The organism is Leptospira dzoumogneensis, assembly GCF_004770895.1.
Lineage (GTDB): Bacteria > Spirochaetota > Leptospiria > Leptospirales > Leptospiraceae > Leptospira_B > Leptospira_B dzoumogneensis.
In genome coordinates this window covers 518,071-575,741 of sequence record NZ_RQHS01000019.1, presented here as the reverse complement: position 1 = coordinate 575,741, position 57,671 = coordinate 518,071, and the positions used below count along the sequence as shown (strand labels likewise).

General features: G+C 39.9%; 54 protein-coding genes and 1 tRNA gene (2 of these 55 only partly in view). 22 read left to right on the top strand and 33 right to left on the bottom strand.

The genetic code is table 11. From position 1 onward, the window contains the following. The 3 genes from EHR06_RS16320 to EHR06_RS16310 form a co-directional block, all read right to left on the bottom strand. On the bottom strand, positions 1 to 574 hold the 5' portion of the coding sequence (locus EHR06_RS16320) for a hypothetical protein (protein ID WP_135757955.1). Its footprint begins 131 nt before the window's first position; 574 of the gene's 705 nt are visible here — the first part of the coding sequence; its start codon is at positions 572 to 574; the stop codon falls past the left edge of the window. Between the two features lie 77 nt (positions 575 to 651). After that, a complete protein-coding gene (locus EHR06_RS16315; protein ID WP_135757954.1) occupies positions 652 to 990 on the bottom strand; it encodes a PilZ domain-containing protein in 339 nt (112 codons plus the stop codon). Between the two features lie 163 nt (positions 991 to 1,153). After that, positions 1,154 to 2,092: an MBL fold metallo-hydrolase gene (locus EHR06_RS16310; RefSeq protein ID WP_135757953.1), complete on the bottom strand. Its 939-nt coding sequence runs from the start codon at positions 2,090 to 2,092 to the stop codon at positions 1,154 to 1,156. 49 nt (positions 2,093 to 2,141) lie between these two features. On the opposite strand from EHR06_RS16310, the gene trmB reads away from it, so the two are divergent. Then, positions 2,142 to 2,795, top strand: coding sequence for a tRNA (guanosine(46)-N7)-methyltransferase TrmB (gene trmB / locus EHR06_RS16305; protein ID WP_135757952.1), 654 nt, complete (start codon positions 2,142 to 2,144; stop codon positions 2,793 to 2,795). 2 nt (positions 2,796 to 2,797) lie between these two features. Here trmB and EHR06_RS16300 read toward each other — a convergent pair whose 3' ends face one another. The 5 genes from EHR06_RS16300 to rsgA all read right to left on the bottom strand — a co-directional run bounded on the left by EHR06_RS16300 (position 2,798) and on the right by rsgA (position 11,606). Further along, positions 2,798 to 6,370: a tetratricopeptide repeat protein gene (locus EHR06_RS16300; protein ID WP_135757951.1), complete on the bottom strand. Its 3,573-nt coding sequence runs from the start codon at positions 6,368 to 6,370 to the stop codon at positions 2,798 to 2,800. Next, positions 6,370 to 7,989, bottom strand: coding sequence for an LIC10124 family lipoprotein (locus EHR06_RS16295; protein WP_244288628.1), 1,620 nt, complete (start codon positions 7,987 to 7,989; stop codon positions 6,370 to 6,372). Before EHR06_RS16295 ends, EHR06_RS16300 begins: the two co-directional genes overlap by 1 nt. 217 nt (positions 7,990 to 8,206) lie before the next feature. Then, a complete protein-coding gene (locus tag EHR06_RS16290; RefSeq protein WP_135757950.1) occupies positions 8,207 to 9,136 on the bottom strand; it encodes a FecR family protein in 930 nt (309 codons plus the stop codon). A gap of 204 nt (positions 9,137 to 9,340) precedes the next feature. Beyond that, positions 9,341 to 10,654: a hypothetical protein gene (locus tag EHR06_RS16285; RefSeq protein WP_135757949.1), complete on the bottom strand. Its 1,314-nt coding sequence runs from the start codon at positions 10,652 to 10,654 to the stop codon at positions 9,341 to 9,343. Next, positions 10,638 to 11,606: a ribosome small subunit-dependent GTPase A gene (gene rsgA, locus EHR06_RS16280; RefSeq protein WP_135757948.1), complete on the bottom strand. Its 969-nt coding sequence runs from the start codon at positions 11,604 to 11,606 to the stop codon at positions 10,638 to 10,640. Before rsgA ends, EHR06_RS16285 begins: the two co-directional genes overlap by 17 nt. A gap of 27 nt (positions 11,607 to 11,633) precedes the next feature. On the opposite strand from rsgA, the gene EHR06_RS16275 reads away from it, so the two are divergent. From EHR06_RS16275 to thiD, 3 genes are read left to right on the top strand one after another with little or no spacing between them, the layout of a single operon-like run. Then, positions 11,634 to 13,448 carry a sensor histidine kinase gene (locus EHR06_RS16275; protein ID WP_135757947.1) on the top strand — a complete coding sequence of 605 codons (1,815 nt, stop codon included), beginning with the start codon at positions 11,634 to 11,636 and terminating at the stop codon, positions 13,446 to 13,448. Then, entirely contained in the window at positions 13,445 to 13,798 is a 354-nt protein-coding gene (locus tag EHR06_RS16270; RefSeq protein ID WP_135757946.1) for an MGMT family protein, read from the top strand. The genes EHR06_RS16275 and EHR06_RS16270 overlap by 4 nt, the downstream gene beginning before the upstream one ends. A gap of 18 nt (positions 13,799 to 13,816) precedes the next feature. Beyond that, positions 13,817 to 14,620, top strand: coding sequence for a bifunctional hydroxymethylpyrimidine kinase/phosphomethylpyrimidine kinase (thiD, locus tag EHR06_RS16265; protein ID WP_135757945.1), 804 nt, complete (start codon positions 13,817 to 13,819; stop codon positions 14,618 to 14,620). On the opposite strand, the gene EHR06_RS16260 is transcribed toward thiD, so the two are convergent. From EHR06_RS16260 to hisB, 6 genes are all read right to left on the bottom strand, one after another. Then, positions 14,617 to 16,437, bottom strand: coding sequence for a DUF885 domain-containing protein (locus tag EHR06_RS16260; RefSeq protein WP_135757944.1), 1,821 nt, complete (start codon positions 16,435 to 16,437; stop codon positions 14,617 to 14,619). The genes thiD and EHR06_RS16260 overlap by 4 nt on opposite strands. A 17-nt stretch (positions 16,438 to 16,454) precedes the next feature. Further along, entirely contained in the window at positions 16,455 to 16,997 is a 543-nt protein-coding gene (locus EHR06_RS16255; protein ID WP_135757943.1) for a hypothetical protein, read from the bottom strand. An 8-nt stretch (positions 16,998 to 17,005) separates the two neighbouring features. Beyond that, positions 17,006 to 18,223, bottom strand: a complete 1,218-nt coding sequence (locus tag EHR06_RS16250; protein WP_135757942.1) for a vitamin K epoxide reductase/DsbA family protein — start codon at positions 18,221 to 18,223, stop codon at positions 17,006 to 17,008. A 95-nt stretch (positions 18,224 to 18,318) separates the two neighbouring features. After that, entirely contained in the window at positions 18,319 to 19,053 is a 735-nt protein-coding gene (hisA, locus tag EHR06_RS16245; RefSeq protein WP_135757941.1) for a 1-(5-phosphoribosyl)-5-[(5-phosphoribosylamino)methylideneamino]imidazole-4-carboxamide isomerase, read from the bottom strand. Beyond that, the gene (gene hisH, locus EHR06_RS16240) at positions 19,050 to 19,682 is read right to left on the bottom strand and encodes an imidazole glycerol phosphate synthase subunit HisH (protein ID WP_135757940.1); all 633 of its coding nucleotides are present in this window, start codon (positions 19,680 to 19,682) and stop codon (positions 19,050 to 19,052) included. The genes hisA and hisH overlap by 4 nt, the downstream gene beginning before the upstream one ends. Continuing rightward, positions 19,679 to 20,260 carry an imidazoleglycerol-phosphate dehydratase HisB gene (gene hisB, locus EHR06_RS16235; RefSeq protein WP_100704931.1) on the bottom strand — a complete coding sequence of 194 codons (582 nt, stop codon included), beginning with the start codon at positions 20,258 to 20,260 and terminating at the stop codon, positions 19,679 to 19,681. Before hisB ends, hisH begins: the two co-directional genes overlap by 4 nt. A gap of 116 nt (positions 20,261 to 20,376) precedes the next feature. Here hisB and EHR06_RS16230 point away from each other — a divergent pair. Next, positions 20,377 to 20,458 (top strand) — tRNA-Leu (locus EHR06_RS16230). Between the two features lie 225 nt (positions 20,459 to 20,683). Here EHR06_RS16230 and EHR06_RS16225 read toward each other — a convergent pair. From EHR06_RS16225 to EHR06_RS16210, 4 genes are all read right to left on the bottom strand, one after another. Then, positions 20,684 to 23,836 carry an efflux RND transporter permease subunit gene (locus EHR06_RS16225; RefSeq protein ID WP_135757939.1) on the bottom strand — a complete coding sequence of 1,051 codons (3,153 nt, stop codon included), beginning with the start codon at positions 23,834 to 23,836 and terminating at the stop codon, positions 20,684 to 20,686. Beyond that, on the bottom strand, positions 23,823 to 25,250 hold the full coding sequence (locus EHR06_RS16220; protein ID WP_135757938.1) for a TolC family protein: 1,428 nt from the start codon (positions 25,248 to 25,250) through the stop codon (positions 23,823 to 23,825). The genes EHR06_RS16225 and EHR06_RS16220 overlap by 14 nt, the downstream gene beginning before the upstream one ends. 5 nt (positions 25,251 to 25,255) lie before the next feature. After that, entirely contained in the window at positions 25,256 to 25,486 is a 231-nt protein-coding gene (locus tag EHR06_RS16215; protein ID WP_135757937.1) for a YgaP-like transmembrane domain, read from the bottom strand. A gap of 142 nt (positions 25,487 to 25,628) precedes the next feature. Further along, complete coding sequence (locus EHR06_RS16210) at positions 25,629 to 25,895, bottom strand: metal-sensitive transcriptional regulator (protein ID WP_135627959.1); 267 nt, start codon at positions 25,893 to 25,895, stop codon at positions 25,629 to 25,631. Positions 25,896 to 25,997: 102 nt separating this feature from the next. Here EHR06_RS16210 and EHR06_RS16205 point away from each other — a divergent pair, with 102 nt between their 5' ends. From EHR06_RS16205 to EHR06_RS16195, 3 genes are all read left to right on the top strand, one after another. Then, positions 25,998 to 26,735, top strand: a complete 738-nt coding sequence (locus EHR06_RS16205) for a hypothetical protein (RefSeq protein WP_244288627.1) — start codon at positions 25,998 to 26,000, stop codon at positions 26,733 to 26,735. 184 nt (positions 26,736 to 26,919) lie between these two features. Further along, complete coding sequence (locus EHR06_RS16200; protein ID WP_135757936.1) at positions 26,920 to 28,533, top strand: long-chain fatty acid--CoA ligase; 1,614 nt, start codon at positions 26,920 to 26,922, stop codon at positions 28,531 to 28,533. A gap of 31 nt (positions 28,534 to 28,564) precedes the next feature. Then, positions 28,565 to 29,755, top strand: a complete 1,191-nt coding sequence (locus EHR06_RS16195; protein ID WP_279633358.1) for a multidrug effflux MFS transporter — start codon at positions 28,565 to 28,567, stop codon at positions 29,753 to 29,755. A 415-nt stretch (positions 29,756 to 30,170) separates the two neighbouring features. Here EHR06_RS16195 and lpxD read toward each other — a convergent pair whose 3' ends face one another. Then, positions 30,171 to 31,223 carry a UDP-3-O-(3-hydroxymyristoyl)glucosamine N-acyltransferase gene (gene lpxD / locus EHR06_RS16190; RefSeq protein ID WP_135757935.1) on the bottom strand — a complete coding sequence of 351 codons (1,053 nt, stop codon included), beginning with the start codon at positions 31,221 to 31,223 and terminating at the stop codon, positions 30,171 to 30,173. Positions 31,224 to 31,547: 324 nt separating this feature from the next. On the opposite strand from lpxD, the gene EHR06_RS16185 reads away from it, so the two are divergent. Beyond that, positions 31,548 to 32,480, top strand: a complete 933-nt coding sequence (locus EHR06_RS16185; protein ID WP_135757934.1) for a ferredoxin reductase domain-containing protein — start codon at positions 31,548 to 31,550, stop codon at positions 32,478 to 32,480. 117 nt (positions 32,481 to 32,597) lie between these two features. Then, positions 32,598 to 32,810 (top strand): transcriptional coactivator p15/PC4 family protein, encoded by a 213-nt coding sequence (locus EHR06_RS16180; RefSeq protein WP_162494896.1) that lies wholly within the window; start codon positions 32,598 to 32,600, stop codon positions 32,808 to 32,810. On the opposite strand, the gene EHR06_RS16175 is transcribed toward EHR06_RS16180, so the two are convergent. Further along, positions 32,807 to 34,411 carry an anti-sigma factor antagonist gene (locus tag EHR06_RS16175; protein WP_135757932.1) on the bottom strand — a complete coding sequence of 535 codons (1,605 nt, stop codon included), beginning with the start codon at positions 34,409 to 34,411 and terminating at the stop codon, positions 32,807 to 32,809. The genes EHR06_RS16180 and EHR06_RS16175 overlap by 4 nt on opposite strands. A 73-nt stretch (positions 34,412 to 34,484) precedes the next feature. Between EHR06_RS16175 and EHR06_RS16170 the strand changes: the two genes are divergently transcribed. From EHR06_RS16170 to recR, 4 genes are read left to right on the top strand one after another with little or no spacing between them, the layout of a single operon-like run. Beyond that, positions 34,485 to 34,943 carry a nucleoside deaminase gene (locus EHR06_RS16170; RefSeq protein WP_086447629.1) on the top strand — a complete coding sequence of 153 codons (459 nt, stop codon included), beginning with the start codon at positions 34,485 to 34,487 and terminating at the stop codon, positions 34,941 to 34,943. A 60-nt stretch (positions 34,944 to 35,003) separates the two neighbouring features. Further along, a complete protein-coding gene (gene dnaX, locus EHR06_RS16165) occupies positions 35,004 to 36,452 on the top strand; it encodes a DNA polymerase III subunit gamma/tau (RefSeq protein WP_086447628.1) in 1,449 nt (482 codons plus the stop codon). Positions 36,453 to 36,461: 9 nt separating this feature from the next. Then, positions 36,462 to 36,809, top strand: a complete 348-nt coding sequence (locus tag EHR06_RS16160; RefSeq protein WP_086447627.1) for a YbaB/EbfC family nucleoid-associated protein — start codon at positions 36,462 to 36,464, stop codon at positions 36,807 to 36,809. Beyond that, on the top strand, positions 36,802 to 37,395 hold the full coding sequence (gene recR / locus EHR06_RS16155; RefSeq protein WP_086447626.1) for a recombination mediator RecR: 594 nt from the start codon (positions 36,802 to 36,804) through the stop codon (positions 37,393 to 37,395). The genes EHR06_RS16160 and recR overlap by 8 nt, the downstream gene beginning before the upstream one ends. On the opposite strand, the gene EHR06_RS16150 is transcribed toward recR, so the two are convergent. The 5 genes from EHR06_RS16150 to EHR06_RS16130 are packed head-to-tail and all read right to left on the bottom strand — an operon-like array spanning position 37,392 to position 43,258. Continuing rightward, on the bottom strand, positions 37,392 to 38,963 hold the full coding sequence (locus EHR06_RS16150) for a hypothetical protein (RefSeq protein WP_135757931.1): 1,572 nt from the start codon (positions 38,961 to 38,963) through the stop codon (positions 37,392 to 37,394). The genes recR and EHR06_RS16150 overlap by 4 nt on opposite strands. A gap of 3 nt (positions 38,964 to 38,966) precedes the next feature. Further along, positions 38,967 to 39,824 carry a substrate-binding periplasmic protein gene (locus EHR06_RS16145; protein WP_425269507.1) on the bottom strand — a complete coding sequence of 286 codons (858 nt, stop codon included), beginning with the start codon at positions 39,822 to 39,824 and terminating at the stop codon, positions 38,967 to 38,969. Between the two features lie 47 nt (positions 39,825 to 39,871). Then, a complete protein-coding gene (locus EHR06_RS16140; protein ID WP_135757929.1) occupies positions 39,872 to 41,152 on the bottom strand; it encodes an OmpA family protein in 1,281 nt (426 codons plus the stop codon). Between the two features lie 53 nt (positions 41,153 to 41,205). Beyond that, positions 41,206 to 42,459, bottom strand: a complete 1,254-nt coding sequence (gene serS, locus EHR06_RS16135; protein ID WP_135757928.1) for a serine--tRNA ligase — start codon at positions 42,457 to 42,459, stop codon at positions 41,206 to 41,208. Next, on the bottom strand, positions 42,452 to 43,258 hold the full coding sequence (locus EHR06_RS16130) for a TatD family hydrolase (protein WP_135757927.1): 807 nt from the start codon (positions 43,256 to 43,258) through the stop codon (positions 42,452 to 42,454). Before EHR06_RS16130 ends, serS begins: the two co-directional genes overlap by 8 nt. A gap of 119 nt (positions 43,259 to 43,377) precedes the next feature. Between EHR06_RS16130 and EHR06_RS16125 the strand changes: the two genes are divergently transcribed. Genes EHR06_RS16125 through EHR06_RS16115 form a run of 3 tightly spaced genes read left to right on the top strand, consistent with a single transcriptional unit; the run spans position 43,378 to position 45,211 of the window. Next, a complete protein-coding gene (locus EHR06_RS16125; RefSeq protein WP_086448571.1) occupies positions 43,378 to 44,361 on the top strand; it encodes a M23 family metallopeptidase in 984 nt (327 codons plus the stop codon). Continuing rightward, complete coding sequence (locus EHR06_RS16120; RefSeq protein ID WP_008589609.1) at positions 44,361 to 44,708, top strand: bactofilin family protein; 348 nt, start codon at positions 44,361 to 44,363, stop codon at positions 44,706 to 44,708. The genes EHR06_RS16125 and EHR06_RS16120 overlap by 1 nt, the downstream gene beginning before the upstream one ends. Next, the gene (locus tag EHR06_RS16115; protein WP_086447621.1) at positions 44,705 to 45,211 is read left to right on the top strand and encodes a YaaR family protein; all 507 of its coding nucleotides are present in this window, start codon (positions 44,705 to 44,707) and stop codon (positions 45,209 to 45,211) included. Before EHR06_RS16120 ends, EHR06_RS16115 begins: the two co-directional genes overlap by 4 nt. On the opposite strand, the gene EHR06_RS16110 is transcribed toward EHR06_RS16115, so the two are convergent. From EHR06_RS16110 to EHR06_RS16090, 5 genes are read right to left on the bottom strand one after another with little or no spacing between them, the layout of a single operon-like run. Continuing rightward, positions 45,212 to 45,631: an acyl-CoA thioesterase gene (locus EHR06_RS16110; RefSeq protein WP_086447620.1), complete on the bottom strand. Its 420-nt coding sequence runs from the start codon at positions 45,629 to 45,631 to the stop codon at positions 45,212 to 45,214. A 34-nt stretch (positions 45,632 to 45,665) separates the two neighbouring features. Beyond that, positions 45,666 to 46,547: a ParB/RepB/Spo0J family partition protein gene (locus EHR06_RS16105; RefSeq protein ID WP_135757926.1), complete on the bottom strand. Its 882-nt coding sequence runs from the start codon at positions 46,545 to 46,547 to the stop codon at positions 45,666 to 45,668. Then, positions 46,547 to 47,308 (bottom strand): ParA family protein, encoded by a 762-nt coding sequence (locus tag EHR06_RS16100; RefSeq protein WP_086447618.1) that lies wholly within the window; start codon positions 47,306 to 47,308, stop codon positions 46,547 to 46,549. The genes EHR06_RS16105 and EHR06_RS16100 overlap by 1 nt, the downstream gene beginning before the upstream one ends. Beyond that, a complete protein-coding gene (locus EHR06_RS16095; RefSeq protein ID WP_135757925.1) occupies positions 47,286 to 48,074 on the bottom strand; it encodes an RsmG family class I SAM-dependent methyltransferase in 789 nt (262 codons plus the stop codon). Before EHR06_RS16095 ends, EHR06_RS16100 begins: the two co-directional genes overlap by 23 nt. A 1-nt stretch (position 48,075) precedes the next feature. Continuing rightward, positions 48,076 to 49,536 carry a M20/M25/M40 family metallo-hydrolase gene (locus tag EHR06_RS16090; protein WP_135757924.1) on the bottom strand — a complete coding sequence of 487 codons (1,461 nt, stop codon included), beginning with the start codon at positions 49,534 to 49,536 and terminating at the stop codon, positions 48,076 to 48,078. A 311-nt stretch (positions 49,537 to 49,847) separates the two neighbouring features. Here EHR06_RS16090 and EHR06_RS16085 point away from each other — a divergent pair, with 311 nt between their 5' ends. Further along, positions 49,848 to 50,591, top strand: coding sequence for a hypothetical protein (locus EHR06_RS16085; RefSeq protein WP_135757923.1), 744 nt, complete (start codon positions 49,848 to 49,850; stop codon positions 50,589 to 50,591). Between the two features lie 157 nt (positions 50,592 to 50,748). Here the strand turns inward: EHR06_RS16085 and EHR06_RS19285 are convergent, their stop codons facing one another. From EHR06_RS19285 to mnmG, 3 genes are all read right to left on the bottom strand, one after another. Beyond that, on the bottom strand, positions 50,749 to 51,090 hold the full coding sequence (locus EHR06_RS19285) for a class I SAM-dependent methyltransferase (protein WP_279633359.1): 342 nt from the start codon (positions 51,088 to 51,090) through the stop codon (positions 50,749 to 50,751). Then, positions 51,087 to 51,227, bottom strand: coding sequence for a hypothetical protein (locus EHR06_RS19240; protein WP_208757804.1), 141 nt, complete (start codon positions 51,225 to 51,227; stop codon positions 51,087 to 51,089). Before EHR06_RS19240 ends, EHR06_RS19285 begins: the two co-directional genes overlap by 4 nt. A gap of 157 nt (positions 51,228 to 51,384) precedes the next feature. Further along, positions 51,385 to 53,271 carry a tRNA uridine-5-carboxymethylaminomethyl(34) synthesis enzyme MnmG gene (gene mnmG / locus EHR06_RS16075; RefSeq protein WP_135757922.1) on the bottom strand — a complete coding sequence of 629 codons (1,887 nt, stop codon included), beginning with the start codon at positions 53,269 to 53,271 and terminating at the stop codon, positions 51,385 to 51,387. A 110-nt stretch (positions 53,272 to 53,381) separates the two neighbouring features. Between mnmG and EHR06_RS16070 the strand changes: the two genes are divergently transcribed. The 4 genes from EHR06_RS16070 to dnaN all read left to right on the top strand — a co-directional run. After that, positions 53,382 to 54,305: a branched-chain amino acid transaminase gene (locus EHR06_RS16070; RefSeq protein ID WP_135757921.1), complete on the top strand. Its 924-nt coding sequence runs from the start codon at positions 53,382 to 53,384 to the stop codon at positions 54,303 to 54,305. 17 nt (positions 54,306 to 54,322) lie between these two features. After that, positions 54,323 to 55,270, top strand: coding sequence for a hypothetical protein (locus tag EHR06_RS16065; RefSeq protein ID WP_135757920.1), 948 nt, complete (start codon positions 54,323 to 54,325; stop codon positions 55,268 to 55,270). Between the two features lie 316 nt (positions 55,271 to 55,586). Next, positions 55,587 to 56,894, top strand: coding sequence for a chromosomal replication initiator protein DnaA (gene dnaA / locus EHR06_RS16060; protein ID WP_135757919.1), 1,308 nt, complete (start codon positions 55,587 to 55,589; stop codon positions 56,892 to 56,894). Between the two features lie 325 nt (positions 56,895 to 57,219). Beyond that, positions 57,220 to 57,671: the 5' end (the start) of a DNA polymerase III subunit beta gene (gene dnaN, locus EHR06_RS16055; RefSeq protein WP_135757918.1), read on the top strand. Its footprint extends 670 nt past the window's final position; 452 of the gene's 1,122 nt are visible here — the first part of the coding sequence; the start codon lies at positions 57,220 to 57,222; its stop codon lies off the right edge, out of view.

The window sequence follows — 57,671 nt, the reverse complement described above, 5'->3', positions numbered from 1 at the left end:
GTTTCTCCTGGCTTAAAGCCATTTCCAACTTACGTTTTCTTTCGATAAGCTCCATATGACGACGAGCTTCGTCTTCCGATTTTCTTTCCGGATCATCATGAGAAGAAACCTGATTCTTATCCAATCGGTTCAACTCAAGATCGATGTCTCTTAGCTCGGACATAAGTTCCCATTCTTTATCGGAGATTAGATCGGAATGAGAAGCTGCTTCTTTTTTCTTAGCAGAATCAGCCTGTTTGTTGGAATTTCCACCTTCTTCTTCATTTAAAGAAGAAAGATCGGATTTCTTTTCTTCGGTCTTTTTGACTGTGGTTGCTTTGGTTTCTCCGGCAACAGCCACTAATTTTCCGTCTCTAAGTTCGTATTCGATGGATACGTCTATGGATCTAAGTTCAGCATTATCTCGGATTGCTTCGTTGCGAAACTCTGCAACATGTGCAAGCTCATGGGAAATAACATGGAGTACGGAACTAGCCTGAGGCGCACTTTCCAGCTGCCCGTGGCCAATGTACTTAACCGAAGTATCTTTCGGTCTTTCCATCATGGAAGAAGATTGTATAACTCCCAGGTTCATCCTATTATAAATGTCGGCCTGGCAAGCTTTGAGTTTAGAGTTTTGGAAAAAAATTCCCTTTACTTAATAGAAAAACGTTATCTGCAATGAGCTATCTTATTAAGTATCTCAAGTATGCTTGAGTCACAAAGATCGTGAAATACTATCGCATATCTTTGTCCCATATCGCTGACAGTTTTACGAATAACCTCTCCCGGTATTTCGCAGGTAAACATTGGTGACATAATCGTAATTTTTTTACCGGGGCTCCAATCCTCATTCGAAAGAACAGATGCACCTATCATCGATATATCAATCAGAGTACCTTCGCTCCAATTTCCTCCCTCAAAAAGTTTAACCTTACTGTCTTTACGGAACCTTGTATAAAATCTTTGATCCGCCGGCAAATCAGATGTTACCTTTTGAGAAGGATTCATCCCTATCTCTAGTCTTTGCATAGCCGGGAGAGCATACAGTACTCGGAAAAAATTTAAAAGAAGATTTCTTTTGGAGCTGAGATTCTTTTAAAAAAATAAATTTAGAAGTAAAAAGACCAATCAAGAATAAACCGAAACATCTATTCTTATACTGACTTTACGATTATATTTGGAATATATCCGACTCTCTTGCTAGTACAATCTCTGAAAGAGCAGTGGATTGTTTTTCTTGATTGAACATTCGTATGATTTCTTCATCTGGATGATCCGGTTCATGATGAGTTAGAACCAGTTTATTCACACCCAGAACTTCTCCGCAGCGCACTGCTAATCTACCTGATGTATGGCCCCAACCGATTTTACGATCCGCCTCTTCGGAGCTATACTGTGCGTCTATGATCAGCATGTCAGGACTTCCGAATTTAGAGCGTAAATGTTCGAATTCGGAAAGATCCTCTTCTCTTACTTCAACGTCAGTACAGAATAAGAAACTTTTTCCGTTCTCTTCAATATGATAGCCTGTGCAGTTACCTGGATGTTTTAACAGGAAAGGAGTTACTTTAAAATCACCGATTTGGACTGTATGTTGTCTTTGAAGAAGAGTGAATGTTTTTTTAGACATCATCTCATCCAATGTGATCGGGAAGTTTTCAGGATTTTGCTGGCGATCGAACCTTTCTTTTAGATTGGAAATAGTAGAATAAAAATCTACTTGGACACTCGGAATGTATCCAGGTTTAAAAAAAGGCCAGCCTTGTATATGATCCCAGTGAGTATGTGTCACTAAAATTTTGATAGTGCCGCCTTGAGCTATACCTTCTTTCAAAAGATCATTTCCCAGTTCTCTCATTCCGGAACCGCAATCTATAATTAATTTCTGACCGTTAGCGGATTCGACATACACACAAGTGGTATTTCCTCCCACAGGGCGTAATAGTTCCGGGCTTAAAGATTGTAAGAATGTAGGAACGGAGAAGGTCCCGTTCTTTTGTTTGAATTCCCTATGAGCGGACTCTAGGATCTTTTCTAATTTTTCTCTATATTCCGAACCGGAAAGCGGAGTAGGAAGAGAGCCTCTCACTCCGTATAATTTTATTTTCACTGTATTAAATTAGACAACTAAGAGATTTGGTATTTGCAGGTATTCAGCGATGACATCGAATTTTCGTGAAAAACAATGGAAGATCGCTACTAGAATCCCCTTTACCTCTGATTATTTCTTAAAAATTAACCCCGGAAGTAAATTAAAAAAAAACGATTTGTTCGTAGAAGAATTCGGGACATATTATCTAGAGCTAGGTTCCGGTTGGGGAGAAGTCGCTGTATCCTTAGCCAAAGATAATCCAAACACCGGTTTTATTCTCATGGAGAAGAAGGCGGATCGTTTACGAAAAACAATCCGTGATCTGAAAGAGCATGATATTAAGAACGTTAAACTTCTTTCAGTGAACTTTAATTGGTTTTTAGAGGAAATTTTCGAAGCAGGCATTTTCGACGAGATACTTCTGAATTTTCCGGATCCTTGGCCTAAACGCAGGCATCATAAACACAGGACTTTAAACCCTAGATTTCTAAATACGATCCATATTCTTTTGAAGAATGGCGGCAAATTCCATTTCGCTACGGATTACGGCCCTTATGCACGTAAGGGAATTCGACTTTTCAGAGATGATCTTAGGTATAAACCGATCCACTCCGAGTTTTCTCTTCAAAGAACAAACTTCCCGATCTCCCATTTCGAGCAGGAAAAACGGGAGGCAGGCTCCCGGATCTATTATCTGGATCGGATAAAAATTTCCGACTAGTTTTAGTGATACAATAGAGAGTAAACATTGTCCGAATCTTGGACAAGCTTGTAAGTCCAGACGGTTTCTCCCTTTTCATCATATCTAACAGCAGTATTATCTTTATATAATACGATCACATCTTTCTTTTTACCCGGTAAAAGACCTTCGACTTCTTTGTCGGAAATTTTGATCTCCTTCAGACCGGAAGAATCCGCATCCACGCGATAGATCTTATCGTTACCTGCAAACCAGAGAGAGGTTCCTCTTACGCTGAAAAGATTTGCAGACTTATCAGAGATCTCAGTCTTAGTCGCTTTTCCTTTTCCGGAAACATAAACAATCTCTTTATCCGTGCGGAAAAATGTTCCATCTTCCGTAGCACCAAGTAATCTTGGATTCGTATTTCCGGTCCAAGCGGAATCTACGTCCTTACTCAGTTTCGCATCCGCATATAAGATCTTATCTTCTTTAGAAGAAGACTGTACTAAAAACACATGTCCTTTTTTAGATGCGGACCAAGTTTTTGAATCCAAAGGAATGGATTTGTTTTCTTCGAAAGTATCCGAATAACTAGTTAAGGTCCTTTTTCCGGAAGTTTCAGTTTCTACCAGAATTCTATCTCCGGAAACCATTGCTTTTTTGAATATCCCCGTAAGATTGATCGTTTGAAAAACGGAACCTGAATTTTGGTCTCTGACTTCTAAACTTCTATCCGTAAATGCGTAAACTCTTCGGTCCGCGAGAACATTACGGAAAGGTTTAGTACTTGTGATCCTCCAAAGACGGATCGCTCTGTTCTTATCCAGCGCTTCGATAGAAGTTCCGTAATTCATCAATAATAGATCGTTGATGATAACCGGAACTCCGACCAAAGATCCACGATTCGGGAATGGTTGTAAGATCACAGGAGTATCTGAATCGGAAAGTACCAATCTTTCCGCTTGGCTGGAATAAGGAGAATTCGGATATTTTTCGGCGAGTTCCCTTCCTAATTCGATAACTAACTTTTTGTATTCCGCATTTCCGGGATTTCTAGTTTTTAATTCGGAAAGAATTCTGATACGCGCATGTAAGAACTTCTCATCTCTTTCAAGCTCAAGAGCCCTTACGATCTCAGCATCTGCAGTCTCCAGATCTCCTTTCTTAAAGTAAATATAAGAAAGTTGGAAATGTGCATCCGGGAAGTCCGGATTCTTCTTTATAATTTCCTTAAATATAGTTACGGATTGTTCCAAAAGATTATCATTAAAGAGAACGATCCCTATATTATAAGGAGCCAGTTCATTTTCAGAATCCGCCTTCATGGCGCTTTCGAATTCTTCTTTGGCCTCTTTACTCTTATTCTGATTATAATAGGCGATCCCTTTACCGATCCTGGAAGCGGTGAATTCAGGATTTAATAACCAAGAACGATTGAATGATTCGATCGCTGCATCGAATTTTTTCTTTTGGAGAGAGATAATTCCAAGTTGATAATGGCTATAATAAGAATCCTGTTTTTTTTCCAGGACCTTTTGGAAACCTTTCTCCGCATTATCCACTTCTCCTTTTCTAAGTAAGAATGCATAGATTGCCTCTTGTGCAGCCACGTTTTTAGAACCTTCCGGAGAATTTTCTAAAAGAGAAATTCCTTTCTCTTCCATTCCCATCGCGAGATAACATTCAGCTACCTTAATATATAAGGTAAGCTTTTTAGTCTTATCATACGCGGATTGGTAGAGAGGAACCGCTTTTTCGTAAGACTTATTATCGAAAAGACGATTTGCTTTTTGGATAGTTGGAACTACTTCGGAGAATTTCCTGTTCTGGTCTATGGTTTGTTTTGCTTCCGCGATCTCAGGAAGATCTTTGGTCAATTTTTCAGCTTTTGCCAGCCAAGAACTTGCAGAATCATAATTTGCTTTTTCATTCTCTTCTAAAGCGATCTTATAATAAAGAAATGCCAGACGGAACTGGATAGATTCATTATCCGGGTACTTCTTCATTAAACTTTTATAAGTATTTTCCGCCTTATCGAATTCTTTTTTATCTTCGTAAGTTCTTGCTAATACGATTCCGGAAAGAGGATCGTTTCCTGTGATTGCTTCCAACTCTTTAGTGTATTGAGCCACTTTGGATTGGTTTTTCTGAGTCGCATACAAACGGATCAAACCTTGGAGCGCAGGAAGATTTCCTTTTTGAAGGCTCAATGCTTTAAGATAATTCTGCTCTGAAAGTTTTGCATCTCCACTGATCTGATACAATCGACCGTAAGCAGTATAAACTCCAGGATCATCTTGGTCTTTCGCCTTCGCTCGATCGAAATAAGTTTTAGCGGATTTAGTATCTCCTTTACGAAGACGCAGATCTCCTTCATGGATCAACTCGGAAGATTCTAAGAAGGCCGCAACCTTCTTCGTTTCTTCATCCGATTTTAAAGTGTCCAATTCGTTTTTAGCCGTTTTGTATCTATGCTCTGAAGCAAGAAGATACACAAGGTTCAGGACCGGTTCCTTATAATTCGGATCCAGCTCACGAGCCTTACTAAAAGAAACCATTGCCTTTGCATTTTCTCCCAAAGACTTTTGGTTCAAACCGATCTGGTTATAGATGGATGCATTTTTAGGGAAGAATGGGATCGCCTTTTCTAAAACGGAAATCGCCTTAGGATTGTTCCCTGATTTGCTATAAGCGGATGCAAGACCGGAATATCCTTCTAAATAATCCGCTTTTAATCTTAGGGAAGTTTCGAATGCTTTAATCGCACCGTCAGTATCATTAGAAAGTATTTTAGCGTTTCCTAAAAACACGAATGGAGAAGGGTTCTTAGGATCTAATTGAGTAGAGGAAGTAAAATATTGGACCGCTTCTCTATAACTTTTTGCTTTTAGGGCAGCATTCCCTTTTTCTAATAAACCTGCTACTTTAGTCGCAGAAGCGGATTGTTTTGCGGATGCAAGATCCGGATCCGCATTTCTAGCCTTCTCAAAATAAGACTCTGCAGCCTCGTAATCTTTTACTTGGACGGCGGTATCTCCCAATTGCATGTACAATTGAGCCTTAAATTTAAACTTATCCTCCGGAATAGACTTGAGAGCGGAGTAGGCTTCGTCGTATCTTCCGATGGTTTTTAATAGTACCGCTTTTTTGAATGTATAAGCGCTTCCGTCCACCTTAGGAAGTTTTTCTAATTTGGAATACACTTCCAGAGCGTCTTTATTGGCTCCTTGAGAAGTGTATAAGATCCCGAGGGTCAAAAGGATTTGCTCATTCTCCGGATCTAATTCCGTTCCCTTTTTTAAAGAGTTCAAAGAATCTTCCGTTTTACCCAAACGATACTCGGAAGATCCTATCAAATAATAACCTTCGGCAGTAGGATATGCTTTTACTGCTTCTCTACCTTTAGAAAGAGAAACTTCGAATTTCCCTTTCTGAAAAGCGGAGTTCCCCTCGTTGATAAGTCTAGATGCTTGCTTTAATTTTTGAGCGGCTATAATATCTTTTTCTAAAATCGCATCCTGAGAATTCGATTTTCTGAAATCTTTAGAAATACATTGTACCGCAAAAACGGAAACGATAGAAAATATTATAAAATGAGAAAGTATACGATTCATCACTTGTATCCCTTATAGAGAATCTTCAGATCTTTAATGGGAGTTTTTTCCCTAAACTCTTCTCCTCTGGTCAAAACGGAAACAGTCCAGAGTCCTCCCGCAGGCAAATCTCCCTGCCAAACCACATCCCTTCCAAGATACAGGGACAATTTTTTGTTTTTTAAATCCGTTTTGAACGAGAATGGACGGCCAATATCCTTATCCACATCCAAATATTTATAAGTGCTGAGTGTTTTTCCATCGGATGGAAATTGGAAGATGGAGACCTTCTCCTTTCCTGCTACAACTCCTAGAGAAAGACCATTCAAGTGGAATGTCACGGCCACTGAACCGTCCCCATGATCTACAGGAAGTAAGAAGTAACCTTCGATCTCTAACTCTTCCGGAATGAACGGGAGAGAATACACTCCGTTCCAACCGTTGGATAAGTTTTTCTTTTTCGCAAATTCCAGACCGTTCGGCCCGAAAGGAGAAAATCCGAATTCTCCGGACGGTTTCCAGAATTCTAACTCGGACAATAATCCATATCCGAAATAAGGAAGTGCTAACTCAACCAAACGATCCGGCTTAACATCCAAGATCCCTTCGTAATAAACATAAGCACCATCCGCACTTTCTTTTAGGAGCTCCAACTGATATGCACCCGGAGTTAAATTACTTCTGAAAAAAGGAGTCTCTCCCTGTTTGTAACCGTCCAAAGAAACGGAAAGTCCGTTAGGTACGGTAATCACTTTAGCAGATCCTAATGTACGATCTTCTTCCCATTCTTGGAATAGAAAACTTTTTTTACCTGCTCTTACTTGAATGGTCTTAGTGATCGGTTTTTTCCCTTTTAAGACTACTTGTATATCTTGGATCCCTTCTTGGATCGGAACCTCTGATAATGGAGTATTTCCTAATGACTTTCCTTTCCAAAGTATCTCAGTGTCTCCGGAGGAAGCTCTTACTGTTAAGGTCCCTCTAACGGAAGAATTTACGATTTCCTTAATTCTGGTTAGATCGGGCTTTCTGTCCCAAACCGGAACTGTTGTTTGTTTGGATTCTAATGAGATAACTCTGTCGGAAGATTTCCAGAATATCGCCTGGTTCCAAGCTCCTACTTCTTCGCTGGAAACCGGACGTTTGAAAGAAAGTTCAAAGTCTCCATAAGAAGTTGGATCCACTGAATCTTTTAATTCGAATTTAAAAGTCCAACCTGCATCGGATTCGATTATCGAACCTAAAACCAAAACATCCACATCTTTGGATTTTAACTCTTGAGCTAAATCCGTTTTGTTTTTCCAAACATCCGGAGAAATTTTAGCGTTCGAATATTTTACATCCTTCCAGATCAAACTGATCTCTTGTTCGAAATAAGAGGCCAATTTTTTATCCACTGATTTAGGATATTCGATAGGAGAGAATGCTAAGATCGGGACCTCATGTCCCGCTTTACGAACCCGAAAGTCGGTTTCGGATTCTCTAAAAATGAATACACTCTCGGAGTCGCCTATCGGCTTGTAATACGGTTCTTGTATCAGCTTAGAAGGTTCGTTTAACTTCTGTACCGAGGAGCAAGTAAGCCCAAAACTCGTAATAAGAGAGAATATAATAAGATTACGAAATGAATTGTTCCCCATCCCGTAAAAAAATTTCCCAGGGACTGATTTAGCAAATCTTTTCCTAGTTCTGGAAAAAATGAGGGCTTTTTTACGGAGAATTATCCGACCTTGGTTGGTCTTCTTAAAACATTACAAAATTACGACATGCGCGCAAAGTATGCCTATAAAGAGAAACCCCGCTGCATAGCGGGGCCCTTATAGAATTAGAAAAGCGGAAAAGAAGAAAGAAACTAAATTAGAAAGTTTCTTTCGGATTAAGTTTCAACTTTTCTTTTTGAACGTCTTGTTGGACATATTTAGTTTCGTTCACTTGCTGAGCTGTTCTAGCTACTTCGTCCGCGTTGGCTCTAGTAGCTTCACGTTTCTGCAATTGGGTACGAACTTCTTCCACTGTGGAAGCCTGGCTCAAAATGCGAAGTTCTTCGCTGGATGCTTTCAGTTCATCCACCAGGTTATTATATTCTAAAACGTCGTTTTTCTTAAGAACGATCAGTCCTTTCAGTTCTTTTACCGACTCAGGTCTTAAAGAAAGGATCAGTTTTTCGGTCAATTTCTGGTTTTTCTTAAGAGTGATCTCTCTGTTTCTTTCCAGAATGACTTCGGACTCTTCTCCGACTTTAGATACCGCAACGGAACCTTCTAGTACTGCGAATTTAACATCACAATGATCTTCTGCACAGTTTACTTTTTTGCCTGTTGGGTTTTCAACAGAAGTTAAGAAGGTAGTTCCGCGAACTCCCGCAAGAGCAGTAGGAGTTACTACGTTGAATTCGGAGTTTTTGTTCTCTTTACGAACTAGAGTTACGATCCTTCCGTAGTTCAGATTGACCTTAACGTTAGTTCCTTCGTCTCCGATCAGTGCAGCAATAGATACTTCACTCTCTTTGGAAACTTTAATGATACCGCTTTCGGCAACCATGATCTCTACAGATCCGTTTTTACCGGTAAGGATAGTGTCTGCAGCAGTTACTGTCTGACCGAATTCGGCTTTTTTCTCACCTTCGGCGGACTGGACTTTTACGTCACCGTTAAGCCAAACGATCTTAGCAACTGAAGAAGCTGCTTCCGATTTTACTTGGCCGCTGCTTGTTTTAGGACTACAGGCGATCAGATAGCTGGCTGCCAGTAGAGTCATTAGAATTAGGGTGGTTTTATTTTTTAACATATATTCTCCCCCGCTTTTTAAGCTTAAGAATCCTCTAGATATAACAAACTAACAAGGACTTTTTACCAATACTTCTGTTTAAACCATTTTACAAAAAGCAAAAGATTTGGTTTGGAAAAAAATTTCCTAAAAATGCCCCTTTGGCAGATTATAATAAAAAGCATCGAAAATAACCCTTAAGGGTTAGCGGCATGAGAACGAATTCTATTTTTTCTCCGCCTTTTTAGGCTCCACTTCGGGTAAAGAATCCAGTTCTTCTTCCAATTTGCACTTCGGATAATGATCCGCGCTTAGACTAGAGCCTACCCAACCGAATGCTTCTTGAGATGAGATGACGTGTATATCCCAACCTTGCACTATATTTGGACAATCCCAGACTTTATTCTTACATAATACCTGGCTCGCCTTGGGTTTTGGATAGGCCCAAGCAGCTGGAGGATGAAGACATTGCATCTCCACTTCTGCCAACTTACGCATACGCTTTACGTTTTCTTCAAATTGTTTGAATAAGTTCACTAACGGGTTAGCAAGTACCTCGTTAAAGTATCCTCTAGAAGTATTATAAGCCAAGAAGTATACCAATTCTTCCATTACATATTCTTTATCATGGGAGAAGGAGCTAACCGTATGGATATATCTAGCGATCTTTAAGGAATCAGTAAGGAGTTCACGTAATAGATCTTCCGATTTATCCGGAAGTCCCGCGTCTTCTTCGTCGTCAGGAGTAGAATCACTTTCCCCATCTTCTACCATCATCTCAGCAAAGAATGTTTCGTCCGGATTTTCTCTCTCTGATTTTTTAGAACCTGTCGCTACAACTTCTACATTGTCTTGCAGCCCCAGAGGAACGTGATTAGAAGCGGCAGAACATACAAATTCAGGAAGATCCAACTTCTGCATGAAGTTAGCGCATTGTTTCGCGATCCTTGTTTTTTCCGTATCGTCCGGAAACGGTTTATTCCAATAGTCTCCGGTGACCCTAGCGATATCCATAAAGATCCCGCCAAGGAAAGAATACCTGCGTAACATTTTATATTTGAGTGCATCCGGGATCAGAACGATCCCCAAAGCCAATAGACCTAATTCACAGATATGTTTGAAAAAGTGAGGGTTTGTTTCGTAAACTTTAAAGAGTGCTAGTAAATGTTTCTTATTATTGATCCCGTTACGAATAATTCCCTTAAAGTTGAACTTATTCTCTTCGTACATGAACTTTAAGAATTTCTTATCCGTATTCTTAAGTTGCAAAACTATCTTTTCGGCCATCTTGTCCTGGATCTGGCCGATCAATTCTTTCGTTAATTTTATCTTAAATTCGGGATTGTACTGACCTTTAATTTCCTTCAGTCGAGTCAGAGCGGATTCTTTTACCTGGACCTCTTCCTTTACTAGAATATTGCCGCTATTGTCCTCGATCGCATTTAGGAAACGTAACATATTCCCGGCGTTATAATCGCGCACGAAGTTTAAAACCTCGTCGATCGAGTTGTATTCTACCGATTTAGGATTTACTTTCATTCTTTAAGTGGTCTCTACGTGTGATTCTAAACGGGTTTTCCAGGCTTGCAAGCATAGATTCCAGGCTCTTTCTTCTTTCCATACTTATATCGGTCGCTTCTCCCATAGAAAACAACATTTTGCATCCAGGACCCGCATCGCAACAGTCGGAAATATCACATTCTTCTTTATACTTTCTCAATTCCGGGTAACTTTCTAAGATCTCACCTTTAGTTAAGTGTAAGATCCCCCATTCTTTGATACCTGGAGAATCGATTAATACTATATTATCTTCCAAGACCAGAAAGTTTGAGTTTGTAGTAGTATGTTTACCCTTCTTAGTGGAAAGACTGACCTGAGAAGTTTTCTGCAATTCCCTATCCGATAAGACGTTTACTAAGCTAGATTTTCCGACTCCTGAATTCCCGACTAAGTACGTGGTTTTGGAAGAAAACTTGGAGTATAGTTCTTCTAGACCTTGGCCGGTCTGGCAGGAAACAATGATTATATCATAGCCGAGATCTTTATAAACGGAAGAGCGTTTAATCGCAGTTTCTCGATCCACTAAATCGGATTTAGTGAATACGATTAGGGGAGGGACCTGAGACAAATACGCGGCCGCCAAACATCGATCTAAAAATCCATCTTTGGTCTCAGGATCTTTTAAGGAGGCGAGGACCGCAATTTGATCTACATTAGCACAAAGTACCTGTGCATCTCCCTCTTTACTTTTACGTAAAAGTTCGTTTTTACGGGACAATCTTTCTTCGATGGCCCATTCTCCGCCCGATTCCATCGCACAAACCCTGTCGCCTACAACAAAGGGATGTCTTTCTTTTGCGGAAATATTTCTGAGCCTTCCTCTGAGTACGGCCCTTACTCTTCCTCTTTCCGGAGAGTACAGATCGTAGAAGGCCCCGAAGACCCTTGCTATCGTAAAAAACTCCTTTACTGGAATCGTGGAACTAGACATTCTTAAGCCTAATTTTACGGGCACGCGATGAAAATCATACGCAAATTCGGACCAATATTCGGTCTTGTTTTAGCCGCATTCCTATTGCAATCGGCGCTTATTTTCGGTTTGGATTTCAGATCCTTGGATCCGGATCGTACGATCGTGCTTCTCATCAGTTTGCCTTTTACCACTCTGGCCGCCGTATTTGTTTGGATCTGGTTCAATGAGTTCGGACCTGCATGGAACTTATCATCCGCACTTTCTAAACTGACGGACCAAGAATACGTAAAATACCTTTCTTCGTTAGATAAATTCAAAAGTGACCTAATTGCAACGAACATCACTGAAAGTGTATGCGATAAAATCCTGAAATTTCTCCCAAGTATCATAAATGCCAGCCGGGCCAAAATTTATTTATGGAGAGAAGATCTAGGGAAATTCTCCCCTTATCCTACGGAAACGGGAGAGGATCATTTTTATATCTTCGATCCTTTTCTTCTATGGATCACTGAACACGATAAAATTTTTTATTCGGAAGAATTTGTAGAAAACGCAAAACTACAACAGATCAAAGAACATGCGCTTTCATTCGCTTCAAGAACAAAGGCGGATCTCCTCGTTCCTTTTATCTTAAACAAAAGTCTTTTAGGAATGCTTGTTTTAGGACCTAAAAACGATGGGAGAAGGTACACTGCATCCGAACTGGAAAAACTGAACGAGATGCGGTCCGTTTCCGTGATGTCACTTTCGAATTCCATTTTTTACGAAAGACTAATAGAGCTTACCGAAACCTTGGAAGAAAAAGTCAGACATAGGACCCAGGAATTGGAGAGCGCACAATCCCAGTTGATCATGTCCGAAAAAATGGCTTCCTTAGGAACGATGGTGGCAGGGATCGCACATGAGATCAATACTCCCGCAGGAGTGATCAACGGCTCTGCAGATAATCTAGAATCGAATATGAATTATATAGTAAAGAACGTATTCGAGATCGTTAGATTCGCTAGGAACAAAAAGTTAAGAAAATCGTTCGAAGTCGCACTTCTTCATATCTTAAGAGACCGGAAAAAAAGTCAGGTCATGGAATCCAAAGACAAGTTCCGGATAAAAAGGGAACTGAAAGAAGAAATGATCGAGATGGGGATCGAAACTTCCCTAGCCGGAGAAGTATCTTCCTTTATTATCGAAAACGACGTTATGGAAGTCCGAAAATACATAATGGAAATTTTGTCTCAAGGTGCAAAATCCGGATATGAGATGCTAAAACATGCATCCAACACGAATCGAAATATTAAAAATATTAAATATTCCATCAAAAATATAGTTCGGATCGTAAAAGCTTTAAAATATTATTCTCATCTAGACCAAAGTAAATCTTTCACTAGTGCCGACTTGATAGAAGGTATCGAAAACACTTTGGTGATCATGAACAACCAGCTTAAGTATGGAGTAGAAGTGAAGAAAAACTTCTCCACTATTCCGAAAGTTGTATGTAATCCGGACGAATTGAATCAGGTTTGGACCAATCTAATCCAAAATGCAAACCAAGCAATCCGAGGACAGGGCACGATCGAATTATCTGCGTACTCGGTCGGAGATACAGTTACTATAGAAGTGCAGGATGACGGCCCGGGGATAGATTCTTCCATCAAAGACAGGATTTGGGATCCATTCTTCACTACAAAAGATCAGGGAGAAGGTTCGGGACTCGGACTTGGTATCGTAAAAGGTATCGTAGAAAAACACAAAGGTAAGATTACGGTAGAATCCATGCCTGGAAAAACGGTATTCAAAGTTGAATTACCTCTTAGGCCTCCTCAACCAAATGCGGAAATAAATCTAGAAAAACCCGCCGTATGACCGCGAAACCTAAAAAGAAAAAGATAGAATTAAAGCCGGAAAACTTTTACGATCTAGTTTATAAAATCGTAAAGAAGGTCCCGAAAGGAAAAGTCACCAGCTACGGCAGAATTGCGGTTCTGATCGGAAAACCTAGAGCGGCCAGAGCAGTCGGTTATGCACTAAACGCTTTAAAAAAAGGCCAAGAGCAGAAGATCCCTTGGCAAAGAGTCATCAATAGTATGGGAAAAATTTCTCACAAAGGGGATACTCCCAGAGCGATCATACAAAAAAAACTTTTAGAATCGGAAGGTATCGAATTTTCTAGAGAAGAGGTCGTGGATTGGAAACGATTCGGCTGGCCTGATTAATTTACTGTAAGGTTCCGAATGCAAAAGCCGGTAGTATTAACAATCGCAGGTTCCGACTCCGGAGGTGGAGCAGGTATCCAAGCGGATCTAAAAACTTTCAACTCCACCGAATCTTTCGGAACTTCCGTGATCACTTGCCTAACCGCTCAAAATCCGGACGGTGTCACAGGAATTTTAGAAGTAGATCCCGACTTTTTAGAAAAACAACTCGCAGCTGTGCTTTCCTATTTTCCGGTAAAAGCGATCAAAACCGGAATGTTATTCTCCGAAAGTCTGATCAAAAGAATTTCTAAAATTTTAAAAGAATATAAAACGAAAGGTCAAAACTTCGAATTAGTTTTGGATCCTGTGATGGTTGCCACAAGCGGTGCCAAACTTTTACAAGACGAAGCAATCCAATCTTTAGTCTCAGAATTAATTCCTATGGCGAGTCTAGTTACTCCGAATCTAGACGAGGCAAAAATTTTAGGTTCCGGAGAAATCTCCAAAATCGAATCCATGGAATCCGAAGCAGTTTCTCTTTCTAAAAAATTAGGAGTGCCCGTTTTATTAAAAGGCGGGCATATCAAAAATTCCAAAGAAGCATTGGACGTATTAGGAATTCCGAACGGAGAAGTTTACAAATACGCAAAACCTTTCGTGGAGGACTTCAATCCGCATGGAACAGGATGTACTTATTCTTCTGCGATAGCTTCTTATTTGGCCCAAGGACTCTCTCTTTCCGAATCCGTAGCTAAGGCGAGGGAATTCCTGCATGCAGCAATCTTACAGTCTTTCCCGGCAGGAAAGACCAAGACATTAAATCATAACCCTAAGATCTAGTTTTTAGGGACTAGTCCCAATTCTTCCTTAGAAGCTTTTTCTAAAATTTCCAGAGGAAGAGAACCTTTTCCTAAAACGAATCCGTGATATTCTTTGATATCGAATGTTTCTCCTTTAACCGATTTCCAATCTTCTCTCATTTTTAGGAAAGAGATCATACCGATCTTGTAAGAACAGGCTTGTCCAGGATAAACAATATATCTTTCAATCTCTGCGGAAACTTCTTTTGGAGCCATGCCCGTATTGTCGGACATATATCGGATGGCGTCTTCTCTGCTCCAACGTTTGTAATGGATCCCCGTATCCACAACTAGACGAACCGCTCTGAATAATTCCGCTTGTAGTCTTCCTAAATCCACATATGGGTCTGAATAAAAATTATAATCTTTAGCAAGTCTTTCCGCGTACAATGCCCAACCTTCTACAAATGCGGTGAAATGTGTGGTCCTTAATTTTCTTGGGGCGGAAGTCAATTCTTGGGACCAAGCAATCTGTAAATGGTGACCTGGAATTGTTTCATGATACGTTAACGTATTCATCCCGAATTTAGGGATCTCTTTTAAGTCGCGCAAGTTTGCATAGAATACACCGGGACGTTTTCCATCCAAGCTAGGTTCCTCGTAATATGCCCCGGGTGCTCCTGCTTCTTTGAATTCGGGAATTCTTTCCACCTGCACTTTTGCTCTGGGCCAAGAAGGAAAGATAGGTTTAGATCTTTCGATAGATTCTTTTAAGATCTCTTTATAGACCTCTATGACTTTTTCTTTTCCTTCCGGAGTATTCGGGAATTGGAATTCGGACTTTTCTCTTAACTGCCTCATGGTGGTTTGCAGATCCGAAACTCTAATTCCGGAAGTTTCCAAAATGGATTTCATCTCAGTTTGTATTCTTGCTACTTCTGAAAGTCCGATAGAATGGACTTCCTCCGGAGAAAGATTGGTAGTAGTATGATATTTTAAAGTATGTTCGTAAAACTTGTCTCCATTCGGAAGTTTCCAGACTCCAGCCTTATTATCCGCAGATTTAAGCTGTTGTTCTAAAAAGTTTTGGAGTTTAAAATACGCAGGATAAACGGAAGTTTCTAAGATCTTTTTTACTTCCGCCAAAGAAGAAGTTTTTTGCTCGGAAAGGATCTCGTCATTCTTCTCCAATTTTTTACGAAGGCTTACATATAAAATATTATCTTCAGGATTTTTGACCCTGAAATTTTTTAACTCATCTAAAACCCTTCTTAAAATAAAATCCGGAGGGATCACACCGTTGGATTGTCTGATCTCCAAACCTCGGATCACTTGATCCAATTTTTCAGAAATTCCTTTTAGTCTCGCAATATAAGATCCTACATCCTCATAATCTTCTATCATATGAGAAGTTGCCAAGAAGGAAGGAATATGATTCTGAACTCCGAATAGTTGGTTTACAGGATAATAATTATAGATGTATTTTTCATAGTCCGCCCCTAATTCCAGATCCCATTCTAAGGCCTTATAATAGATCCTATCTTCTCCGCTTAATTTGGAAGAATCATATGTCTTAAGTATTTCCAGATCTCTTTTTGCTTTGTCTGCTCTTTCCATTTCCTTTTCGGGAGAAGAGTCGGACCATTTATAATTATGAGAAGTGATTCCCCAAGAATCCAAAATTCGGAGAGAAGTTAAAGTCTCCGGATCATCCAGAACATTCTCCCAAAATATCTTTTCATAATATAAACCTAATGTGATCGGCCTAAAATTGATCGTATGCCAAATTAAAATCCCGAAAGAAAGTAAAAGTACGGCAACGGTGGATAAAAAGATGATCAGGATCTTCTTCAGCATGGATAAAACTCCGATGTTTAGAAAAGTGGAATAAGAATTTTAGATAAAAATACGAGTAATAGTGTCCAGATCGCGGAAGAAGATGCCGCAAAAGAAAAATGATTTTCCCAATTTAACAAAGGAACACATACGAATAAGAACATACCGAAATAGGAAAGATAAGGATTACGAAGATATAATGTCTTCTGCCATTCGAAAAATCCTTCTCTAAAGTCCTTCGCATCTCCTTTGAATTTATTCAAAAAGATCCATTCTGAAACGAATCCGAAGACGGAGAATGTAAAAAAGAAAAAGGAAATTAGAAGTATCCAAGACCAATCCAAAAATGGGATCGGATTCAACGCGTGTATGATCGGAAGTGCAAAAGCAATCAGAGCCGAAAAAGGAAAAAAGAAAGCAGTGCGAAATAACCTACTTTCTGAAAGAAATTTAAAATAAGGAATTCTTCCAGGTAACTGATAAGAACCGCAAAACAAACATTTTTCCGAATCGGAAAGAATGGAAGAGCCGCAGTTCCTACAATAGAAATTTTTTTTGGAGACTTCGGCTGCTTCCGACACTTAAAACCTCAGACCTTCTTAATTAAACTTTCGATCAAAGCTCTTAAGAAAGCTTCTTTAGGAGTTCCACTTTGGATCGGTTTATTATTAATAAATAAGCTAGGTGTGCTGTGGATCTCTACCTTTTCAGCATCATCCACTTCTTTATTGATCTGATTACGGACCGCAGGAGAAGACAAACATGCACGGAACTGATTCATATCCAAACCTTCTTGCTGCGCTAAGCTCAACACGGAAGCAGGAGAGTGAGCAATACGGTTCTCAGTGTTTCTATAAAGTCCTTCGTAAACCGCAGGGAATTTATTTTGTTTATCCGCGCAAATAGCTGCGGATGCTGCAACACAAGAACTAGCATCAGGACGAGGAGATTGCACCAATCGGTTACAATTCGCATCCAATGGGAAATTTTTATAAACGATCTTTACTAATCCCGGATAATCTCTCAAAACTCTTTTCAAAATATGAGAAGTATCCATACAGTGACCACAATTGAAGTCGGCAAACTTAACGATCGTGATCGGTGCATTAGGATCTCCTTGTATGGAAGAACCTTGTAGATCAATGGAAACTAACTGAGCTTTTTCGTAATCTGCCAATTGTTTTTGGATCTGAGCGACACCAGTATGCTCCCCTTCCACTAAAGAATCATGGAAAGATTTTCCTCCGATTTGGCCCGCGGCTAGGAACAATAGAACAACTATGTAAGTATTTAAGCCTTCCAATTGAAAGATGCCGAATGCTTTTTTCAAAGATTTGTCCTTATAATCCTTAATTTGGAAGAAGGTCCCTGCAACCAAGATCAAAGTAGAGATCCAAGTAACCGCACAAAGTCCGCAAATCGCATCTATATAAAATACGGAAGCGGAGAATAATCCAAGATCAACCACCAATGCTACAAGCAAAATGTAAAAGGAAAGAAGAAGGTACCCTTCTTTGTTTTCAGGGCTTTTTTCAGATCTTACAAAAAGGTATGTAACAAATCCGTAAAATGAAAATCCGAAAAGAGCGATCGGAAGATCTCCCAACCAAGGAACGTTCCTGATCGCAGAGATGCTGCTTTCGGAAACCTTAGAACAAGAACCTGATTCACTGACTGCATCACAAAGTGATTGTGCTAGTCCGTCCGCAGTTTCGCCGCCGAAATATTTTCTGATCAATAAGAACGAGATAAACGCCGCGACACCGGAAATTACGGCAAGAATAGAGCTAGGGGACAATTTTTTCATTCGGGACTCCGATTACAAAATACCTTTTTACATACCTGGAAGGCATAAGGAAAGAAAAAATATGCGGATATGTACTTATAAAAAGGAATTAAAAATTAATCGGAGCCCAAGCTAGTGATCGCTTCGGCAAGATCTATTTTACCTTCGTATAGAGCCTTTCCGGTAATCACTCCATACATCGGAACGGAGGTCCCTAATGAGGATAATGCCATGATATCTTTCAAAGAAGAAATACCACCGGATGCAATTACTTGAAAATTATATCTGCTTAAAATTTCCTTATATGCGTTAAGGTTTGGACCCGCCAAAGTTCCATCTTGGGCGATATCCGTGAAAATAATATTACGGATGCCTGCTTGTTGCATTTTTTCCAGAAGGTCCAGATATTTCACACCCGAGTCCACTTCCCAGCCTGCAATTTTGACTATACCGTCTCTGGCATCTACCGCCACTACGATCCTATCTTCTCCGTATTTTTTGAGAGCAAAATCCAGAAGTTCAGGATTATTAACGGCCGCTGTTCCTAGGATGAAACGGTCGATACCGATAGAATCGTAATATTCTAACTTCTCTTTATCTCTAATACCGCCTCCTAATTGGATCTTAAGTTTAGAAGATTTACGAATTTTTGAAATAGATTCCGTATTGATCCCGATCTGGTTTCTTGCGCCGTTCAGGTCCACAAGATGTAAGAGAGTAGCACCGTTTCTTTCGAAACCTTCTGCAAGTTTCCAAGGCTCTGTAGAGTAGATCGTTTTTTCGTCGTAATTGCCTTTGAATAATCTAACGGCGCAATTATCCAACAAGTCAATGGCTGGAATTAAAATCATAAGGATTGAATAAAGTTCTCCAGAATCTTTAGACCGAAGGAATGGGATTTTTCAGGATGGAATTGTGTTCCAAAAACGTTTCCTTTCTCAACCACTGCCGGGAACTTCTCCCCATAATAATCGCAGAAACCTGTGATCGCGGAACTCTCCACTCCAACGGGACGGTAGGAGTGTATAAAATAAGCGAAGGATTCGTCTTCTAAATTTTTCAATAAATTACTCTTAGAAGGATTTCTTTTATATAATTTATTCCAACCGATATGAGGGACTTTATAGTTTTTTCCCTTAAACTTGCGGATCTTACCTTTGACATAACCTAGTCCGGGAACAGTCGCATTCTTATTTCCGGAAATTACTTCGTCGGAATCTTCGAACAAAATTTGAAAACCGATACAGATCCCGAACAAAGGTTTTCCCGCTTTTACGTGATCATCTATAAAAGTTCTCAAACCTGACTCGTTCAGATTTTTCATCGCTTTATCAAAATGGCCGTCACCGGGAAGAATGATCGCATCCGCCTGCTTCAAAACGGACGGCTCCTTAGTATAAGAAAAATCTTTAGTGAAGAGTGAGATCGCTTTTAAGCAGGAGTGAATATTCCCCATTCCATAATCAAGAACGGCTATCATTCCAAAACACCCTTTGTAGAAGGAATTGCTCCGCCCGCAGCGGGATCTATCTCAATCGCCATTCTCAAAGCCTTACCGAAAGCTTTAAAAATGGATTCATGAATATGGTGACGGTTTTCTCCGTAATGAACATGAACGTGAAGATTCATCTTCGCATTCAAAGCGAACTTCTGTAGGAATTCCAACGACAGCTCTGCATCGTAAATCCCGAACTTGCCCACAAGTTCAGGACCGGTATATTTGTAATAATATCTACCGCCCAAGTCCACAGCAACAGTGGTAAGAACCTCGTCCATTGGAAGAGTGTAATGACCGTATCTTCTGATACCGGCCTTGTCTCCCAACTGCTTGTGAAGAGTTGCACCAAGAAGGATCGCGGTGTCCTCGACGCTATGATGGCAATCGATTTCTATGTCGCCTCGCAGCCATAGATCGATATCCAGAAGACCATGTTTAGAAACATGGGAAAGCATATGCTCGAAGAACGGAATTTGAGTATCGAATTTATAATTACCTGTACCCCGAATATTCAGGGAGAGTTTGATGTCCGTCTCCGAAGTTTTGCGTTCTTCTTTCATTCTATCCTGACCCTACTTTCCTCTTAATTATCGTGTCAATGAATTCCAAAAATAAGCTGACGGAAAGTCCCTAAAGGCAAAATTATCCGTAGGGAAACAAATCCCTCCAACCACTAGCCGAAGTGGCGGAATTGGTAGACGCACTGGTTTCAGGTACCAGCGGGTAACACCGTGGGGGTTCGAGTCCCTTCTTCGGCATAAAATTTCACTAATATTAAAATAGATCCAAGGGACTCGAACGGTCGAACTGGAAAGCAAAAATAGCGACCCATAGGGAGCGTACATTTTTGCGCCTGAAGCACAGGATGTGCTGAGGCCAGTGAGACACGCCGCGGAACCAAGTTTTGCAGGATGCGAAACTGTGTAGCGGTCGAGTCCCAATAGAAGTTTCGTTGCGTAGAGGCGAGTCCTTCTTCGGCAAAATCATCCTCTTCTTCCAGAAAACCAAAAGTAAAACGCAGGAACGACGAACCTACTCAGCACTGTCGCCGCAATTTCTCCGAAAATTAAGGACACTGCCAGGCCTTGAAAAATCGGATCGAATAACATTACGGAAGATCCGACTATCACCGCAGCCGCAGTCAAAAACATAGGTCGAAAACGAACCACTCCGGCATCTAAGACCGCTCTTTTTAGATCCTTTCCCGCTTCGATCTCGGCTTGAATAAAATCCACTAAAATGATCGAGTTTCGAACTATGATCCCAGCTCCGGCAATAAATCCAATCATAGACGTTGCCGTAAAATAAGCTCCGGAGACTAAATGCCCCGGAATAATACCTATAAGAGAAATCGGTATCGGCGCCATGATAATGATCGGAAGTTTATAATCTTGGAACCAGCCAAGTACCAAAACATAGATCAAGATCATCACAACTGCAAACGCCCCGCCTAGATCACGAAAGACCTCATACGTTATGAACCACTCTCCGTCCCATTTTATAACCGGATGTTTTGTATTCCATGGCACCTCGGAAGTATAGATCGGATATTGGATTTTAGGACTCAAAGAAAGAATTCCGTAAACCGGAGCTTCTTCTTTTCCGGAAAACTCCGCAGTCACATATTCCAAAGGTTTTAGATTTTTTCGATGAAGTACTTTTGAAGAAATTCTTTCTCCTTCTCCGACTAAATTTTTAGGGGAAACGGATCCTGAAAATTGAGAGGATAGATCCCAACTGGAAAATGGAGAATGTGAAGATCTAAATTCATTCGGAACGGACAAATCTACCGAAATATCTTCCGGATGTTCCGACTCGGATAGAATGAATACAGGAGTTTCTCCGAAAAACAATCCAGTGTTCCTTGCCATAACGGAAGAAGGAATTCCAACAAGTCCTCCTTTATCAAATCTGTAAGGATATCTTATCTTAGGCCTGATCTCAGAAAGACTGGAATCCAGATCTACAATTCCTTCCTGGGCTTCCGCAATCGAACGGATCTCTTCGGCAACTTTGATCCTTTCTTTTTCAGTCGGCCCGTATATTTCTACGACCAAGGTAGAAAGTACCGGAGGCCCAGGCGGGATCTCCAGCACCTTGCTAAGTACGGAATTTTCTTTATTATATTTTTTTAAAATAGGACGAATAGATTCTATGATCTCGTGACTCTTTTTCTTTCTGGAATCTTTGTCTTTTAAAACTATATGAAGATCCGATTTCCATTCCTCTCTTCTCAAAAAAGTATGCTTTACCATTCCGGAAAAGGAGAAGGGAGCGGGCTCTCCTGCGAATATTTGGACCTTCTCCACATTTTTTTCCTTCAAAATCGATTTTGCAAGTTCGGAACTTAATTCTACGGTTTTGGAAAGAGGAGTCCTAGGATCAAAATCCAATATGATCTGAAATTCGTCCTTATCGTCAAAAGGTAACATCTTCACTTTCACCGCTTTAAATGCCACTAAGGAAACTGAAACGACAAATAATGCAATGATCAGAAGGATCATTTTTATAAGGTTTGATTTAGATCCTAAAAGCCATCCAGCAATCCTGAGATAGATCGCATCCAAACGTGAAATTTTCTGTTTCGCTGCAGTCCCGGTATGTTCTTTCAAAATCCTTAAACTGATCCAAGGAATGACTGAAAAGGCTACCAATAAGGAAAGAAGCATAGCAAGACTGGCTCCGACAGGGATCGGTTTCATATAAGGTCCCATCAAACCGCGCACGAATGCCATAGGCAGTATCGCTGCAATCACTGTGAAGGTTGCCAATATGGTTGGATTTCCTACTTCCGAAACTGCATCTATGATGGATCTGATCTTCCCCTTATTTCCGGGAAATGCAAGATGCCTTTCTATATTCTCGACTACGACGATTGCATCATCTACGAGTATACCTATCGAGAAAATCAGTGCGAATAGGGTAACTCGATTCAGAGTGTAATCCAGAAAATAATAAATCGCTAATGTAAGAGCTAAAGTGACCGGGATCGCTACGAATACTACGAAGGAAGCTCGGATCCCCATCCATAAAGCGATCAAAACGGAAACGGAAATAGTCGCAATAAGAAGATGTTCTATCAGTTCCTTTGATTTTATTCCTGCCGTTTTTCCATAGTCGCGGATCACACTGAGTTTAATTCCGCTCGGAAGATCTTTTCTAAATTCGTCTGCACGTTCTCGGATGATCCTAGATAATTCTTCTACGTTAGTTCCCTTTCTTTTTGAAAATACGATCGTAACAGCATTCTCTCCTATTTCAGGGTTTTCTTTTTGAAAGAAGAAAGATTGTCTGCTTCTCTCCTGAGGTCCTTCGTATACCTGAGCTATATCCCCCAGCTTAACGACTCTTCCCCAGCTTTGTTTAATAGGGATCTTTTTCAGATCATCCGTATTTCGGATCGAGGAACCGATCTCTATATCGTAGACGTTTTTTATTCCCCAGTTTTTCCCCGCCGGAAAATCGGAAGAATTTGCCTGAAGACTTTCGGCCATTTGGATAAAATCTATACCGAACTCTTTCATTCGTTGCGGATTTGCGATTACTCGAACCGATCTTTTTCTTCCTCCCAATAATTCCACTTTGGAAAGATCGGGAGTAGAAGATAATTCTCTAGCCAAAGGAGATACCAAATTACGAAGAGAATAATCGTCCGTATCAGTAGAACTGAAAGTAAGGGCTAAAAAAGGAACATCATCAATCGTATAAGAATTTACCGATGGATCAGAAGTATTCGGAGGAAGTTGGTTTTTGATCTCTAAAATTTTATGATGGATCTTGACTAAAGAAGGCTCTAAAGGTTCTCCCACCTTAAATCGGACAGTGATCAAAGATTGATGATCTCTGGTTGCGGAATAAACATATTCGACTCCTTCCAAACCCCATACGGATCTTTCCACCGGTTCAGTAATTTTTCTTTCCATCTCGTTCGCCGAATATTGAGGAGAAAAGAACGAGATATCCACCATAGGAACTGAGATCTGAGGCTCTTCTTCTTTCGGAGTTAGATATACTGATAAAATTCCCGCAAGGATGCTCACTATTGCAAAAATAGGAGTCAGTTTCGAACCGATAAATTTTCCCGCTAGTATTCCTGCGAAACCTTCGGTCTGTGTTTGTTTATTATTTTCCTTCATTGTTTTCCTCGGAATAAAGGATGAGCTGAGCTCTCGTTCTTAAATATTCCAAATCCATAAACTCTTTCCTGGATAAGGCGTCGGAGGTTCTTGAGAAACTTTCCGCCAAACTTGAGGCGGGAATATTTCCTCTTTTGAATAATGTTTGAGAAAGAAGAAGTTGTTCATATTGTATCCGGTAGGATTGTTCGGAATCTTTTCTATTTTCAGACAATACTCTTTCCTTTTCTAAAAGGATCTTGAACTCGGAGTTTTCTTTCAATCTTGCTTCTTTGGCTTTTGTTTCTGCCGCTTCCGCTTGGATCATTGCTTCTTTTTTTGAACCTATATCAGTAGGATTAAGCAGATTCATTTGTAGAAAAACTCCGGCATTATAAGAATTTGCGAAGTTCCTATCCCCGTTGTATCCGTATGCTTCCGCATAAACTCCTACCTTAGGCAGAAATTTAGAATTCTCCATTGTTACCTTTTGTTTGGATATGTTTGAATGAGATTCCAGAATTTTAGAGATCGCGGTATGTCTCTCGGACGAAGAAGATGGTAAAGGTAGAACTTCTTCATAAAAACGTGATGAAGAAGTTTCCGCCGGTCTAAGATCTTCCAGCAAACCTCCCGAAAGTATCCGGATCGATTCTAAGGATTCTTTTCGATATAGTTCCTTCTCCTTTATCTCGGAAGAAACCCTAAGTTGAACGGATCTTAACGCGAGGGAACCGGAATGACCGATCGGATTCCCAGCCGTATCTAATCTATACGCGTTCACGAAGAAATCCAATTGACGGAGTATTTTCTCCCTCTCCTTAACTCCGCCGGAAAACACTAAGAAAGAATGGAAAGAAACAGCAGTTTGAATATATAAAGTTTTTCTAAAATACTCCGATTCTAGAACATACGATTGAAGTTCTTTATCCTTAATTTCCTTAAAAGCTTGGCCGGAACCTCCTTCATATACCGGGAACTCAAGGCCCAAGGTCCCGCGGGAATATATATTACTACCCGGATGATTTAAGGTGTCTTTCGCAAAAATATTCGCCGAATTCGGATTTATATTTTGATAAAGCTGGTTATTTGAATCCAAAAAATTGGAAAGATTAGATCGATTACTCGCCGTAGAAAAGTCGGATTGAGTTGCGGATCTTTGCCCCAGTTTTCCGGTAAAATTTAGGATTGGATCGTTCGTTTGATAAGTACGAACATCCGTATACAATTTAGGAAACCAATGCAAACCCGCTCTAGCGCTTGCGGATTTCGCAGCTTCTATTTCCAAACTTTTCGTTTGTAAAGAAGGGGAATTTCCGGCCACCTTTTCCCATACGGAGAAAAAATCCATACTAGGATCGGAAGCGTGACTTGTAAGAGGTATCAGAAAGAATACCCCACCCAGTATCAACGATAGAGCGGATCTATATCTCATTGGATTTATTTATCCGATCCGCATTTTTTAGGAACGCCCAGCCTAGTAAGAATGAAGGCCATCGGACAAAAGCCTACCGAGGAAAAAAGGACCATATTGACCCCGACCAAGAGGTTCAGAAGAAGCCCCCAAGGACTAAAAAAGTTCGCGATAAACAAACCGATCAAAGAGAACGACCCTGCAATCAGGAATAAGACCCTTTCCAAATACCAGCTTTGATTATTTGTATTCTCCATATCATATACCCCCCTAGGTATGCAATAACTCCATATACCCGTGGGGGTATATGATTAGTCAACAAAAAACCGAGGCGAAATAAATTTTGCGTTCAAAACTGATTCCGAACGCAAAAAGGCGAATAGGGGTGAAAAAGGGAGATTATAAGGAGAACGCGGCTTTAATTGCTTTTTTCAGGTTTTTCTGAATAGAAGCGGAGGATTTTTTTTCAGAGAAACATCTATCCATGTATTCCTGAACATAAGCTTCTCCAAATTTTTTAAGAGCCTGGCTGGAAGCTTTGAGTAGAATTAATGTTTTTTCACAATCTTCATCCTTATTATGCAAACTTTTTTCAAGCGCGTCCAATTGACCTTTAATCCTATGCAGTCTATGGGTGAGTTGTTTTCTTATTTCATCTAATTCCATAACGTATACCCTGTATGGTATAGCAATATGTCAAGGATTATCCTAAAACCTATCTTTAATCCGCATATACATATAATAAAAAAGGATGGATTACACATCCGATTGCCCGATCTATTAGCTCAGATGAAAGCCATTCTAAGTCTTAGTTCTATCTTATTAATTTCCTGTGTAGGTTCTGCCCAAAGAATGCAGCAGGTCTATACGGATCATCCGGATATTAACAAGGCCTGCATCCAGTTCCTCTCTTCTGAAAAAACAGCTTCTAATGAAAATGAACAGATCATGTTGGATACTTTATATAAAATATCCGAACAGAATATCCGAGAAACTTACTTAACCGGACAGATCGTGTATGTTCCGGAAGCAGGAGAAGGAAAACATTTCCACTTAAACAAAGACGGAAAACCCGAATATTATAGGATAAAATACGAGACCTTACATGCGAAAGAAGGAACCGAATTCTTTTGCGCGGAAAGGATCCGCTTGGATCTTGAAAAAAAGTTTCTGGCTACTTCTACTAAGCTTAAAAAAAATCCATTGGACCTAAAGACCAGACAAGAGCTTGAAACCAATTTGGGTTCTTATCTTAAATTCGCTAACGCAGTTCAGGGCAAGTCTCAGATTATAAGGAACTTTCTTTTCTTCTCTCTTGGAAAATATATGAAAGGGGACCAAGGTATCCCTATTTCTCCTTGTGAATTCACTCAAAAAATACTTACCCCGCTTACAATCGCAACTACCGATTTAAAAGATGCGGATCCTAAACTTGCTTGGGCCGCAAATATCCAAATTTTTACCGCTTATGAGTTGGGATTTACAATGGCCGGTTATTGTAAGTAGCGTTCGACTAACTCAGCTTAGATCTTTCGTTCGTTTAAAATCTCGAATGTAGGAACTCCAACACAGGAGTTCAGTACTTAGTAATCCGTTTTGAGATAAAACAATTTCGAATTCTTTCGATTCTTCTTGACCTCAACTGATTCGGTGCAATAATCTTGGCCCGACAATTTATGCGGAGAAGTTTATGCGTTCCACAATGATGGACTATCCATTGGTTTTGCCTTCCATTTTAAAAAGAGCAAAAGAGGTTCATCCTCATAAAGAGATCGTAACTAAATGGCATGATAATTCCATCCAAAGATTAACTTACGGAGAATTTTATAAAAGAACGATTCGTTTAATGAACGCATTGCGAAAAGCCGGTGTAAAACCCGGAGAAGCAATCGCCACTTTTTGTTTAAATCATTCCGTTCACTTGGAATTGTATTTTGCGATCCCAAGTATTCGAGCGGTTCTTCATACAATCAATATCCGGTTATTTCCGGAACAACTTACTTATATCATCAACGAAGCTAAGGACAAATTTATATTTGTGGATAAATCTTTAGCTCCTTCTATCGAAAAGAATCTAAGCCAAATCCACGGTGTACAAAAATTTATTATCATAGATGATAAAGAGAATGTTCCTTTTCCAAATCTTCCAAATGCGATTTCGTACGAAGATTTTTTGAAAACTGGAGACGATGTAGAAAACTTCGAACCTATAGATGAGTTCGAAGCAGCGGGTATCTGTTATACTTCCGGAACAACTGGAAATCCAAAAGGTGTAGTCTATTCTCATAGATCCACTTATTTACATTCTATGTCCATCTGCATGGGAGACGCTTTGTGTATAAGAGAATCTGAAACTGTTCTTCCAGTGGTCCCAATGTTCCATGTAAATTCGTGGGGAATTCCATTCGCTTCAGTGATGACCGGATGCAAATTAGTATTTCCGGGAAAACATCTTTTAGGCGCTTCTCTTGCAGAGTTATTAGAATCGGAAGAAGTTACTCTGACTGCAGGAGTTCCTACAGTTTGGAATGTTCTGTACCAACACTTAAAGAAAACTAAATATAATCTAAAACTTCACACCATGGTTGTCGGTGGTTCTGCCGCGCCTAGAGGTCTGATCGAAGGTTTTGAAAAAGATTTCGGGATCTCCATTCTTCATGCTTGGGGAATGACCGAAACTTCGCCAGTCGGAACCGTTTCTCATCTTCGCGGTGTTATGAAAAACTGGGATGATAATCAAAGATATTCTTATAGAGCAAAACAAGGTGTTCCTGTTCCAGGTGTAGAGATCCGCGCAATCGATGATAACGGTAAAGATGTTCCTAAAGATGGAAAAACTCCCGGTGAACTTTTGGTGAGAGGACCTTGGATTGCCGCTTCTTATAAAAGTGGAGAATCTTCCGAATCTTTTACCTCCGACGGTTGGTTCCGTACCGGCGACGTCGTGGTCTTGGATGAATTCGGTTACATGCAGATCACAGATCGTAAAAAGGATCTGATCAAAACCAGGGGGGAATGGATCTCCTCTGTTGATATGGAAAATCTAGTCATGGCAGATCCGGATGTTTTAGAAGCCGCAGTTGTAGGAAGAAAGGATCCTGTCAGAGACGAGGCCCCGGTTATATTCGTAGTTCCGGTAGAAGGTAAAGAAGTGGATCCTAAAAAGATACATGATCGACTCAAAGATAATTTTGCTCACTGGCAATTACCAAAGCTAGATGATATTCGGTCGGTTTCTGCGATCCCAAAAACCAGCGTAGGTAAGTTCGATAAGAAAATTCTAAGAAAAGAATTAGAAGAATAGACCTCTAGTATTCGCTTTCGATTCTAGGAGAGTGAGCAAATCTAACGGCACTTTAATCCTAATACTTGGGGCATTGACAGCAATTGCACCTTTCTCGATCGATATGTACCTTCCAGGTATGAATGAGATCGCAAAAGATCTTGGAACTCCTATCTCAGATGTGCAACTAACGTTAACTAGTTTCTTTTTTGGAATTTCTTTCGGACAATTATTTTACGGACCAATCGTAGATCGTTTCGGCCGCAAGGTCCCTTTACTCGTAGGTCTTACACTATACATAGTAAGTTCCCTAGCTTGCGGGTTCTCGAATTCAGTGAATTCGTTAATATTTTTCCGCTTTTTACAATCTTTGGGTGCTTGTGCCGGAATGGTAATCCCAAGAGCAGTCGTAAGAGATGTGTTCTCTCCTCATGAAGGAGCCAAGGTTTTTTCTCAGATCATATTAGTGATGGGAATCGCACCTATACTTGCTCCTACTGTGGGAGGACTTCTTCTTCAGTTTGCTAGCTGGAACTGGATCTTTTTTACTTTAACAGGAATTTCCGCTTTGATGCTTTTTGGATCAGTATTGGTTTTCCAAGATACAAAAGGTGGGGACTCTTCTATCTCCCTTAAGATAGCTCCGGTGATCAAAGAATATATCGAAGTATTTTCAAATCCGATCTTCAAAACATACGTGCTTAGCTCCGGATTTTCCGCATCCGTGATGTTTGCTTATATTGCGGGCTCACCATTCGTGTTTATGGTTTTGAATGGACTCTCTCAAACAGAGTACAGCTACCTTTTCGGATTTAACGCTTTCGGTCTGATACTTTCCAGCCAGATCAATCGTATTCTTCTCAAAAAATTGGAAGCTGCGACCATCGTTAAGTATGTCGGATATTCTTATCTTGTACTATGTTCACTTCTTGTGATTTTCGAAGTTTTAGGTTTAGGATTTATTCCTATGCTTGTTTTGATCTTCTTCTTAGTAAGTGCGTTCGGGTTGATAGTTCCGAACGCTTCCGCACTTGCTATGGCTCCTTTTTCTAAGAATGCGGGAAGCGCGTCCGCTTTGATGGGTGCATTGCAGATGGTATTCGGTGCGGTTTCTACTGCGGCAGTCAGCCTTCTTCATGACGGAAGCGCTTATCCGATGATCACAGTGATGTCTATGTCCGGTGTAATGTCTTTGGCTTGTCTATTCTTCTTAGGAAAGACCCATAGAATTAAGGAATCTTAATATTCTTTACTGATATGATAAGAAGAAGGAATGATGGACCCGAGAATTCGGGTCTTATCAAAGATTTGTTTTTTGTTTAACTGCGAAAATACTTTAACTCGCTGATAAGCACCACTTTTGAAGAATGTGGTTCCAGCAAATTATCCGCGTATGAATCCAACAACTTTCCTAATCTATTTATTTGAGGAAAGTCCCGCCCGGAAATCTGGGAGTTTGGAATATGGTCCAAGACCTCAGTATTGGGTCGGGTATTCAAGGCTAGCCTCCGGAATTGGGATAAGGCGAAGAATTGAACCTTCTCCGAAGCATGTCAAGCCTATTGGACATAATTCGGGAAGATTTTGAATTCTGCGTAAATCCTCGTTTTAGGCCATTCTAAATGAAGAATGTTGGCAGGCCCTGTTCAATTAACGACTTATTCCTCGGAGCTGATTCCTAATTTAGATTCAAGAGCCTTGATTCTTCTGGCCCATTTTTGGAAATTCACCACATTTTTGATATTCACTCTGAGTTTTTGGAACTCAGGGAAAGTCAGTCCATAATCCCAGCCCACATAAATATCCGGCTTGGAAAGAGTGTTTCTGACAGAAGTTCCTCCACCCACGATGGTCCCGCTTGGAATGCCGATATGGTCCGCAACTCCGCAACCACCGCCGATAGTAACGTTATCTCCGATTGTAGTGGACCCCGCAATACCTGTGTAACCAGCGATTACAACATTTTTTCCTAATACACAGTTATGACCGATATGAACTAGGTTATCGAATTTACATCCATCTCCGATGATCGTGTTTTCCAAACCGCCTCTGTCGATCGCGCTATTGGAACCCATTTCCACATCGTCTCCCACGATCACAGTTCCGACCTGAGGGATCTTATTATGCTTACCGTTTGCGAATACAAATCTGAATCCGTCTCCACCCACGGTACAATTCCCGAAAGATCTGAATCTTTTTCCTAGGATGACTCCATGATGGATCACGTTATTCGGTCCTATATGTGAACCTTCTCCGACTTTTGCTCCTCTTCCGATCCGAACTCCGTCTTCCAAGATTACATTATCTCCAATCTCTGCATCTTCTGCAACGGAAGCAAAATTTCCTATATAACAATTTTTACCGATCTTTGCTTTAGGATGAACGTATGCGTTCTCTTCTACTTTGTTTTCGAATTGATGAGGAGGATAGATCAGATCCAAAACCTGAGCGAGTATCAAATCAGGTTTATCCACGACGAGACAAGGCACTTCTAATTCTTTTGCAAACTCGGAAGTAGTTAGTACAATACTTGATGCAGTCTTCTTCGCCTCGTTTAACATCTTTTTATTTGCGAGAAAACTAATGCTGTTCGTAACTCCCGGGTTCACCGGAGAAACAGATTCCACCTGAACTTTTTTGGGGTCCGCGCAATTTTCTATTTTTGCTCCGGAAATTTTGGAAGCCAGTTCTTCCAAGGTATATCTAGCCATTAAGACCCTCTTTTCTAGCTTTTAGTATCTGCCAACGTATTCGCGGATCGAATTCGGATCTATCCCAAATTTCAATATGACACTCATATAAACCGATGAACATCTATGAACGGTGCTTATCTAAGGATTAAAGATAAAAAAGACATAATACGGAAGAATAGCCCTTCCTCTTAGATAAGAGCCTGTCAGCTATTGAAGCCCGCGATTTTATATGAATCGATTAACATATGCTTCGGAACGGACTATAAATATCCCGTTTGACGAATTAGCTTCCGAAAAAAATCTGTAATACATTAGAAATCGACACCAGGATCCAGCCCGCCTATGAAGCCCGTTAGAGAGCCGCAAATCAATATATTCAAAAAATCAAACCCGCTGAAAGCTAAGGTTATCAGTAATGTTCTTCTTACTCCAGAAACTGGAAAAGGTAAAAGACCTAAAAAAGAAGGCGAGTCCTTAATTCATAGAATTACTATAGCTATCGATCATAGCCAGTATCCTTATCTGATAGGACAATCAGGCGGTATCATTCCTCCTGGCGAAGATCCTGAAAAAAAAGCAAAAGGGCTAGCGGACGCAGCTTATACAGTTCGTCTATATTCAATCGCTTCCCCTAGTTACTCTTTCGGAATGAAAGAAGATACGATCGAATTCATTATCAAAAGAGATAATGTTTACGATGCGGATGGAAACATTCAATTCAAAGGAGTTTGCTCTAACTACGTTTGTGATCTGAAAGAAGGTGACGAAGTAGTAATGACCGGACCTTCCGGAAAAAAATTCCTTCTTCCAAACACTGACTTTTCCGGAGACATCATGTTCCTCGCGACCGGAACCGGTATTGCTCCATTTGTTGGAATGAGCGAAGAACTTCTTGAACATAAACTGATCAACTTCACCGGTAATGTAACTCTCGTATACGGAGCGCCTTACTCTGACGAGTTAGTAATGATGGACTATCTAAGAGGATTAGAGAAGAAGTTCCCTAATTTCAAATTAGTAACTGCAATCTCCAGAGAAGAGAACAATCCTTTCGACGGCGGAAGAATGTATATCTCTCACAGAGTAAGAATGTTAGAAGCAGAAGTGAAAAAAGTTCTCTCTTCCGGCGGACGTTTCTATATCTGCGGTGGTCCGAAAGGAATGGAAAAAGGAGTGATCGAAGAGATCCAAAAGATCGACGGAAACTCCGGAACTTACGAAGAATACAAACATCATCTGGAAGGCGCCCACCAATTATTCGTGGAAACCTACTGATCGATTTTCTAAAATTTTTCTAAGTAAAAGGCTCCCAACTGGGGGCCTTTTTTTATGGAAAACGACTGGAAATCCAAAACCGGGGATTTAGTCTTTTGCCGTCAGGAAGGGAAAACTATGAGCGTAATCCGAGATATAGATAAAGGCAAAGGTGAGATCATCCGAGTCGAAATTTCAGAATTTAAAGGAAATAAATATCTGAACTTAAGAGTTTGGTACACAGACAGCGAAGGTGAATACAAACCTACCCAAAAAGGGATCGCTATTCCTGTTGGATTATACTCGGAAGTAAAAGACGCAATACTCGCGGCGGAAAGCTCTTTAAGCTAAACCGCCTTACTTTCTATCCAGGCCTTTAATAAACTTTGGGCCTCTTCTTCCGTTTCAGAAGCACGAATATGAGATTCTAATCGAGTAATCGAGAATACTTTTTTAACGGAAGATCTTAGATTACTTACGATCAATTCCCCGCCTCTTTTTCTGAGCCAACCTGCGACCTGTATCAACATACCGATCGCAGAAGAATCTATATAAGAAGATTTGGCAAGATTGAATACGATATATCTGTAACCTTCTTTCATTTTTTCTTGGATTGCTGTTTTGATCTCAGGACATCTATAAAGATCTATGTCTTCATTCGTACGATATGCGTAGATCTGATCGTGGTATTCTACTCCATCGTCCGGGAAATTTTCCATTGCTCCGTACTGAAGTTCGGAAGCGGAAGCTACCAAATGTTTTGCAGCAGTAGGAGAATTTTCCAAGATCCTATTTTTTAAAGAACTTACTCTAAAGCCGAGAGTTTGCAGAACTTCAGGGGCTAGTTCTTCCTTCTCGTTAATTTCTTTGATCAGATCATTTAAAAGTGCGATGGACTCTTCGGTATAACCTTCTTTCAAAAGTGTTCCGGCTTTTCGTAGGCCCTTTCCGGTTTTTGCGATTGTAGCCTCTACAACTACGTCCGCATCTTCCTTGGCAGAATCGTCGTTCCAATCCAAAGGAATATCTATACTTTTTTGCTCTAACTTAGCACCGTCTGTCAGTTCGTAATAACTTGCAGAAATATTAATATTTGCAGGTGTATCTTTTTTGGTTGGGCGAAGCTGGACTACTAGACTTTTTACATCGTCCGCTCTCATGTCCCCGACTTCTAACACTAGAGTTTTAGTACGTCCTGTCTCTTCCGGATCAGGTTCTTGGTAAGAAGAAACTTCTGAAACTAAGTCCAGATAATCCATTCCTTTCGGAAAATCCACTTTCAGTTCTATGGATTGAGCGTATAAGGTCCCGATGTCCCCAAACTCTTTGAAGAATATATCGCCTGTCTCTTCCGGAGTTTCCACATAATAGAAATTTCCTCCACCGGATTCTGCGATCTCTTTTAGAAGTATTTCGTTGAAGTCGTTACCAAAGCCGATCACAGTAGTACTGATCCCTTTTTTATAAGCATCAGCCGCAATCTGGATCAACTGAACTGGATCCTTGATCCCTAATGTTGGATTTCCATCGGTAAGAAGAATAACACGTTTATAACCGTCTGCAATCGGATGTAATTCCAAGGTCCTGAGAACATGAAGCCATCCACCGCTTAGGTTGGTAGAAGTACCCACTTGGATAGAATTCAATCTGTGAATGACTGAATTTTTTTCGGCCAGAGGAACTAGAGGTTGGATGACCTGAACGTCTTCTGCGTAAGCAACTGCCGTTAAAAAATCACGACGGGTCAACCAATTGACCAGGGAAGAAGAAGCCTGGATCACAGAATCCATTTTACTTCCCTTCATGGACCAACTTCTGTCCAAAGCCAGGCCTAAAACTAAAGGCTGCCTTTGAGTAGCAACTGGTCCCGTAGGAGAATTTAAACGTACAAGTAGAGTGTTAGACTTTGCGGAAGAACCGGCCGGTCTCATCAATTTGGCCGAAAGAATCATGCGCTAGAAAAAACCATTTACATACGCTAAGAGCAAGAAGAATTTAAAAGAGAAACGGAAATAGAAACCGAAAATGAGCCAAGAAATTATAGAGCCATTACTTAAGGTTTTTTTAGACCGATTTGCGGAAATTCGAACTCAAAATTCGGAAGAGATCCCTAGTTTCACGCAAATTTACAAAAACGGAAATCTTGTCTGTGAAGCTTTCAACTCGGTGGAAATTTCAGAAGATTCTTCCTTACATAGCGAAGTTCTAGCGATTTCAGAAGCAAAACGGATCTGCAAGGAAAGATATCTCCATGATTGTATTCTGATTACAACTTTAGAGCCTTGTTTGATGTGTGGAGGTTCTATTCTTCTTTCTAGAATCCCTAAAGTAGCATATCTGGTTCCTGCAAAATTGGGAGAAGGGATCTCATCTCTTCCTTTAGAAACGATCTATAGCAGAAATTTTTTTCCAGAACTTGTACTAATTAAGTCAAAAACGACCACAGAGTTATTCAAAACTTTCTTCAAAGATAAGAGAAATTAGACGGACTTTTAGGCTTTTCCTCCTTTCTTACCCCATGCTATCTGGTAAAATAACAATCCTATGGCCGGAAATCACGAAGTTCTCTCCCGCAAATATCGCCCCCAAAGATTTCAAGACGTAATCCATCAGAATCTTGCGATCGGCGCATTACAAAACGCGGTTAAGTCCGGTAAGATAGGTCATGCATATATTTTTTTCGGACCTCGAGGTGTTGGAAAAACTACAATCGCAAGGATTTTTGCAAAAAGACTGAACTGCCAAAATCCGATCGATAACGAACCATGCAATCAGTGTGATTCCTGCCAAGAGATCACCAAAGGAATTTCGGGAGATGTTCTAGAGATAGATGCTGCGAGTAACCGTGGTATAGAGAACATCAGAGAACTTAGAGATAACGTAAAGTTCACTCCGATGGGTGGTAAGTATAAGGTGTACATCATAGATGAGGTGCACATGCTTACCGATCAATCCTTCAACGCACTTTTAAAAACTTTGGAAGAACCTCCGGCTCATGTGGTTTTCGTTTTAGCTACTACAGAATATCATAAAATTCCTGAGACAATTCTATCCCGCTGCCAAGATTTTATCTTCAAAAAAGTTCCTTTATCCGTTCTCCAAGATTACGCGGAGAATTTATGTAAGGAAGAAAACACAAAGTATGATTCAGAAGGTTTGTTTTGGATAGCGAAGAAGGGTGACGGTTCTGTGAGAGACATGCTTTCCTTTATGGAGCAGGCTCTTGTGTTCACAGACAATCGACTCTTAGGTTCCGAGATCCGAAAAATGATCGGTTATCACGGGATTGATTTTTTATCCGATTTTATCAAAAGCCTGGTAGATGCCGAAAATTCTTCTAAGTCATTACAGATCATCGAGAACTTATACCAAGAAGGTCAGGATATATACAAATTCCTTTGGGATTCGATAGAGTTTACTCATACATTATGTTTAGTAAAAGACTCTGCGGCAGATTCCGAATCTGTTAATTATCCTAGAGAAGATCTGATCAAGATGAGAAAGGATTTCGAATCCGTAGATCCGATCGCATTGAACAAACTTTCTTTCCGTCTTTTTGAATTATTCGAAAAAGTGAAAACTCTTCGTTTGAGAAACTCTTTTGAGATCAAAATTTTCATCGAGATACAGATCAAAAAACTTACGGAAGATCTAACAAAACCTAGTCTTGCAGGACTTGTAGACAGGATCAATCATCTCATATTAATGATCCAAGATCAGGATTCCGTTACAGCATCCGTTGCATTCGAAACTCCTAAAAAACAAGCTCCTACTCCACCTAAAGAAGTACAAACTCCTGTTCCGACCCCTGCTCCAGTTGTGTCTAATGAGAAGAAAGAAAGTCCTCAGGAACAAAAATCAGGACCACTTTCTTCCCTGGAAGATTTGGCTAAAGGTGTTTCCTCTGAAGATGCAGAATGGGAAAAATCTTTCAAAAACGAATTTTTAGGAACGGATATAGATCCTTCCAAAGTGCCCAAGCTGGGATCCTAGGTATAAGCCATGTTTGAAAATCTAAAGAACGCATCCGAAATTTTTTCCAAAATGGGAGAAATGCGCGGCAAGATGGAAGAGATCAAAAAGAGGATCTCCAACCTTAGAGTTATGGGTGACGCGGGTGCAGGCATGGTACAAGTCACATCTACCGGAGACGGAGCAATCGTAGACGTAAAGATCAACCGCGCACTATTCGATTCGGAAGATAATAAAATGTTAGAAGATCTAGTCATGGCAGCAACAAACGATGCCATCCAAAAAGCAAAACAAGCCGCAGAGTACGAATTAAAATCGATTACAGGCGGATTGGATCTATCCGAAATTTCTAAATTATTCGGCGGTAACCTTGGCTGAACATTTAATCGAAGGAATGGTAAATGCACTTTCTTCTCTTCCCGGGATCGGAAGAAAAAGTGCTTATCGTATCAGTTTTCATTTATTAAGACAGGACCCTGCAGTTTTCAACGGGTTTATCCAAAGTTTATCAGAAGTAAAAGGAAGGATCCGTTTTTGTTCCAGATGCGGTTCCTACTCGGAAGAAGAGATCTGTGATCTTTGCCTCTCCGAAAAAAGAGACAGCCATACAGTCTGCGTAGTAGAACAACCTGAAGATGTATTCTTTATAGAAAACACTGGCGAGTTCAAAGGAAGATATCATGTGCTCAACGGCGTGATCTCTCCATTAGAAGGTGTAGGACCGCAAGATCTTCGTATCAGAGAACTTTTAAGCAGAATAGAACCGGAAGATCTAAAGGAAGTTTTAGTCGCTACAAACCCTACATTAGAAGGGGATGCAACCGCGGATTATCTAAATCATCAATTAAAGAATTTTAATGTATCCGTTACCAGGATCGCTTACGGTATTACTGTGGGTGGTTCCATAGAACTTGCGGACCAATACACTTTAGGAAGAGCGATCCGCTCCAGGCTCAAACTTTAGAATCTATGTTCTGCAGTGACGAACAATTCTCTTAGGATTGTTCCTTGAGTCGTATCTAAATAAGCTTTCAAACCATTGCCTGCTATAAAATAACCTGAACGTAAAAGTATCTGCATATCCCTGAATGCACTCCATCTTAAGTTCAGGTTATATTCCTGACCGAAGTATGCGGAGGTATGGTAGAAGTTCTCCTCATTGTAAAAACGATTATTGTCTATCAAAGGAGACTTGGTTCCGTACAATCTATAATAGCCTAGAGTTAAAACCAAAGGACCAGATAAGACTATATCCGTAAAGATCCCATACTCATACAAACCGCTCATATCTCTACCGGAGAATAATGCATAACCTCCCGTAAAGTCGTTCGCGATGTTGGAAAGTGAGTATCCTGGGAACAAAGTTCGATAACCATTCCCATGCAAGTTAGATCTGGTCCCATCTTTTTCATAACCGGGTCTTCCGGTAGAACCTGAACCCATTGCGGTAACTCTTATAGATTCATCGTATCTATAAGACAACTGCATATCAAAGAATCCACCTTTGATCTTATAACGGTCATACTTCTGTTGGATCTCGTTACCGTCAGCATCTCGATACGGATTCAAAGATTTAACAGTTCCATGATTATAGATCCCATGAACTGTTAATGTAAAATCGGAAAAATTAAATTCATTGAATAGTCCGTGCCAGAATAACTGGCTCGCGTCGCTTGTCCTAGAAACCAAACCATATACACCAGTCACATCCTGAACTTGTCTTAAATTATCATCCAAATAAAAGCTGTACAACTCGTGTTTTGCGTTATTAAAGAAACTAGTTTTAATCTTATAAAAGTAAACGTTAGAACCTTGGTAATTTTTATCCGCAAATGTATTCTTATCCAAGTCGGTAAGATTGTTTTGTTTTGCGACGAACCATCCACCTTCTACCGTTGTATTCCAATCTCTGATATCTTTGGTTAAGTTTACACCTGTTCCAGGTACAAAAACAACTCTACCTTGTGCGGAAGTGAAAAGTTGCAGACCGACTCTTGCAGTAAAACTTCTCTCGGGTAATTTAAAGTTAAGATAAAGAAAGTTCGTCTGCATATTCACTGCGGAACTGAAGCTAGCTTCTCCACCTTGCCCGGGTCCTACGTTTGAGCTCTGATTAACTCCTCTTCCGCCGAAGATAATATCACCTATTTGAACACCTACCAACGCCTCGAAATATTTCGAAGTGGAGAAGTTCATATTCAAGGTCATCCTTGTATCGTAATAAGTCGTATCTTCCTTCTGAGGACTGAGAGTGCTAGCATTACCTTTCTCTCTTGCGGATAACTCGTTTTGGTACTTAGTGAGAGTGTCTTGGTTATACTGTTGTAAAAAAGCGGAACGATTATAAGGAGTTACGGGAGTCTGTCTGGAAGTATAAATATCTCTTCCTAAATTAAAACCGCGGACCCTGTAGTTTCCTTGGAAATCTATCTTTGTTTTTTCCTCCACTTCCTGAGCGGAAACGGAAACGCCTGCAAAGATAAATATTACTAGGGCGAGAATTCGGATCTTTTGAAACGGAGAGTCCAACACGAATTATTTTACCCAACCGCTTGCTAAAAAATATTTAGCGCGAAGACCTTCTATCACACCTGTTCTTTTTAATTCTTTGATGAAAAAATTAAAATTATCCGCAAAGACTAGATCGTTCAAAGGTAATGCAGCGCTGATATATTCGTCCATGACAGGATTTATAAGCGCTACATAGTTCGCTTTCAGGCTAGGTTGTCTTTGCAGCATGGATAGAATATACAAACTGTCCGCAACATAACAAATCACATTCCCTTTTGTTAATGCATCTATTGCGATAGAATCCGAAAGGTAACTGTAAATTTGGTTCTTACCGAACCTTCTCAAAAGATAATTATGATTTGTAGTATTGGAACGAACGGAAAAAGAAAGCGCGTTTAAAACGGCCAAGTCTTCCAGAGATTTAAAAGTTCTAGTAGTTACAATACTACCTTCGGGTTCGGGAGGAAGAGAACGTTTATTAACAAGACCTGCAGGAGTCGTAAGTAGATACGGATCTGAGAAGGTCACTGTTTTTCCACGGCTTAGATCCGTGGACATTCCAGCCATCGCAATGTCTATCGTACCGGCCGCAATCTCATCAGAAAATTGGCGGAAAGTTTTGAGAGGTTTTACTTTGAGCGCGACTCCTAAATAATCCGCATATAGTTTCGCAAGTTCCATATCGAAACCCGGAAAACTGTCTTTAGGATCTTGGATATAAAAAGGTTCGTAAACTCGATTGACCCCGACCACTAACTCCTTTTTAGAAAGGACTAAGTCCAATCTGGAAGGCATAGCTTTGGTTTGAGAGTATAAGTCTAGAGAGATAAAAAGGACAAAAACCGAAAGGAATGCCGACTGAAACTGCTTCCGCATTTTCATGATACCTAAGTTATCGGCATCTTCCGGTTGTTAAAGGAGTTTTTAGTCTATTCTAAAATTTGAAATTCAGTCCTTCGATTTTTACGGTCCGTTTCCGGGTTTTTTTCTGGATAAATCGGTTCCTTACTTCCCTTTCCATCCGTGGAAAATCTACCCGTAGAAATTCCTTTTTTGACCAAATAGTCCTTAACTGCCCCGGCCCGATTTCGGCTTAATTCCAAATTGTCGTTCGGATCTCCATGTAAATCAGTATGGCCTGTGATTTTCAGTTTTATGGAAGGGTTTTCATTTAAGAAGGCAACCAATCTATCTAAAATTTCAAAAGACTCTTCTTCGATCTCGAAAGAGCCGGTCCTAAAATGAATGGATTCCAAGGAGATCTTTTTATTCTTCTTCAATTCTTCCCATTCATTCACTGAAAATTCGTAGATATCGTAATTCCCACCTTCTTTTTCCAACCTGCAAAAGTATGCATTTTTACCGTCAGGAGTTTCAGTATAGAATGCTTCGTCGCCGGGGGAATTGATGACCGGTCCAAGGTTAACTGCAGGGGAGAAGGTCCCGTCTTCCTTGATCTCTACTTTATAAATATCTAATCCACCGTAACCGCCCGGACGATTGGAAGAAAAATACAGATACTTACTATCTCTACTCAAAGTGGCAGCTATCTCGGCATGTTCCGTATTTACAGGGCTTTCCATACGGATCGCTTTTCTCCAAGAGCCGTCCTTATATTCTGAAATATAAATATCAGACTCGGCAACTTTTCCGAATGGATAGCGAGTGAAGAATAAATAACTTCCCGCTAAAAAAGGATTCTCTTCGATTGCAGGAGTGTTTACTTCTTGAGGAAGTCTAGTGGCTTTGTCCCAAGCCCCATCTTTCAAAGTGGCGAAGTAAAGATCTCTTGAGACTCCTATCTTGCCGTTGCCTAATTTGAATTCTATACTTCCGTCTCGATTAGAAGAGAAGATGATCGCCTTCTCATTTTCTATAACGAAAGGACTTTGATCGTCGAATTGAGAATTTAATTCGGAAACTTCTACACCCGAACTCCAGCCATCTTTTGTTTTTACAGATTTGTACAGATCCGAGTAATTGGAATTCCTACGTTTGGAATAATAATAAAGAGTATTACCATCTTCCGAAAGACTGATCCCGAACTCGTTTAAAGAAGTGTTAATCTCTCCTTTTAAAGGAGAAACCTTTCCTTTTGAAGAGGAGTCTTCCGCGCCGGATACTGAAAATCCAGCAAATATGAAATAATAAAGTAAGACGGAAATGATCTTGATAGAAAAAGAAGATAGAGTATGGATTTTAGAAGCCATACTCTAACTATCTGTCTTTTAGAGAAAAACCTGATACTTTTTCGAAGAAAAAATCAGAGATATTTTTTCAAAGCTTCCGGGAAGTCTATAGTCCCGTCTTCTTTTTGATACGTTTCTATAACTGCGGCCAAGGTCCTACCGATCGCCAAACCGGAACCGTTCAATGTATGGACCAATTGGTTTTTGCCTTCTTTGGATTTGTAGCGGATCTTACCACGTCTTGCCTGAAAATCCTTGAAGTTAGAAACGGAAGAAATTTCCATCCAACGATTCAGACCAGGCATCCAAACTTCCAAATCATAAGTTTTGGAAGAAGCAGCCGAAATATCACCGCTGCATAATAACATCACTCTGTATCGTATCCCTAATTTTTTTAGGATATTCTCCGCATGAGAAAGCATCTTTTTATGCTCTTCTTCTGAATCTTCTGGGCGAGCAAACTTCACAAGTTCTACTTTTTGGAATTGGTGAACTCGAACCAGACCTCTTGTATCCTTTCCATAGGAACCTGCTTCTCTTCTAAAACAAGAGCTATGAGCAGTGATAGAAATAGGCAGGGAACCTTCAGGAATGATCTCGTCCCTGTATAAGTTCGTTAGAGGAACTTCTGCAGTAGGGATAAGATTGAGTTCATCTCTTTCTAATCTATAATACTCGTCCTTAAATTTAGGATATTGTCCCGTAGTAGTCATACATTCGTCGTTTACCATAACAGGTACCCAAACTTCTGTATAACCATGTTCAGTCGTGTGAGTTTCAAGCATTAGATTTGCAAGTGCTCTTTCTAATTTAGCGCCTAGGCCGAAATAAGTGTAGGCTCTGGCACCTGCGAGTTTTGTTCCCTTCTCGAAATTGAACCAGCCTAATGCCTCTCCCAATTCAAAATGAGGTTTAGGAGTAAATTTATAGTCTCGGACTTCTCCTACTTCATACAAAACTTTATTATCATGTTCGTTTTTACCTACAGGAACATCTTTATCTAGAATATTAGGGAGACCTAAATTGATTTCGAGCAGTTTGGATTCGAGAGATTCAAGATCATCTTCTATCTTTTTGATCTTATCTCCGATCTCTTTTACGGCGGCAGAAGCGGCAGCAATATCTCCGCCTGCTTGTTTTACCTTTCCTATCTCTTTACTTGCTTTATTTCTTTCCTCACGGAATACATCCGCTTCCTTTTGGAGGACTTTTTTCTTTTGGATGATATCTGCAAGTTGGTCCAAAACAGCGAGGTCTTTAAAGCCTCTTAGTTCCAGATTAGATTTTAATTCTTCAGTGTTATCGGTAATATATTTTAGATCAATCATGATGATACGCCTTCCTTTGCGTGAATTTTAAGGAATTATTATACAAAGTTTTTTCCACTTCGGAGTTAGATTCTTTTCTAAGTGAGAACATTTTTTCTAAAACGAATTTAGTATAGGATGGCTCATTTCTTTTTCCCCTGAAAGGAGGCGGTGCAAGAAAAGGTGCATCTGTTTCGATGAGCATACTTTCTAACGGAAGTTTTTCGGCGGCTTCTTGGATATCTCTTGCATTCTTAAAAGCGACTATTCCCGAAAAGGAAATATAATATCCTAGATCCACTAACTTCTTCGCCGTTGGATAATCATAAGTAAAACAATGGATCACTCCAAATGCCTTGTCTCTATGTTCTTTTAAGATAGAAACCGTATCTTCTGCAGCATCTCTTGAATGGATCACTACAGGAAGCGAATACTGACCGGAAGCTTCTAAGAAAGAATGCAGCACGTCCGCCTGATACGCCTTAGTCGAAGCATCGTGATAATAATCTAATCCGATCTCTCCAATCGCAGATAACTTTCGGTCCGTAACGTTTTCTTTGACTAATGTCAAAATTTCTTCTTTTTTAGGAAATTCATGAGTTTCAGTCGGATGGCAACCGATCGAATAAAATATTTCTATCTCTTCATCTGAAAATTTTTCAGATAAACCTTTCGCTCTAATTGAACTCTCAAGGTCGATACCGATCTGGACGATCTTTTTTATACCGGATTCTTTTGCTTTTTTTATAGATTCTGCAATATCCTGCCCTTGCTCTTGTATTATATCTAAGTGGCAATGTGTGTCGATGATGGAGTACATATGAAAACGGCTTTTAAAAGGCAGTTTTCGTGATTTGTATTGACTGAAAAGAGAATTTTTTAGAATCCTTACAGCATAACTACGGAACGGGGAAACTCGTTGGTTTGGGACATAATAGCTTGAATCTTAAATCCTATCTTGCACTACTTTATTATAGGCTCAGATACAAATACCAAGATCTGAAGCTTAAGCTAGATATCAAAATAGCAAATTGGAATAAGAAGGGTAAAGAACGTCTCACCGTCATGGTGATCCCTCACTCCGAACAAAAGACGATCAACTTTCATATCTCTTACAGAGCAATCACCATCTTCATCGGGACAATTCTGGTCCTTCTTCTTATCAGCTCTATCAACGTTCTTAGTCATTCAGGATCCATTCACCAACTTACAGAGTTGAACTTATCCAACCAAGACTTCATTCGTCAGTCCGCAAAAATGAAAGAAGAGATCAACGGTCTTCACGAGCATGTTGAGTACTATCACAATCATGTAGGCGCTCTTTACGGAAGATTGACCGGAGACAATTCCAAAGTTGCAAAAGGGATCGGTGGAGCAGAAAAACTTTCTCTTGGTTCCGATAAAAATTTAGCACCGGGCGCAGAAGTATTCCGACTGAAAGAAGATGTTCATAATCTTAAAGTAGCGAACGAACTTACTCAAGAAATCATAAGTATATTAAAAAAACGTAAAAATCTAATCCGTCAAACCCCGTCTGTCTGGCCGGTAAAAGGATATGTTCTTTATCCTTATGGAGAATATCTGAATCCGGTTACCGCTCGCAGGGACTTCAACAACGGATTGGATATCGGAGCTTTCCCTGGATCAGAAGTAGTGGCAACTGCACCTGGTACAGTTTACGAGATCGGATACACTCGTAACACCGGATATTTCGTAAAAGTAGCTCACAAGTTCGGTTGGAAAACGATTTACTCTAATCTGGATCGTGTAAAAGTGAAAGCGAATCAGCAAATTTCCAAAAACGAAGTATTAGGTTTCGTTGGAAAATCGGAAAACAGTCCTCAATACAGTCTTCATTATGAAATTCATGTGGGCACCAGAGCGATCGATCCGTTTGCATTCTTGAACCAGATCCAAGACTGATGGCCCATACAGAAGAGCAATTAGCGGTAAATAGCATCATCGGCGAAGGCGCCGAATTCAGCGGAGACTTCAAACTTTCCGGGCTTCTACGTATTGACGGTATTTTTAGGGGAACCATAAAAACCGACGGAAAAGTCCTAATTGGAAAGACCGGAATCGTCGATACGGATATTAAAGCTCGTATTGTCGTCGCCGGCGGTGAAATTAATGGGAATATATTCGCGTCGGAACGAGTGACTCTACTCGCAAGCTGCCGTATGAAAGGTGATATTATCACTCCAAAGGTAGTTATGGAAGAGGGAGTACAATTCGAGGGAAATTGTAAGATTAACCCGACCACTCATTGAAGATCCAATCTCAGCAAAAAGACCCTCGCACAGAATCACGTAAAAAAAGAGACTTCGGACTTTCCCTAAGTGCTTCTATATATCAACCTGTTCCTAGTTCAGTATCAGATTCCCAGATACCTGATTCTAAAAGTGAATTTTTCGATTTAGTAGAACATCTACTTCCTTATAACCAGGAAAGAACAAGAGATCTAAATTCTTTGCTTAGAGATCTTCCTGATGCAGAGAGAAATTTTCTAAAATCTCCTACTTACTCAAATCTGGAAGTTTATAAAAGGATCGTTCAAGGGATCTTGAAAGAAGTTCTAGATAGAAATACAAGTTTGGAAACTTTACGCACTCGCGCCCGCGGCGGATCCGAGAAAGTTTACCAAGTAGTTCAGATAGTAGATGATAAGATCCAAACTTTAGCGGACTTTATCATTCATCCTGAGAATTCTACTTTTGATCTGATGAAAAGAATGGAAGATATTCGTGGTCTATTAGTAGACCTGATGAATTGATCAGTTCTTAGAACTTAAGTTCTTAAATACTTCCGGTAGTTTTGCTGGCTTTCTGGATTCCAATACCAAAAATGCCCAGGTCAATTCTCCATTACAAACTAAAGTATCATCCGAACCTTTTCGAACTTGGATATTCCAAAGAATACTAGCAGGTTTGATCTCTCCTGCTTTCACATAAATTTTTAGTTCTTCGTCAAATCTTGCAGGCGATTTATATTCGATCAAAGAGCGAGTGACTACAAAGTCTAGACCATTCTTCTCTAATTCGCCCTTATAGTCGTACTTTAAAAATCTCATGTACTCGTTCAAAGCGGTATCAAAGTAAGTGAGATAATGTGCGTTGAATACTACTGCTTGCGCATCTATCTCGGAATAGCGTACTCTTAGAGTATAATAGAATTCCGAATCGTTTGAACTCATAGGCTAATTCTGATAACTAATATTCTTTAGCGGGTTATAATCCTAGGGCATCTAAAACTTTTTGTAAAGCATCCAAGCTTGGATAAGCAATACTGAGTTTTCCTTTTCCGGAAGAAGAATTATGTGTGATATCCACTTTCATAGAATATTTTTTGCGGAACTTGTTCTCAAGTTCTACAATATCCACTTCTTTACGTTTGGATTTTTTCTTCTCTCTGACTGGAGCTTCTTCCGTTAAGTTTGCAACTATATCTTCTACTTGGCGAACTGTTAAACCTTTCTCTGCAATTTGGTAAGCGAGCTGTTCTGATTTTTTACGATCCGCAATGGATAGAAGAGGTCTTGCATGACCTTCGGATATTCTACCATTCTTAACCAGATCCATAACTGAATCAGGCAATTGTAAAAGACGAATTAAGTTGGATACGGTCGCTCTGTTCTTACCGACTCTAGATGCAATATCAGTGATCTTTAATCCGGATTTTTCAGAAAGAGTTTTGTAAGCCAAAGCCTCTTCGATCGGATTTAGATTTTCTCTTTGGATATTTTCGATAAGGGCCATTTCCAAAGTTTGCTGCACATTTGCTTTTTTAACTACGACAGGGATTTTTACGAAGCCTGCAATTTTACATGCACGGTATCTTCTTTCTCCGGAGATGATCTCATATCCGGAACCGGTGTCTTTAACAACTATCGGTTGGATAACTCCGTGAGCCTTGATGGTCTCTGCAAGTTCGCGCAATGATTCTTCATTAAAAGTTCTTCTTGGTTGGTCAGGATTGGGACGGATCTCTGAAAGTTTTACCTCTCTGAGCGAACCTTCTCCGCCTGCTTCCTTGAAAGATTTTTCCTCCGAAACAGGAATTAAATTCCCGAGTCCCCTTCCTAATGCTTTCGGTTTTGCGCTGGCACTCATTAATTTTTACCGGCAACTTCTAATGCTAGACTTCTGTAACTTTGAGCACCGATCCCGTCCGGATCATAGGAAAGAATGGACTTACCGAAAGAAGGAGCTTCCGAAAGTTTGATGTTTCTTGGAATAACCGTAGTATATACTTTTTCTTTAAAGTAAGACTTAACATCTTCTGCAACTTGTTGAGCAAGATTGGTTCTCTTATCGAACATGGTAAGCAGAACGCCTTCGAGCTCGAGAGAAGGATTTAATTTTTCCTGAACCAAAGAAATGATCTTCATTAGCTGGGTCAGTCCTTCCAAAGCGAAATATTCGGTTTGAAGAGTGATCATCACACTATCAGCCGCAGACAATGCATTGATAGTAAGAACGCCAAGAGAAGGAGGACAATCGATCAGTATATAATCATACTCAGTTCTTAAATGACCGATCGCATCTTTTAAACGATACTCACGATTTTCTTCTCCCAATAAGTCGGCTTCCGCACCGGACAAATTGATATTAGAAGGAATGATATGAAGATTTTCGATATCGGTTCTTTTAATACATTCCGCAGCGGAAGATTCTCCGATCAAAAGTTCATAAGAAGTATTTTGGAGAGTATTGATCTCGAATCCTAAACCGGATCCCGAGTTGCCTTGCGGATCAAAATCTACGATTAAAACTTTTTTACCAATCGCAGCTAGATTTGCCGCAAGATTGATGGAGGTAGTAGTCTTGCCTACGCCGCCTTTTTGATTACTAATGGATACGATCTTTCCCATAGAATTCTTTGCTCTCCTTTTCGAGAAGCTTCCAAGCTCTAGGAATACCTTGCCTTGCCGATCCGACCTTTTTCAAGACTTTAATATGTCGCATGCCTAAAAATTCAAGTTCAGATAAAAATACAGTCTTAAGAACTTCAAAGCCACTATCAGTTAAGATCTTCTTTTCAATCTTTGCATCAAACTCGTCTTTCCCGATAAAAGGGACATAATATCCTCCTTTTATAATACATCTACTTAAGACTTCTGCGCTCCAAGGATAGGGTACAAACCCCCTAGAAACACCTAAATTCCAGTCAGTTTTCCAGTCCTCCGCCCTTGCAAAAAGGAAATCAACCCCTGTGATTTTGTTTTCTTTCACAAACGTTTCTGTGTGAGAGAGTTTTCTTCTTTGTGAATCTAATAGGACTAGTTTAGGCCTTTCCTTCTCTATTAAACAACGAAAGAAGAAGCCAGGTATGCCTGGACCTGTCCCGGCATCTCCCACCTTCATACTGTTAAACGATCCAACGATGGAACGGATCTTATAAATATGAAAGATGGACTCTAATACATGACGATCTAAGATCTCGTTTGTATCTCTTTTAGAAAAAAAACCGCCTGCTTGGTTCTTTTCTTTTAGGAAGGTTAAGAATGAAGAGACAAGTTCCCAATCGAATAAGGGAAGGATCTGTTCTGCGTCTTTTGAAAATCTATATTTAACCGCGGCTTGGATCCCATCCGGATCATGATTGAAGTCCGGATGGCTTGTCTCTGTTTCTGTCATTCTACTTTGCGACTTGGTGATTGTATTCTATGATGGACTTGAATAAAATTTCAATTCCCATCTTGAGCTGAGGAATACTCATGCTCTCATTCTTACCATGAATACCATCTATCTCCTCCGAGGAAAGTAATGCAGGAATGAGTCCATAACATTTTAATCCGATCTGTCTAAGATAAGAACTGTCTGTAGTTCCAGGTGATAAGAATGGAGTTGCGATCGATCCAGGCTCCACTGCAGTCACAGTTCCAGCAAGAACTCGGAAGAGTAATCCATCCATTGGAGAAATGCTTCCCGACTCTAAGTGACGAGCGCTGACTTCTACTCCGTATTTTTCCCCGAGTGCTTTTACTTCTTCAAAGATCTTTTTCTCATCTTGTCCCGGAAGAATACGAATGTCTAATGAACCTGTTGTCTCAGAAGTGATCACATTCATTCCGATCGGATGACTATCTATACCGGTTAGACTCACAGTGTTTCTAGTCATCGCTCTTAAGTGCCTGTTAGAGTTGATCACACCTTTTAATATGATAAAGAGTAAAGGGTTTCTAGATCTCTTTAATACAAACGAGTCAGGAAAATTACTGATGCCTCCTAATGAATAGAAGAATGCTGCAGTCTCATCCTTGATCATCGTTTTGTTCCCGATGTTCTGCACTTCTTGTAAAAAATCCACCATGGACTTTGCAGCATAAGACACAGGAGGAGTACTTCCATGTCCTGGAATAGATTTAGCTTTTAAGTCCAACCACACTGCGCCTTTTTCTGCGAGTTGAATATTGAATACTTTAGAACCTTGGATCGCTATGTCTTTGGATCCTGTCCCGCCTTCGTTCCAAACATATTCATATCCGTTGAATATTTCTTTATGTTTATCTACTAAGAATCTAGCTCCATATTCTGAGCGGCTTTCTTCATCTGCGATCGCGAGGAACATTAAGTTTCTTTCGAGTGGGATCTTGTTCTCATGGATCAATAAGAATGCGTATAGTTGCATGATGCCAAGACCCTTAACATCGACTGCACCTCTTCCATGAATTCTATCTCCTTTTCTTATTCCGGAGAATGGTGGAACATCCCAGTCTTTTGCATCTGCTTCTACAACATCGATATGACTTGTGAGTATTAAACCTTCTTTAGTTGTATCTTTACCTTTTAATTCAGCAAGAAGAGATGCTCTGTCCGGCTTACCAGGATATTCAATGATGCGAGAAGGAATTCCTCTTTTGTCTAATACGGATTTTAAAAAGAGTGCACCTTCCTTCTCTCTACCTCTTATTGTTGCGATCCTTATATAAGCTTGTAGATCTTTTGCGGCCTCTTCACTTAGAGCGGAATAATCTAAGCTTGGAACTGTGGCTTCCGGTTGAATGGGTTTTATCCCTTTTTCAGTGAATGCGATCGTATAAATTAGGAAGATCGCAATAAGAGCAAGGACCGTGATCCCGATTTTTTTGAGGGACATATTTCCTCTCCACTAGGCTTTCTTTATTGGCTTCTAATGTTTTCGGTATAGAAGCCCGTAAAAAATTATTCCGTCAGCCGGCTTCGGCAAGGAGTTTTCCTTTGATTCCGAGAGCGGAATGTTATAATTTTATGTAGGACTTCCTACTAAAATAAAATGAGATTCCAAGAGTCTTACAGGTACTACAAAAAGAAAAGGCCCCAATATCTGATCTTAATCCGGTATCATTACGGAAGAAACCCATTCAAATTTCCTAAAAAGACTCTTAACATTTTACACAAATAGTCGATGTCTAGAGGGAGGTATTCTCCATGTTAAAAAGAGTATTCTTCTCTTTTGTTTTTATCTTCTGCATCAGCCCGATACATTCTTTCACTCCTGGCAAGTGGTCCCATACTGATAGGATCATTTTAGGTTTTGAAAAGGGCGGTCCTAGCCAAGAGCTAGTGAGAGATTCTAAAGGTAATTTAATCTATACTGCGAAGTATGAGTATGATCCTTCCGGAAAATTAGTTAAAGAAAACTATATCGGACAAGATGGAAAGCCCGATGGTTTCACCAAGTTCGTATACAAAGACGGAAAAATCCTAAAAGAAGAACTCTATAATAAAGACGGAGTGAATCTTGAATCCAAAAACTTCGGATACAATAAATCAGGAGTTCTCTCTTCCATCGAACTAGTCGATAAAGACGGAAAGAATATACTTACATGCACTATCATCTCTTGGGGTGAGAACGGTTTAGTAAAAGAGGCTCAAACTGAATGGGCTGATGCAAAGCTCACTGAAAGATTTGCTATCGTTAAAGACCCGAACAAGCCGGGACTTTTCCAGCAGAACATTTACAATGAAGAAAAACAACAGGCTGCATCTACCGTTCTAACTTTTGATACAAATGGAAAACTTTTGAGCCGAATGAATGTTCAAGGAACGATCGAAAGAATGAACCGATTGATCTGGGATAAAGAGAATCGTTTACAACAATTCACTTTCTTGATCAAGCAGGGAGACAAATGGGCCGTGGAAAAAACTCACGAGCTTGTTTACGGAAAATAATCGTCCACGTTTCACGTGAAACGGAGAGAAGGGAGGGCAATCCGCTCTCCCTTTTTTTATATCTTCGCTTGTTGGAATTCCAACATGCTCATCAAAGTAAATGTAAAATCGAGAATTATCTAAGTTCGAACTTTGAGTCGGACCTTTATGACGGATTTCAAATCTTCTGAAAAACCAGTCTAGTCCAAGCAACATCTTCTTTGTTCTTCATAAGACTTGGTTGGTTTTCTATAATTAGTAAATTCCTAAGACCAAATTTTGAGGCATGATCGATACTAATCTTTCCGTCTGTTGGAAACACATGAGTTCCTCTACCTGCCGGACCATTACGAAGTGAAAGTGCAAAAATACCATTTTGTTTTAGAAGTTCAGAAACTCTTCTCATAGAAAGTAACTGTTCTTCTTTATCCAGGTGATGCCAGACTCCGGATGATAGAATGAAATCGAATTGGTTATTATAGCCTGAAAGTTTTGCTAGACTTGGAAGCGAATCATCTATCCATAGAATTTGATCAGAAGAATATAATCTAGAAAGTCTTTATGAAGATCGAAAAAATCAATACCAGATGTAGCTTTGATAAACTCTTCATTATGGTTTGAGTAACCTTGGATGCCTTTAACTTGATCTGAATTCATACTGTTTCACGTGAAACGTTGGAGTTCCAACACGCGGATTATAATGACACTTCCTCATCGGACGGCACATTTGATATTCAGCACTAAGTGATTCATTACAATAAAAAACCCCGAGGCAACCCGGGGTTTTCATTTCATCAGCAAGTGTTTAAGAAGTTTAAACCGGACTAGGCTTTCTTCCTTTGATATAGAAAAGAAGCATATCAATATCACTCGGATCCACGCCGGAGATCTGAGCTGCCTTTTCTAAATTTAAAGGTCGATGTTTTGTAAGTTTCTGGATGGCTTCTTTTTTAATACCAGGAACCAAAGAGTAGTCGATTGTCTCAGGTATCGGAGTAGTAAGATATCTATTCTTCCAATCGATAGTATCTTGTTCTCTTTTGATATAACCTTCGTACTTGATCTCCATCTCGATTACCTTTCTGTCTTGAGCACTCAGCTCTTCCGCTTCAGGTACTAAAAACTTAACATCTTCGAAAGCAATCTCAGGCCTTTTCAAGAATGAGTCCAACTTCGCACCGTACTTTAAACTTTGGATTCCTTTTCTTTCTAGCAGAGCTTCAAACTCAGGCAGAGGTTTGAGAGGAGTGGATTGTATCTTCTCCTTAACTTCGGAGATCTTCTTATATCTGCTAGTCATCTCATGGAAGGTTTCTTCGGATACAAGGCCCATCTTGTATCCATACTTCATGAGTCTTTGATCCGCATTGTCTTGTCTCAAAAGAAGTCTATGTTCGGCCCGAGATGTGAACATTCTATATGGATCTTCTACACCTTTATGAACTAGATCATCTACAAGAACTCCGATATAAGATTCTCCTCTGGAAAATAAGATCGGTTCCTCCCCTCTTAATGAAGAAAGTACACTATAAGCAGCAACCAAACCTTGAGCCGCAGCTTCTTCATAACCTGTAGTGCCGTTGATCTGTCCCGCATGATAAAGACCTTTGATCTTTTTCGTTTCTAATGTTGGTTTTAATTCTGTAGGATCAACATAGTCATACTCGATCGCATATCCAGGTCTTAAGATCTCCGCTTCTTCTAGACCGGCAATCGAACGTACAAGTTTCCATTGAACTTCTTCCGGAAGACTAGTCGAGACTCCATTCAGATAGATCTCTTGTGTATCGTAACCTTCCGGTTCTAAAAAGATCTGATGTCTTTCTCTATCAGCAAAACGAACGATCTTATCTTCGATCGAAGGACAATATCTAGGACCGGTTGATTTGATCTGCCCCGAATACATCGGAGAAAGATGAATGTTCTCATTGATCAGCGCATGAGTTTTTTCATTCGTGTAAGTGATATAACATGGGATCTGTCTACGAGTGATCTTAGTTGTAGAAAAAGAAAAAGGAGAAGGATCCGGATCACCTTCTTGCAAACTCATGACGGAAAGATCCACTGAATTTTTATGAATTCGAGGTGGAGTTCCCGTTTTCAATCTTCCTAATTTCAAATTATACTTAGCAAGTGAATGAGAAAGACCTTTAACCGTAGGCTCTCCGAATCTTCCGTTCTCTTTTTGGTACGTTCCGATATGAACGATAGAAGATAAGAATGTTCCTGTAGTTAAGATCACATGATTGGTGAAAATTTCGAAACCTCTTCCTGTCCGAACTCCAATAATACGATCATCTTCTATCAAAAGATCTTCTACTGTATCTTGTCTAATCGATAAGTTCTGAATAGATTCAAGTGTATGTTTCACTTTGAGTTGGTATTCTTTCTTCTCCGCTTGAGCACGAGGAGCCCAGACGCTAGGACCCTTGGATGTATTCAACATTTTGAATTGAATGCCGGTAGCATCGATGACCTTACCCATTAAGCCGCCAAGTGCATCTACTTCTCGAACCATATGTCCTTTTGCAATCCCACCGATAGCAGGGTTGCAAGACATTTGTCCGATCGTATCTAAGTTCATTGTGATGAGTAAAGTTTTAGCACCGCCAATAGATGAGACATAGGCAGCCTCGGAGCCTGCGTGACCTGCACCGACCACCACACAATCAAATCGATTGGGAAAAAAAGAAGAATTCATTCAGACCTAGCACTCCTGCATAAGCTCATCGCAAGATCGATCATTAGTCGACAGTAGAGCCTATGCTTAGAATCATGTAATCAATAGTATCACTTTCAGGTTCCCTGTACATGCCCGAATCCATCAAGAAACTCTCTTACTTCGAAGGAAAAATAGTCCCGGAGTCAGAAGCAAATATAAACATCAAAACTCACGCCTTACAATATGGAACCACCGTCTTCGGAGGCATCCGAGGATATTATGATTCTAGTTCCGATAACTTATATGTCTTCAGGATCTTAGATCATTATAAACGTCTTGTGAATTCTACTAAGATCATGCAGTTACAATTCACAAAAACTCCGGAAGAACTCCGTGACATAACCTTAGATCTTCTTAAACAATCCGGATACAGAAGGAACGTATATCTTAGACCTTTCATCTACACTTCCGCTCTGCAACTTTCTCCTAGGTTCCATGATGTTCCTACTGAACTTGCAATTTACGTTTTAGAGTTGGACGATTATTTAGATACCAAACGTGGACTTACTACTATGGTTTCTAGTTGGAGAAGGTTCGATGACACTGTCATCCCTACTCTCTCCAAAGTTTCCGGCGGTTACGTAAACTCAGCTCTTGCAAAATCGGAAGCAGTTCAGAACGGATACGACGAAGCGATTTTCTTAGACGGTAGAGGTTTCGTGAGCGAAGGTTCTGCAGAGAACATCTTCTTAGTGAGAGACGGAAAGATCATCACTCCTTCTATCTCTTCTTCTTTGTTGGAAGGAATTACAAGACGTTCCGTTCTTCAACTTGCGAAAGACTCCGGTTACGAAGTGATTGAAAGAGAGATCACAAGAAGTGAACTTTATATCGCTGATGAGATCTTCTTTTCCGGAACCGGTGTGCAAATCGCTTGGGTAAGTGAAGTTGATAAGAGAAAGATCGGGACCGGAGAGATGGGACCGATCACTAAAAAATTGCAGTCCACATTCTTTGATCTAGTAGTCGGAAAAAACCAAAACTACAAACACTGGTTGACTCCCGTTTATTAATCTTTAACAAAAGGAACATGTCTTCCGCATTCGGTATAGAGGAAATCCAAGGCCAGGAAAGAGCTCTAGTATTCTTAAAAAAATACTCATCTCAACCTGACCTTCTTCCTCCCTTACTTATCTTTCATGGACCGGAAGGCACCGGAAAAGAATCAGCAGTCGAAAGATTTATCAGACATGTTCTTTGTTTAGAAGGAACTTCATGCGGACACTGCGTTTCTTGCAGAGCGTTCATGCACCACTCTCATCCTGATATTGTTTGGTTTCCATTAGAGAAGAATAAACAAATTGCAATCGGTAAAGAGGACAATCCGGAAGAGTTCACTATCCGTTGGTTAATACGAACGAGGCTTTACTATAGACCTCATCTTTCCAAGACCAGATTTATCATTATACCAGATGCTTCTTTGATAGGTAACGAAGCAGAGACTGCACTTTTAAAATCTTTGGAAGAAGCTCCATTCTTCACTCGTTTTATATTTATAGTAAACGACTTGGAACAACTCAAAGAAACGATCGTAAGTAGAGCCGTCTGTATTCCTTTCGGTTATCTTCCTCAACAAGTGATCAAGGAACTACATAATAAAAATTCAATACCTTACTTTCCTGCAAAAGGCGGAAGTATGGTATCGTTCGATTGTCCACCTGCGGTGCTCGAACAAATTTCCCAAAGGATCAACGGAAATCTAAGACAACCATTGGATTATCTTAGATTAGAAGAATGGATACTCGAATACAAAGAAGAACATTCCGATTGGAAGGAAGACTTTTCTTTCAAGGACTTCTTAGATCTGATCGGATTATTATTATTACAGGAATTTTCCAAATCGGATTTCGATTCTAACTTACCTAAGATGGAAGCGGTCTTTCGTTTTAAGGAAAAATTACACGAAAGAGTTCATGGGCAAGAGAACATTGCGTTATCTTTGCTTATACATGAACTATCTCTATTAGAACAAAAATAAAAATTTCTTTATATTTTCTTTAAATTCTATCCCATTCACTTCGCATAACAACAGTTAAATATAACAAAATACTAGTAATTACACTAAGCGACATAATGATTTATCTATCACTAATCCACTGTGTTTTTCCTAAGGTTTCCTTTTCGATTTCCGAATTTTCATTTGTATGCGACTGACAGAAGAAAAATAGTGTAATCTCGTTGGATGGTCCTTCGGACCGTTTCCTAATTATTTTTTTTTCTTTTCCGAGACAAATACGAGTTTCGTATTCATTAAGTCGTCGGTTCGTTTTTGATTTTTTTTTTTGGAGTTTTGTTTGGACCCTAGTTGGAAGCGTGTATTAGAGGAAGTCTCCAAGGAAATTCCTCCTACGTACTTTGATAAGTTCATAAATACCTTACAATTAGAGAGTTTAACAGACGATCGTTGCATCCTCATAGCCCCGTCTTCTAATATAAAGACACATGTTGAGAAAAAATACCAAAATCATATAGAAGAAGCTATCTTCAGAGCAAGTGGGAATAGGGTCCCGGTAGAGATCGTACTTGAAAGTGCTTCTAATCTAAACGAAGTTCTTCAGGAAAAATTCAAAGATAAGTCTTACTCTTTCAATCCGGATTACTCTTTTGATAATTTTATCGTAGGAAATACGAACCGTCTCGCTTTCAGCGCGGCAATGGAATGTGTAAAAAATCCTGCAGAGATCAATCCATTATACTTATTCGGTAAAGTAGGAGTGGGTAAAACTCATCTTCTTCATTCTATTGGTTCCGAAATTCTCAAAAAAGAGCCTTGGAAAACAGTACATTATGTGGACATAAAGTCCTTTATGAGCGAGTTTTTATTCGCTCTTCAATCCAGAGATTCTATCGAATCCTTTAAAATTAAGTACCAATCTTATAATTGTCTATTGATAGATGATATCCAACTCTTGAATACGGGAGCGGAGAAGACCCAAGAAGAGTTCTTCTCTATCTTCAACTTTCTATTCGAAAGAAAAAGACAGATTGTGATCGCATCCGATCGCCCTAGTTCAGAACTTCCACTTCATGAAAGATTAAAATCTAGATTCGTAACAGGTGTTCAGGCTGATATCCAACCGCCTGATAGAGATATTCGTATCGGAATTTTAGAAAAGAACTGCCAAATTTTGAATTTGGGTCTTTCTCACGAGCATATACAGTTCATTGCCGATCTGATCGAAGATGATACTAGAGCACTTCTAGGCGCTTTGAATGATTTGGCACTTCATAAGAGAGCATTCTCTCATCTATTCTTCACCACAACGATGATAGAAGAGATACTTAAGAATCGTATCTTCCGTAAAAAGAATTTCCAACTCAGCCAAGACAAGGTTATAGAACATATTTCTTCTCTTTATAATCTGGATCCGAATGAGGTGATGGGTAAGAGCAGAAAACCTGAGTATGTGATCCCTCGGCATCTATGTATGTATGTATTACACAAAGGTTTCCGACTGAACAAAAGTCAGGTTGGAAGAATGTTTTCTGCAGAACATACAACTGTGATCCATGCGGTTCGTAACATCGAAAATAAGATAAAAGATGATAAAGAATTTTCCATTAAAGTGGAAGAAGTTCTGAATCGATTCCGTTTCCAATAAAAAACTTAGTTTCAATTCTTATCTAAAGGCGACATAGACCTTTAGATAATATGTAAATAACTAGTTAATAGTTTATACATAACAAGTAAATAAGACATAACACAAAATTATTGTCTCTTATAGACTCCGGTTTTGAAGGTTATTATAGCAGATACACAGGAGTTTTTTCCGGGTCCTGGAAATTGTACTTTTCAATATATATGCGACATATTTCCCTTATCTAAAGAGTTATGACTCTTATCTACATATGCACAGGTACAAGTACTACAACAGTACATATATAAGAATCTATATATAGATCACCTATATAAATGGAGAATGCAAATTGAAGATCAAAGTGAACACATCTGAATTCCTAAAAGCGATTCACGCTGTAGAGGGAGTTATCTCTGCTAGAGAGATACGTTCTGTTCTCTCCAACTTAAAACTAGAAGCGGAAACTTCTTCCGTATCTATTTCTGCAACCGACTTAGAGATATCTATTAAAACATCATTAAATGCTCAGGTAGAGAAGTCGGGAGATATTTCTTTACCTGCAAAACAATTATCCAGTATTTTTAAAACCATTCACTTTGAAGAGGCTTTACTCTCAACTGAAGATGGCGATGCTGATTCCAGTATCACTTATATCACTGACGCTACTAAAAAGAATGATTATAAAAACAAACTGAACGGAATGGATGCAGAAGAGATCAAAACGATCCCTAAAGTCGATGCATCTAATATCTCCGATTTTCCAACAGCAATGTTTGCAGAGATGATCCGTAAAACTTCTTA

Bases quoted from the DNA above. Each gene is read 5' to 3' on its own strand.
- EHR06_RS16300 (WP_135757951.1), bottom strand. From the start codon at position 6,370: ATGAATCGTATACTTTCTCATTTTATAATATTTTCTATCGTTTCCGTT.
- EHR06_RS16295 (WP_244288628.1), bottom strand. From the start codon at position 7,989: ATGGGGAACAATTCATTTCGTAATCTTATTATATTCTCTCTTATTACG.
- trmB (WP_135757952.1), top strand. From the start codon at position 2,142: ATGACATCGAATTTTCGTGAAAAACAATGGAAGATCGCTACTAGAATC.
- EHR06_RS16120 (WP_008589609.1), top strand. From the start codon at position 44,361: ATGGCCCATACAGAAGAGCAATTAGCGGTAAATAGCATCATCGGCGAA.
- EHR06_RS16180 (WP_162494896.1), top strand. From the start codon at position 32,598: ATGAGCGTAATCCGAGATATAGATAAAGGCAAAGGTGAGATCATCCGA.
- EHR06_RS16170 (WP_086447629.1), top strand. From the start codon at position 34,485: ATGAGCCAAGAAATTATAGAGCCATTACTTAAGGTTTTTTTAGACCGA.
- hisA (WP_135757941.1), bottom strand. From the start codon at position 19,053: ATGATTTTAATTCCAGCCATTGACTTGTTGGATAATTGCGCCGTTAGA.
- EHR06_RS16200 (WP_135757936.1), top strand. From the start codon at position 26,920: ATGCGTTCCACAATGATGGACTATCCATTGGTTTTGCCTTCCATTTTA.
- EHR06_RS16085 (WP_135757923.1), top strand. From the start codon at position 49,848: ATGTTAAAAAGAGTATTCTTCTCTTTTGTTTTTATCTTCTGCATCAGC.
- EHR06_RS16110 (WP_086447620.1), bottom strand. From the start codon at position 45,631: ATGAGTTCAAACGATTCGGAATTCTATTATACTCTAAGAGTACGCTAT.
- EHR06_RS16145 (WP_425269507.1), bottom strand. From the start codon at position 39,824: ATGAAAATGCGGAAGCAGTTTCAGTCGGCATTCCTTTCGGTTTTTGTC.
- EHR06_RS16160 (WP_086447627.1), top strand. From the start codon at position 36,462: ATGTTTGAAAATCTAAAGAACGCATCCGAAATTTTTTCCAAAATGGGA.
- EHR06_RS16315 (WP_135757954.1), bottom strand. From the start codon at position 990: ATGAATCCTTCTCAAAAGGTAACATCTGATTTGCCGGCGGATCAAAGA.
- EHR06_RS16225 (WP_135757939.1), bottom strand. From the start codon at position 23,836: ATGAAGGAAAATAATAAACAAACACAGACCGAAGGTTTCGCAGGAATA.
- EHR06_RS16220 (WP_135757938.1), bottom strand. From the start codon at position 25,250: ATGAGATATAGATCCGCTCTATCGTTGATACTGGGTGGGGTATTCTTT.
- lpxD (WP_135757935.1), bottom strand. From the start codon at position 31,223: ATGGCTAGATATACCTTGGAAGAACTGGCTTCCAAAATTTCCGGAGCA.
- dnaX (WP_086447628.1), top strand. From the start codon at position 35,004: ATGGCCGGAAATCACGAAGTTCTCTCCCGCAAATATCGCCCCCAAAGA.
- hisH (WP_135757940.1), bottom strand. From the start codon at position 19,682: ATGATAGCCGTTCTTGATTATGGAATGGGGAATATTCACTCCTGCTTA.
- EHR06_RS16175 (WP_135757932.1), bottom strand. From the start codon at position 34,411: ATGATTCTTTCGGCCAAATTGATGAGACCGGCCGGTTCTTCCGCAAAG.
- EHR06_RS16090 (WP_135757924.1), bottom strand. From the start codon at position 49,536: ATGTCCCTCAAAAAAATCGGGATCACGGTCCTTGCTCTTATTGCGATC.
- EHR06_RS16065 (WP_135757920.1), top strand. From the start codon at position 54,323: ATGTCTTCCGCATTCGGTATAGAGGAAATCCAAGGCCAGGAAAGAGCT.
- EHR06_RS16290 (WP_135757950.1), bottom strand. From the start codon at position 9,136: ATGTTAAAAAATAAAACCACCCTAATTCTAATGACTCTACTGGCAGCC.
- EHR06_RS16070 (WP_135757921.1), top strand. From the start codon at position 53,382: ATGCCCGAATCCATCAAGAAACTCTCTTACTTCGAAGGAAAAATAGTC.
- EHR06_RS16270 (WP_135757946.1), top strand. From the start codon at position 13,445: ATGACCGCGAAACCTAAAAAGAAAAAGATAGAATTAAAGCCGGAAAAC.
- rsgA (WP_135757948.1), bottom strand. From the start codon at position 11,606: ATGTCTAGTTCCACGATTCCAGTAAAGGAGTTTTTTACGATAGCAAGG.
- mnmG (WP_135757922.1), bottom strand. From the start codon at position 53,271: ATGAATTCTTCTTTTTTTCCCAATCGATTTGATTGTGTGGTGGTCGGT.
- EHR06_RS16260 (WP_135757944.1), bottom strand. From the start codon at position 16,437: ATGCTGAAGAAGATCCTGATCATCTTTTTATCCACCGTTGCCGTACTT.
- EHR06_RS16210 (WP_135627959.1), bottom strand. From the start codon at position 25,895: ATGGAATTAGATGAAATAAGAAAACAACTCACCCATAGACTGCATAGG.
- EHR06_RS16130 (WP_135757927.1), bottom strand. From the start codon at position 43,258: ATGTACTCCATCATCGACACACATTGCCACTTAGATATAATACAAGAG.
- EHR06_RS16185 (WP_135757934.1), top strand. From the start codon at position 31,548: ATGAAGCCCGTTAGAGAGCCGCAAATCAATATATTCAAAAAATCAAAC.
- hisB (WP_100704931.1), bottom strand. From the start codon at position 20,260: ATGAAAGAAGAACGCAAAACTTCGGAGACGGACATCAAACTCTCCCTG.
- EHR06_RS16275 (WP_135757947.1), top strand. From the start codon at position 11,634: ATGAAAATCATACGCAAATTCGGACCAATATTCGGTCTTGTTTTAGCC.
- EHR06_RS16215 (WP_135757937.1), bottom strand. From the start codon at position 25,486: ATGGAGAATACAAATAATCAAAGCTGGTATTTGGAAAGGGTCTTATTC.
- thiD (WP_135757945.1), top strand. From the start codon at position 13,817: ATGCAAAAGCCGGTAGTATTAACAATCGCAGGTTCCGACTCCGGAGGT.
- EHR06_RS16100 (WP_086447618.1), bottom strand. From the start codon at position 47,308: ATGGGAAAGATCGTATCCATTAGTAATCAAAAAGGCGGCGTAGGCAAG.
- EHR06_RS19240 (WP_208757804.1), bottom strand. From the start codon at position 51,227: ATGAATTCAGATCAAGTTAAAGGCATCCAAGGTTACTCAAACCATAAT.
- serS (WP_135757928.1), bottom strand. From the start codon at position 42,459: ATGATTGATCTAAAATATATTACCGATAACACTGAAGAATTAAAATCT.
- EHR06_RS16285 (WP_135757949.1), bottom strand. From the start codon at position 10,654: ATGAAAGTAAATCCTAAATCGGTAGAATACAACTCGATCGACGAGGTT.
- EHR06_RS16250 (WP_135757942.1), bottom strand. From the start codon at position 18,223: ATGAAAAAATTGTCCCCTAGCTCTATTCTTGCCGTAATTTCCGGTGTC.
- EHR06_RS16095 (WP_135757925.1), bottom strand. From the start codon at position 48,074: ATGACAGAAACAGAGACAAGCCATCCGGACTTCAATCATGATCCGGAT.
- EHR06_RS16105 (WP_135757926.1), bottom strand. From the start codon at position 46,547: ATGAGTGCCAGCGCAAAACCGAAAGCATTAGGAAGGGGACTCGGGAAT.
- EHR06_RS16140 (WP_135757929.1), bottom strand. From the start codon at position 41,152: ATGGCTTCTAAAATCCATACTCTATCTTCTTTTTCTATCAAGATCATT.